55 protein-coding genes (2 of these 55 cut by a window edge) are annotated in these 57,671 nt (G+C 30.5%); 23 read left to right on the forward strand and 32 right to left on the reverse strand.

Annotation, left to right across the window (positions count from 1 at the left end; all coding sequences use genetic code 11):
• The 3 genes in view from BLU40_RS11815 to BLU40_RS11825 are tightly spaced (at most 19 nt apart) and all read right to left on the reverse strand, a layout consistent with a single transcriptional unit that may run on beyond the window.
• Positions 1-585 carry the 5' portion of a 16S rRNA (uracil(1498)-N(3))-methyltransferase gene (locus tag BLU40_RS11815; protein WP_090123715.1) on the reverse strand. It extends 123 nt beyond the left edge of the window, so only the first 585 of its 708 coding nucleotides appear in the window; the start codon lies at positions 583-585; its stop codon lies beyond the left edge, outside the window.
• Positions 586-1,704 (reverse strand): GTP cyclohydrolase, encoded by a 1,119-nt coding sequence (locus BLU40_RS11820; protein ID WP_090123717.1) that lies wholly within the window; start codon positions 1,702-1,704, stop codon positions 586-588.
• A gap of 19 nt (positions 1,705-1,723) precedes the next feature.
• The gene (locus BLU40_RS11825; protein ID WP_090123719.1) at positions 1,724-2,674 is read right to left on the reverse strand and encodes a transporter; all 951 of its coding nucleotides are present in this window, start codon (positions 2,672-2,674) and stop codon (positions 1,724-1,726) included.
• A gap of 100 nt (positions 2,675-2,774) precedes the next feature.
• On the opposite strand from BLU40_RS11825, the gene BLU40_RS11830 reads away from it, so the two are divergent.
• The 13 genes from BLU40_RS11830 to BLU40_RS11890 all read left to right on the forward strand — a co-directional run bounded on the left by BLU40_RS11830 (position 2,775) and on the right by BLU40_RS11890 (position 18,948).
• Complete coding sequence (locus BLU40_RS11830; protein WP_090123722.1) at positions 2,775-3,035, forward strand: DUF4834 family protein; 261 nt, start codon at positions 2,775-2,777, stop codon at positions 3,033-3,035.
• A gap of 5 nt (positions 3,036-3,040) precedes the next feature.
• Positions 3,041-5,470 carry a YfhO family protein gene (locus tag BLU40_RS11835; RefSeq protein WP_090123724.1) on the forward strand — a complete coding sequence of 810 codons (2,430 nt, stop codon included), beginning with the start codon at positions 3,041-3,043 and terminating at the stop codon, positions 5,468-5,470.
• A 250-nt stretch (positions 5,471-5,720) separates the two neighbouring features.
• Positions 5,721-6,899, forward strand: coding sequence for a glycosyltransferase family 4 protein (locus BLU40_RS11840; RefSeq protein ID WP_245729941.1), 1,179 nt, complete (start codon positions 5,721-5,723; stop codon positions 6,897-6,899).
• On the forward strand, positions 6,896-8,173 hold the full coding sequence (locus BLU40_RS11845; RefSeq protein ID WP_090123729.1) for a glycosyltransferase: 1,278 nt from the start codon (positions 6,896-6,898) through the stop codon (positions 8,171-8,173). The genes BLU40_RS11840 and BLU40_RS11845 overlap by 4 nt, the downstream gene beginning before the upstream one ends.
• On the forward strand, positions 8,170-9,258 hold the full coding sequence (wecB, locus tag BLU40_RS11850; RefSeq protein WP_245729942.1) for a non-hydrolyzing UDP-N-acetylglucosamine 2-epimerase: 1,089 nt from the start codon (positions 8,170-8,172) through the stop codon (positions 9,256-9,258). The genes BLU40_RS11845 and wecB overlap by 4 nt, the downstream gene beginning before the upstream one ends.
• Positions 9,258-10,724, forward strand: a complete 1,467-nt coding sequence (locus BLU40_RS11855; protein ID WP_090123731.1) for a lipopolysaccharide biosynthesis protein — start codon at positions 9,258-9,260, stop codon at positions 10,722-10,724. The genes wecB and BLU40_RS11855 overlap by 1 nt, the downstream gene beginning before the upstream one ends.
• 125 nt (positions 10,725-10,849) lie before the next feature.
• Complete coding sequence (locus tag BLU40_RS11860) at positions 10,850-11,461, forward strand: LysE family translocator (protein WP_090123733.1); 612 nt, start codon at positions 10,850-10,852, stop codon at positions 11,459-11,461.
• 38 nt (positions 11,462-11,499) lie between these two features.
• Positions 11,500-11,988 carry a DinB family protein gene (locus BLU40_RS11865; protein ID WP_090123735.1) on the forward strand — a complete coding sequence of 163 codons (489 nt, stop codon included), beginning with the start codon at positions 11,500-11,502 and terminating at the stop codon, positions 11,986-11,988.
• A 213-nt stretch (positions 11,989-12,201) separates the two neighbouring features.
• The gene (locus BLU40_RS11870) at positions 12,202-13,137 is read left to right on the forward strand and encodes a hypothetical protein (RefSeq protein ID WP_090123737.1); all 936 of its coding nucleotides are present in this window, start codon (positions 12,202-12,204) and stop codon (positions 13,135-13,137) included.
• A 57-nt stretch (positions 13,138-13,194) separates the two neighbouring features.
• Positions 13,195-13,902 carry a hypothetical protein gene (locus BLU40_RS11875; RefSeq protein ID WP_090123739.1) on the forward strand — a complete coding sequence of 236 codons (708 nt, stop codon included), beginning with the start codon at positions 13,195-13,197 and terminating at the stop codon, positions 13,900-13,902.
• A gap of 133 nt (positions 13,903-14,035) precedes the next feature.
• Positions 14,036-16,477: a beta strand repeat-containing protein gene (locus tag BLU40_RS11880; RefSeq protein ID WP_139170957.1), complete on the forward strand. Its 2,442-nt coding sequence runs from the start codon at positions 14,036-14,038 to the stop codon at positions 16,475-16,477.
• A 5-nt stretch (positions 16,478-16,482) separates the two neighbouring features.
• Entirely contained in the window at positions 16,483-17,781 is a 1,299-nt protein-coding gene (locus BLU40_RS11885; protein ID WP_090123743.1) for a hypothetical protein, read from the forward strand.
• Between the two features lie 6 nt (positions 17,782-17,787).
• Positions 17,788-18,948, forward strand: coding sequence for a T9SS type B sorting domain-containing protein (locus tag BLU40_RS11890; protein ID WP_090123745.1), 1,161 nt, complete (start codon positions 17,788-17,790; stop codon positions 18,946-18,948).
• Here the strand turns inward: BLU40_RS11890 and BLU40_RS11895 are convergent.
• From BLU40_RS11895 to murQ, 3 genes are read right to left on the reverse strand one after another with little or no spacing between them, the layout of a single operon-like run.
• Complete coding sequence (locus tag BLU40_RS11895) at positions 18,937-19,992, reverse strand: ATP-grasp domain-containing protein (RefSeq protein WP_090123747.1); 1,056 nt, start codon at positions 19,990-19,992, stop codon at positions 18,937-18,939. The genes BLU40_RS11890 and BLU40_RS11895 overlap by 12 nt on opposite strands.
• Complete coding sequence (locus tag BLU40_RS11900) at positions 19,992-20,237, reverse strand: DUF6095 family protein (protein WP_139170958.1); 246 nt, start codon at positions 20,235-20,237, stop codon at positions 19,992-19,994. The genes BLU40_RS11895 and BLU40_RS11900 overlap by 1 nt, the downstream gene beginning before the upstream one ends.
• A complete protein-coding gene (gene murQ / locus BLU40_RS11905) occupies positions 20,203-21,024 on the reverse strand; it encodes an N-acetylmuramic acid 6-phosphate etherase (RefSeq protein ID WP_090123752.1) in 822 nt (273 codons plus the stop codon). Before murQ ends, BLU40_RS11900 begins: the two co-directional genes overlap by 35 nt.
• Before the next feature lie 96 nt (positions 21,025-21,120).
• Here murQ and BLU40_RS11910 point away from each other — a divergent pair, with 96 nt between their 5' ends.
• Complete coding sequence (locus BLU40_RS11910; RefSeq protein ID WP_245729943.1) at positions 21,121-21,945, forward strand: mechanosensitive ion channel family protein; 825 nt, start codon at positions 21,121-21,123, stop codon at positions 21,943-21,945.
• Positions 21,946-22,023: 78 nt separating this feature from the next.
• On the opposite strand, the gene BLU40_RS11915 is transcribed toward BLU40_RS11910, so the two are convergent.
• The 6 genes from BLU40_RS11915 to BLU40_RS11940 all read right to left on the reverse strand — a co-directional run bounded on the left by BLU40_RS11915 (position 22,024) and on the right by BLU40_RS11940 (position 28,944).
• A complete protein-coding gene (locus BLU40_RS11915) occupies positions 22,024-24,270 on the reverse strand; it encodes an NADP-dependent isocitrate dehydrogenase (protein WP_090123756.1) in 2,247 nt (748 codons plus the stop codon).
• A gap of 771 nt (positions 24,271-25,041) precedes the next feature.
• On the reverse strand, positions 25,042-25,395 hold the full coding sequence (gene rplS / locus BLU40_RS11920; protein ID WP_090123758.1) for a 50S ribosomal protein L19: 354 nt from the start codon (positions 25,393-25,395) through the stop codon (positions 25,042-25,044).
• Positions 25,396-25,481: 86 nt separating this feature from the next.
• The gene (gene trmD, locus BLU40_RS11925) at positions 25,482-26,159 is read right to left on the reverse strand and encodes a tRNA (guanosine(37)-N1)-methyltransferase TrmD (protein ID WP_090123761.1); all 678 of its coding nucleotides are present in this window, start codon (positions 26,157-26,159) and stop codon (positions 25,482-25,484) included.
• Positions 26,160-26,196: 37 nt separating this feature from the next.
• Positions 26,197-27,510 (reverse strand): DEAD/DEAH box helicase, encoded by a 1,314-nt coding sequence (locus BLU40_RS11930; protein ID WP_090123764.1) that lies wholly within the window; start codon positions 27,508-27,510, stop codon positions 26,197-26,199.
• A gap of 97 nt (positions 27,511-27,607) precedes the next feature.
• Positions 27,608-28,453: a peptide chain release factor N(5)-glutamine methyltransferase gene (prmC, locus tag BLU40_RS11935; RefSeq protein ID WP_090123766.1), complete on the reverse strand. Its 846-nt coding sequence runs from the start codon at positions 28,451-28,453 to the stop codon at positions 27,608-27,610.
• Positions 28,447-28,944 carry a GNAT family N-acetyltransferase gene (locus BLU40_RS11940; protein ID WP_090123767.1) on the reverse strand — a complete coding sequence of 166 codons (498 nt, stop codon included), beginning with the start codon at positions 28,942-28,944 and terminating at the stop codon, positions 28,447-28,449. The genes prmC and BLU40_RS11940 overlap by 7 nt, the downstream gene beginning before the upstream one ends.
• Positions 28,945-28,966: 22 nt before the next feature.
• Between BLU40_RS11940 and ribD the strand changes: the two genes are divergently transcribed.
• A complete protein-coding gene (ribD, locus tag BLU40_RS11945; RefSeq protein WP_090123966.1) occupies positions 28,967-30,016 on the forward strand; it encodes a bifunctional diaminohydroxyphosphoribosylaminopyrimidine deaminase/5-amino-6-(5-phosphoribosylamino)uracil reductase RibD in 1,050 nt (349 codons plus the stop codon).
• On the opposite strand, the gene BLU40_RS11950 is transcribed toward ribD, so the two are convergent.
• Positions 30,013-31,059, reverse strand: a complete 1,047-nt coding sequence (locus BLU40_RS11950) for an isoaspartyl peptidase/L-asparaginase family protein (protein ID WP_090123769.1) — start codon at positions 31,057-31,059, stop codon at positions 30,013-30,015. The two genes, ribD and BLU40_RS11950, sit on opposite strands and share 4 nt — an antisense overlap.
• A gap of 113 nt (positions 31,060-31,172) precedes the next feature.
• Between BLU40_RS11950 and BLU40_RS11955 the strand changes: the two genes are divergently transcribed.
• On the forward strand, positions 31,173-31,751 hold the full coding sequence (locus BLU40_RS11955; RefSeq protein WP_317040139.1) for an IMPACT family protein: 579 nt from the start codon (positions 31,173-31,175) through the stop codon (positions 31,749-31,751).
• On the opposite strand, the gene BLU40_RS11960 is transcribed toward BLU40_RS11955, so the two are convergent.
• Positions 31,735-32,148 (reverse strand): acyl-CoA thioesterase, encoded by a 414-nt coding sequence (locus BLU40_RS11960; RefSeq protein WP_090123774.1) that lies wholly within the window; start codon positions 32,146-32,148, stop codon positions 31,735-31,737. The two genes, BLU40_RS11955 and BLU40_RS11960, sit on opposite strands and share 17 nt — an antisense overlap.
• Positions 32,149-32,314: 166 nt before the next feature.
• On the opposite strand from BLU40_RS11960, the gene dnaA reads away from it, so the two are divergent.
• From dnaA to BLU40_RS11975, 3 genes are read left to right on the forward strand one after another with little or no spacing between them, the layout of a single operon-like run.
• Entirely contained in the window at positions 32,315-33,742 is a 1,428-nt protein-coding gene (dnaA, locus tag BLU40_RS11965) for a chromosomal replication initiator protein DnaA (RefSeq protein ID WP_090123776.1), read from the forward strand.
• Between the two features lie 9 nt (positions 33,743-33,751).
• Positions 33,752-34,213, forward strand: coding sequence for a low molecular weight protein-tyrosine-phosphatase (locus tag BLU40_RS11970; RefSeq protein WP_090123778.1), 462 nt, complete (start codon positions 33,752-33,754; stop codon positions 34,211-34,213).
• The gene (locus tag BLU40_RS11975) at positions 34,206-34,922 is read left to right on the forward strand and encodes an SAM-dependent methyltransferase (protein ID WP_090123780.1); all 717 of its coding nucleotides are present in this window, start codon (positions 34,206-34,208) and stop codon (positions 34,920-34,922) included. Before BLU40_RS11970 ends, BLU40_RS11975 begins: the two co-directional genes overlap by 8 nt.
• Positions 34,923-34,972: 50 nt before the next feature.
• Here the strand turns inward: BLU40_RS11975 and BLU40_RS11980 are convergent, their stop codons facing one another.
• The 4 genes from BLU40_RS11980 to dapF all read right to left on the reverse strand — a co-directional run bounded on the left by BLU40_RS11980 (position 34,973) and on the right by dapF (position 38,140).
• Positions 34,973-35,599 (reverse strand): peptidoglycan-binding protein LysM, encoded by a 627-nt coding sequence (locus BLU40_RS11980; RefSeq protein ID WP_090123782.1) that lies wholly within the window; start codon positions 35,597-35,599, stop codon positions 34,973-34,975.
• Positions 35,600-35,802: 203 nt separating this feature from the next.
• Positions 35,803-36,837: an endolytic transglycosylase MltG gene (gene mltG, locus BLU40_RS11985; protein WP_090123784.1), complete on the reverse strand. Its 1,035-nt coding sequence runs from the start codon at positions 36,835-36,837 to the stop codon at positions 35,803-35,805.
• Positions 36,838-36,842: 5 nt separating this feature from the next.
• Entirely contained in the window at positions 36,843-37,361 is a 519-nt protein-coding gene (locus tag BLU40_RS11990; RefSeq protein ID WP_090123786.1) for a GNAT family N-acetyltransferase, read from the reverse strand.
• Positions 37,361-38,140: a diaminopimelate epimerase gene (gene dapF / locus BLU40_RS11995; protein ID WP_090123789.1), complete on the reverse strand. Its 780-nt coding sequence runs from the start codon at positions 38,138-38,140 to the stop codon at positions 37,361-37,363. The genes BLU40_RS11990 and dapF overlap by 1 nt, the downstream gene beginning before the upstream one ends.
• Positions 38,141-38,306: 166 nt before the next feature.
• Here dapF and BLU40_RS12000 point away from each other — a divergent pair, with 166 nt between their 5' ends.
• The 3 genes from BLU40_RS12000 (at position 38,307) to ligA (ending at position 43,372) form a co-directional block, all read left to right on the forward strand.
• The gene (locus tag BLU40_RS12000; RefSeq protein ID WP_090123792.1) at positions 38,307-39,713 is read left to right on the forward strand and encodes a trypsin-like peptidase domain-containing protein; all 1,407 of its coding nucleotides are present in this window, start codon (positions 38,307-38,309) and stop codon (positions 39,711-39,713) included.
• A gap of 117 nt (positions 39,714-39,830) precedes the next feature.
• On the forward strand, positions 39,831-41,276 hold the full coding sequence (locus tag BLU40_RS12005) for a glyceraldehyde-3-phosphate dehydrogenase (protein ID WP_090123794.1): 1,446 nt from the start codon (positions 39,831-39,833) through the stop codon (positions 41,274-41,276).
• Between the two features lie 89 nt (positions 41,277-41,365).
• Positions 41,366-43,372 carry an NAD-dependent DNA ligase LigA gene (gene ligA / locus BLU40_RS12010; protein ID WP_090123796.1) on the forward strand — a complete coding sequence of 669 codons (2,007 nt, stop codon included), beginning with the start codon at positions 41,366-41,368 and terminating at the stop codon, positions 43,370-43,372.
• A gap of 72 nt (positions 43,373-43,444) precedes the next feature.
• Here the strand turns inward: ligA and BLU40_RS12015 are convergent, their stop codons facing one another.
• From BLU40_RS12015 to BLU40_RS12065, 11 genes are all read right to left on the reverse strand, one after another.
• Positions 43,445-44,098: a Crp/Fnr family transcriptional regulator gene (locus tag BLU40_RS12015; RefSeq protein WP_090123798.1), complete on the reverse strand. Its 654-nt coding sequence runs from the start codon at positions 44,096-44,098 to the stop codon at positions 43,445-43,447.
• Between the two features lie 101 nt (positions 44,099-44,199).
• On the reverse strand, positions 44,200-45,252 hold the full coding sequence (locus BLU40_RS12020; RefSeq protein ID WP_090123801.1) for a porin: 1,053 nt from the start codon (positions 45,250-45,252) through the stop codon (positions 44,200-44,202).
• Between the two features lie 114 nt (positions 45,253-45,366).
• Complete coding sequence (locus BLU40_RS12025; RefSeq protein WP_090123804.1) at positions 45,367-46,365, reverse strand: rhodanese-like domain-containing protein; 999 nt, start codon at positions 46,363-46,365, stop codon at positions 45,367-45,369.
• Positions 46,366-46,407: 42 nt separating this feature from the next.
• The gene (locus tag BLU40_RS12030; protein ID WP_090123806.1) at positions 46,408-47,397 is read right to left on the reverse strand and encodes a rhodanese-like domain-containing protein; all 990 of its coding nucleotides are present in this window, start codon (positions 47,395-47,397) and stop codon (positions 46,408-46,410) included.
• A 290-nt stretch (positions 47,398-47,687) separates the two neighbouring features.
• Positions 47,688-48,314: a rhodanese-like domain-containing protein gene (locus BLU40_RS12035; protein ID WP_090123808.1), complete on the reverse strand. Its 627-nt coding sequence runs from the start codon at positions 48,312-48,314 to the stop codon at positions 47,688-47,690.
• A 17-nt stretch (positions 48,315-48,331) separates the two neighbouring features.
• Positions 48,332-49,006, reverse strand: a complete 675-nt coding sequence (locus tag BLU40_RS12040; RefSeq protein WP_090123810.1) for a rhodanese-like domain-containing protein — start codon at positions 49,004-49,006, stop codon at positions 48,332-48,334.
• A gap of 15 nt (positions 49,007-49,021) precedes the next feature.
• Complete coding sequence (locus BLU40_RS12045) at positions 49,022-49,612, reverse strand: YeeE/YedE thiosulfate transporter family protein (RefSeq protein ID WP_090123812.1); 591 nt, start codon at positions 49,610-49,612, stop codon at positions 49,022-49,024.
• Positions 49,613-49,631: 19 nt separating this feature from the next.
• Positions 49,632-50,159: a YeeE/YedE family protein gene (locus tag BLU40_RS12050; RefSeq protein WP_090123814.1), complete on the reverse strand. Its 528-nt coding sequence runs from the start codon at positions 50,157-50,159 to the stop codon at positions 49,632-49,634.
• Between the two features lie 11 nt (positions 50,160-50,170).
• Positions 50,171-51,112, reverse strand: a complete 942-nt coding sequence (gene nrfD / locus BLU40_RS12055) for an NrfD/PsrC family molybdoenzyme membrane anchor subunit (protein ID WP_090123816.1) — start codon at positions 51,110-51,112, stop codon at positions 50,171-50,173.
• Positions 51,113-51,122: 10 nt separating this feature from the next.
• Complete coding sequence (locus tag BLU40_RS12060; protein ID WP_090123818.1) at positions 51,123-51,656, reverse strand: 4Fe-4S dicluster domain-containing protein; 534 nt, start codon at positions 51,654-51,656, stop codon at positions 51,123-51,125.
• Positions 51,653-53,896, reverse strand: a complete 2,244-nt coding sequence (locus BLU40_RS12065; RefSeq protein WP_090123820.1) for a molybdopterin-containing oxidoreductase family protein — start codon at positions 53,894-53,896, stop codon at positions 51,653-51,655. The genes BLU40_RS12060 and BLU40_RS12065 overlap by 4 nt, the downstream gene beginning before the upstream one ends.
• 250 nt (positions 53,897-54,146) lie before the next feature.
• Between BLU40_RS12065 and BLU40_RS12070 the strand changes: the two genes are divergently transcribed.
• The gene (locus tag BLU40_RS12070) at positions 54,147-56,045 is read left to right on the forward strand and encodes a hypothetical protein (RefSeq protein WP_139170959.1); all 1,899 of its coding nucleotides are present in this window, start codon (positions 54,147-54,149) and stop codon (positions 56,043-56,045) included.
• Here the strand turns inward: BLU40_RS12070 and BLU40_RS12075 are convergent.
• The 3 genes in view from BLU40_RS12075 to BLU40_RS12085 are tightly spaced (at most 57 nt apart) and all read right to left on the reverse strand, a layout consistent with a single transcriptional unit that may run on beyond the window.
• Positions 56,037-56,420 (reverse strand): DoxX family protein, encoded by a 384-nt coding sequence (locus BLU40_RS12075; protein WP_090123824.1) that lies wholly within the window; start codon positions 56,418-56,420, stop codon positions 56,037-56,039. The two genes, BLU40_RS12070 and BLU40_RS12075, sit on opposite strands and share 9 nt — an antisense overlap.
• A gap of 57 nt (positions 56,421-56,477) precedes the next feature.
• Entirely contained in the window at positions 56,478-57,518 is a 1,041-nt protein-coding gene (locus BLU40_RS12080; protein ID WP_090123826.1) for a GMP reductase, read from the reverse strand.
• A gap of 18 nt (positions 57,519-57,536) precedes the next feature.
• On the reverse strand, positions 57,537-57,671 hold the end of the coding sequence (locus tag BLU40_RS12085) for a bifunctional metallophosphatase/5'-nucleotidase (RefSeq protein ID WP_090123828.1). The gene runs 780 nt beyond the window's last position; the window shows 135 of its 915 coding nt (coding positions 781-915); the start codon falls outside the window, past its right edge; its stop codon occupies positions 57,537-57,539.

Genomic DNA, 57,671 nt, shown 5'->3' on the forward strand with positions numbered 1-57,671 from the left:
AGAGAAGTCTCCTTCAGGTCCAATTAAAATGGTAGTTTTCTGTGCAGCTTTCAATTCGTTTTTTAATAGCTTTTTATCAGATTCTTCGCAATGAGCAATTAATAGATTACCTTCAAAAGATTGATTTATGAATTCTGAATACTTAATAGGTTGGTTTAATTTTGGAAAATGAAATTTCAACGATTGTTTTGCTGCTGAATGTATTATTTTTTCCATTCTTTCAAGTTTTAAAACCTTTCTTTCGGAATGGTCGCAAATAATTGGTGTAATTTCATCAATACCAATTTCTGTGGCTTTTTCTAAAAACCACTCGTATCTATCGTTTAATTTAGTAGGTGCAATGGCAATGTGTAAATAATAATTCCAAGGTTTTGTTTTGGAATCAATATTAATAATTTTAACCAAACATTTTTTATCGTTAGCTATTAATACTTCCGAAGTAAATAAATTTCCTAAACCATTAGTTATAAAAATTTTATCACCTTCAGTTTTTCTTAAAACACGTACAATATGTCGGCTTTCTGTTTTGTCGAAGGTAAATTCTTTAGTATCTTTTTGTATTTCAGAATTGTAAAATAATTGCATTTATATATCTTTTCTATACGTACAACGTTTTTTGTGGTTTACAGGTTCAAAGTTTTTCCAAACAGCAGCAATTTTAGTATTTGTTGCAAGTTCTGGAGTTCTTATACAATTTACAATTCCTCTTTTTTCAAAAGATATTTGGTATTCTAAAAATATAAGTGCGTGTATTCCTTTACCTTGATATTTAGGGTGAACACCGATTAAATAGAAAATTACATCTTTACTTTCCTTTTTAGCTTTTAATAAATGAAAAAGACCAAATGGTAAAAGTTTTCCTTTTGCTTTTTGCAAAGCTCTAGAAAATGAAGGCATTGTAATGGCAAAAGCTACCATATTGTCATCTTTATCAACCACAAATTTTATGTATTCTGGATTGATAAATGAAATGTATTTCTTTTTAAAATATGCTATTTCAATTTGAGAAATTGGCACAAACGATGGTAATTCGGCATACGTAATATTAAACAACTCAAACATTTTGTCTACATAAGGCATAATGTTTTTAGTTTTGGTAAAGTTTAATGACCTTAGTTGGTAACGTTTTTTTAAAATTGTGCTAATACGTTTTAAAGGTACTGGATCTACATTTTTAAAAGGAAATTTATTTTCTAAATATTCCTTTTCTACAGTAAAACCTAAATGCTCAAAATGGTTTTTATAATATGGATGATTGTACCAAGTAATCATAGTGCCAATATGTTCAAAACCATCAGTTAGTACACCAACTTTATCTAGGTTAGAAAATCCAACAGGACCTTCCATAAATTCTAACTTATTAGCAAGTCCAATTTCTTTTACTTTTTCTAAAAGCAATTTAGAAACTTCAAAATCATCAATAAAATCGAACCAACCAAAACGCATTTTTTTTAGTTGCTGTTCATTAATTTCGGTATCATTAATAATAGCGGCAACACGGCCAACAATTTCGTTGTTTTTAACAGCTACAAAAAAGCGTGCAGTAGCGTGTTTAAAAACTGGGTTTTTATCTTTGTTAAACGATTCTAATTCATCGTTTATAATAGGAGGTACCCAATAATTATTGTTTTTATATAATTTAAAAGGAAACTTAACAAAAGCTTTCATTTCCTTTTTTGAAATCATTTCTTTAATTGTAATCATAAACTAAATGTATTCTCTACTAGTGTTTCTTTTTAAACATTCTTTTAAAGAATGATCCTCTTTTTTTACGTTTTCTCTTTTTTGAATAAAGAGGGTTTTTTACGGAACTCTTTCTAATTACTTCGTCAGAATGCCTATCTAATCTCCAAGAAGCTCCAATGGCAGAATATGTAAAAGAATAATCTGCAAAAAAGTTTGTTCTAACTGAAGCGTCTAATTGTAAATTTTTGTTGTATAAATAAGCCAAACCTAAGCCATTATTAATTTTTGGTTTATGTTCTTTTTGATAACGGGTTTGGTTTTCTACAAAAATAGACCATTTACTACTCATAGCATAAGTAGCCGTAATAATATATTTGTAATAATTATTTTTTGAAGTAATATTATCTGCAATTAAGTTGGTAATTACAACAAGTCTATCTGTTAAATCATTTTGAAGTAAAATAGCACCTTTAAAACTTATACCATCAGGATCGTCAAAATCTTTACCTAAAAAATTAGTGTTAACGCCAGCATAAACACCAACACTTGGAATTAAACGTTTTTTATCGTAAGCCATTTTACGTTTCCAGCTTCTAATTTCTTTAGATTTATCCGTATATTTTTGTTGATATATTAAGTATTTAGCACCAATAGTTAATTCGCTTATACCATAAATATTATAATTGTTTCCAAAAGGGTTTTTTACTTCATCATTCTGATAGGCAATTTTGGCGTTTAATTCTAAGTTTTCAAAAAACTTTCCATATCTAAAAAATAGCTCACCACCTATACTTTTAGGTCTAGCTAAAAGTGAAGGGTTATCGCTATCTCTGTAAAATAAACCTGTTTCAAATTGATATACATCTGTACCAACACTGTACGGACTTTCTGAAAAACCAGGTCTTTTTGAGTTGATAATTTCGGTGTATTGCGCAAATGTAATTTGGTAGCAACTAAGTAGCAATACCAATAATAAAACTCTTCTCATAGTATAATATAATAGATTGTCAAATATAAGATTTTAAATAATTAAACGTTTTAGTTAATCGCAAATTGTTATTTTTGAAAATTATTAAAATTATTAGACAATGGGATTGTTAAGAACGATAGCTATTCTTGTTATAATTTATTACGCTTTTAAGTTTTTTAGTAGATATATTGCTCCTATATTCTTAAAAAAAGTAATTTCTAAAGCTGAAAAAAAGTTTAGAGAGCAACAGAATATGCATAATGAAAATGAAACTACAGGTAATGTAGGTGAAACAGTGATAGCAAAAAAAGCGCCTTCAACTAAAGAAAGTAATAAAAGTGTTGGAGATTACGTAGATTACGAAGAAATAAACGATTAATTTTTATGAAAGAGTCTTTAAAGAAGTTTGCTCCAATTATTGTAGCTGTGCTTGCATTTGTAATTATATCTGTAGGTTATTTTTCGCCTGTATTAGAGGGTAAGAAAATATTTCAGAACGATATAAAACACTTTATTGGTATGGCCAAAGAAGTAAACGACTTTAGAGCTGAAAATGATGAGGCTGAACCATATTGGACAAATGGTGCTTTTGGTGGAATGCCAACCTATAATTTAAGTGCAAAATACTCGCACGATTATATAAAAAAACTAGATAAAATCTTACGTTTTTTACCAAGACCAGCAGATTATTTATTCTTGTATTTGTTAAGTTTTTTTGTTTTACTATTAGTACTTAAAGTAGATGTACGGTTGGCGTTTTTGGGAGCAGTAGCTTTTGGTTTCTCTACCTATTTTATAATTATTTTAGGAGTTGGACATAATGCTAAAGCGCACGCTATAGCATATATGCCTTTAGTTTTGGCTGGTATATTGCTGGTTTTTAGAGGAAAGTACTTGTGGGGTTTTGTATTGACTGCAATTGCAATGGCTTTGGAAATTACAGCAAGTCATCCGCAAATGACCTATTATTTATTAATAGCAACCATAGTTTTAGGAATTACCTTTTTTATTGAAGCTATTAAAAAGAAGGAATTACCTGCGTTTTTTAAGCAAATAGCCATTTTGGTAGTAGCCGTAGTATTAGCGGTAGGTACTAATGCAACGGGCTTGTTAGCAACTAAAGAATATGCAAAATATAGTACTAGAGGAAAAAGTGAATTAACTATAAATGTAGATGGTTCAACTAAAAAGGCCTCAAACGGATTGTCTAAGGAGTATATTACACAGTATAGTTATGGAAAATTAGAAACATTTAATTTGTTTATTCCTCGATTTATGGGTGGTGGTAACTCAGAAAATGTTGGCCTAGATTCTAATATTTATAAATTTTTAAAGAAAAATGTAGATGCCAGACAAGCAAAACAATTTGCAGAGCACGCCCCTTTGTATTGGGGAAAACAACCTATAGTTGAAGCGCCAGCATATATTGGAGCTGCGCTAATGTTTTTCTTTGTTTTAGGTGTGTTTTTATTAAAAGGAAAATATAGAAATTGGTTGTTAGCTACTTTTATAGTTTCAATTATATTAAGTTGGGGTAAAAATTTAAGTTTTGTTACCAACTTTTTTATCGATTATGTGCCTTTATATAATAAGTTTAGAGCTGTTTCGTCTATACAGGTTATTGCAGAATTAGTAGTGCCCTTATTAGGTGTTTTAGCTTTAAAAGAATGGTTTTCATCTAAAATTCCTTCCGAAGAAAAATTAAAAGCACTTAAAATTTCACTTCTAGTAACAGGTGGTTTTGCTTTAATATTTACACTTTTTGGAAGTAGTTTATTTGCTTTTGAAGGGTTAAGAGATGATAATTATGATCAAATGTTACCTGGTTTTTTACAAGCAATATTGTTAGATAGAGAAGCTGTATTTTTTAAAGATAGCTTAAGAACACTAATTTTTGTTGTAATATCTGCCGCTGTATTGTGGTTGTTTTTAAAAGAAAAATTGTCAAAAAATATAGCTATTGTTTGTTTAATCTCAGTAGTATTAATCGACTTAATTTCGGTTGATAGACGTTATGTAAATAATAATGATTTTTTAAGTGCTCGTAAAATTGATAAGCCTTTTGTTGCTTCAGAAGTAGATAAACAAATTTTACAAGACAAGAGTATTTACCGTGTGGCTAATTTTTCTTTAGATCCTATGAATGATGGAAGTACATCTTATTTTCATAAATCTATAGGAGGATATCACGCAGCAAAAATGGGTAGATATCAAGAGTTGTATGATTATCAAATAGCTAAAAATAATGTTGAGGTACTTAATATGTTGAATACAAAATATTTTAAGTTTACTAACGAACAACAAAAGGAATTAGCGCAACAAAATACAAATGCAAATGGAAATGCTTGGTTTGTAAAAAAATTAAAGCTTGTTAATAGTGCAAATGAAGAAATGGTAGCTTTAGATAGTTTAAAAACAAAAAACGAAGCTGTTATAGATAGAAGTAAATTGCAAAATGAATTAACTACAAGTTATAAAGTAGATTCTACAAGTGTTATAAAATTAACTAGTTATAAAACAAATGAACTGGTTTACAAATCAACTTCAAAAGAAAATGGCTTTGCTGTTTTTTCTGAAATTTATTATAAAGATGGTTGGAATGCTTATGTAGATGGAGTTTTAAAACCTCACTACCGTGTAAATTATGTATTGCGAGGGTTAGAAGTATCTAAAGGTAGTCATACTATCGAGTTTAAGTTTGAGCCTACCATTATAAAAACTGGAAATACAATTACGCTATTGTCGTATTTATTTTTAATTTTTATACCTGCAGGTTGGTACTTTGTTGAAAAAAAGGCAAAAAAGATCAGTTAAAAAAAACACTGATTAAGTAAACAGTATCATTTATATAGAAATAGTGTCTGTTTATAGTTTTAACGATTTTGGTATACAAAATGTTCGTAAATTTGTGGCTATTGCAAGAGACATTTTGAGGGAAATATCTTGGAAAAGAAAAAAAGGTGTGCTAGTTAGTACATCTTTTTGTTGTTTATATACATTTTCGTTGTTTACATTTCATATCTTTATCCGTTAAAATATTTCAACAGTTAAGATGAGAATAGGAATGATTTTGGATAAAACTTTTCCGCCAGATCCAAGGGTGGAAAATGAAGCAATTTCATTAATTAAAAATGGTTTTGAAGTTTTTTTATTTTGTTTGTCATATGGCAATCAAAAAGAAATTGAAAATTATAAGGGTATTAATGTAATTCGTTATAAATCAAATAAATTAATATATAAGTTATCTGCTTTAGTTTATACTTTCCCGTTTTATAATTGGATTTTACAAAAAAAAATAGCTCACTTTTTAAATAGCCATAAAATTGATGTTGTGCATATACACGATATTCAAATAGCTGAAGCAACTTTTGGAGCAAATAAAAAAACAAAGCTGCCAGTTGTTTTAGATATGCACGATAATATGCCTGAAATTATTAAGTTTTATCCTCATCTTCAAAAATTTCCGGGCAAGCAATTGATTTCACCTAAAAAATGGAAGCAAAAAGAAGAACAATTTATTCAAAAAGCAGATAAAGTTATAACAGTATCTCAAGAGTTTGTGAATGAAGTTATCGAGAGAACTGGGGTTGAAAAAAATAAAATGGTGTTAGTGCCAAATACCATACATAAATCTTTTTTTGAAAAAGCAATTATTAATAATAAGTTGGTAGAAAAGTATAAAAACAACAAAGTAATATTATATGTTGGAGATACTGGTTTGCGTAGAGGCTTATTAACAGCAATTGATGCCATAGCTTTGTTAAAAGATAAAATACCGAATATTAAATTAGTAATTGTAGGTAAAAACTCACAAGATATTGTTTTAAAAAGCAGAGTTAAAGAATTAGAAATAAATAATTTTGTAGATTTTGAAGGTTGGCAAAACGTAGCCTTATTTCCATCGTATATAAAAGCAAGTACCGTTTGTATTTCACCATTAATTAGAAATGTACAGCATGATGTTGCTTATGCAAATAAGTTATTTCAATATATGGGATTTTCTAAACCTGTTTTGGTAAGTAATGCAACTGCTCAAAAAAATTTAATTGAAAAAGTAATTGCAGGTTTGGTTCATATTGAACAAGATTCTGAAGATTTTGCTAAAAAAATAACACAACTATTTTCTAATGAAGAGTTATGCAATAAGCTAGGTAAAAATGGTAAAAAGTTTGTTGAAGAAGAGTTTTATTGGGAAAAAACTTCAGAAAAATTAATTGAATTATATAAGCAGTTAGATTTATGAAGAAAGCACTTATAATAACATATTATTGGCCACCAGCAGGAGGCTCTGGAGTACAACGTTGGTTAAAATTTGTAAAATATTTTAGAAATTTTAATGTTGAACCAATTGTTTATACTGTAGCTAATGCAAATTACCCTATTGAAGATAATTCGTTACAAAACGATATACCGAAAGGTGTTGAGCTTTTAAAGCAACCAATTTGGGAGCCAAACAATTTATTGTCTTTCTTCGGAAAAAAGAAAACTGAAAGTGCGGGGTTTTTAAATCCGAATCCTACATTTTTTGGTAAAGTATTGCAATATGTTAGAGCAAATTATTTTATACCTGATGCCCGTAAATTTTGGGTAAAACCATCGGTTAAATACCTTCAACAATATATTTCTAAAAACAGTATTGATGTTGTAATTACAACTGGTCCGCCACATAGTGTACATTTAATTGGCTTAAAATTAAAACAGCTGCTCAATGTAAAGTGGATTGCAGATTTTAGAGACCCTTGGACTGAGATTGATTATTTTCATCAATTACCACTTTCAAAAAAAGCAATAGAAAAACACCATAAATTAGAACAGGAAGTGTTAAAAAATGCGGATAAAGTTTTGGTTGTTGGTGATACTATGAAAGCTAGTTACGATAGGTTTAGCAAAAATGTAGTAACTATTACAAATGGGTTTGATGGCGAACTTAATTCAAAAGGAATAAAGCTAGATGAAAAGTTTACGCTAACGCATATTGGTTTAATGAATGCCGATAGAAATCCAAAAATGCTTTGGAGTGTATTGGCTCAAATTGTTAAAGAAAATAAAGCATTTGCTAAAGATTTTGAGTTGAAATTAATTGGGAAGGTTGATGGAACTATTATTGAAAATATTTCAAATAATAAACTTGAGAAGAATGTTCAGTTAATAAATTATGTTTCGCATACTGAGGTAGTTGAATTTCAAAAAAAATCTCAAGTTTTATTACTGTTGGTTAATAATGTTCCAAGTGCAAAAGGAATTATAACTGGTAAAATATTTGAGTATTTGATGGCTAAACGTCCAATTTTGGCAATTGCACCTAAAAATGGTGATTTAGCTGAAATATTAAATAGTACAAATGCAGGTACAGTTGTTGGTTTTAATGATAGTATTGCATTAAAAAATACTATATTAGAGTTGTATAAAGCTTATAAAAATGAGAGTTTAATAGTTAATTCAACAAATATAGACCAATATCACAGAAAAGAATTGACAAAAAAAGTAGCTGAAATTATTTATAATATTACTGAATGAAACACATAAAAAAAATAGTTACCATTTTAGGTGCAAGACCTCAATTTGTAAAAGCTGCTGTTTTAAGTAGAGTGATTTCTAAATATAAAGAAATTGAAGAAGTTATTGTGCACACAGGTCAGCACTACGATGCTAATATGAGTGCTGTTTTTTTTGAAGAAATGAATATTCCTTCGCCAAAATATAATTTGGCAATTAATGGTTTAAGTCACGGTGCAATGACAGGGCAAATGTTAACTGAAATAGAAAAGGTGCTGCAAAATGAAAAACCAGATGTTGTAGTTGTTTACGGAGATACTAACTCAACGTTAGCAGGAGCTTTGGCCGCCAAGAAAATGCATATAAAAGTTGTGCATATTGAAGCCGGTTTACGATCATTTAATATGAAAATGCCAGAGGAAATAAATCGTATTTTAACTGATAGAATATCTGATTTGTTAGTTTGCCCAACGGATACTGCAATAGATAATTTGCAAAACGAAGGTTTTATTAATATGCCTATTAAAATTGTAAAAAGTGGCGATATTATGAAAGATGCGGTTGAGTTTTATAGTAAAACTTCAGCAGAGAAATCTTCAATAATTTCTAAACTAAAACTTCAAAAAAATAAATTTGTATTGGCAACTATTCATAGGCAAGAAAATACAGATGATATAGCTAAATTAAAATCTATTTTTGAAGCACTTCAAGAAATAAATAAAAGCAAGCAAGTAGTTTTACCATTGCACCCTAGAACAAAAGCTATTTTAGAAAAAAACAATTTATTTTATAACCTTACTTTTATAGATCCTGTTGGGTATTTTGATATGTTAGAGTTACTTAAAAATTGTAATCTGGTTGTAACGGATAGTGGAGGTTTACAAAAAGAAGCATTTTTTAATAAAAAACACTGTATTATTGCGCGTGAAGAAACGGAATGGGTAGAGCTTGTTACAAATAAATTTGCGAAAATTGTTGGTAGTAACGAGAATAAAATTATTGCTGCTTTTAAAGAGTTTCAGGCAAGTACAATTAGTTTTGATATGGAATTGTACGGTAATACAGTTGGAGAAAATATTTATAAAGAAATTAAAAATATAATTTAATGGGTATTGTTTTAAAACAATCTTTTTTAAATACCGTAATTCTTTTTTTAGGTTTTGCTATTGGAGGAGTTAATGTAATGTTTTTATACACTCATTTTTTACACGAAGATTATTTTGGTTTAATTACTTTTTTACTTTCAACAGCAAATATATTATTACCGTTATTGGTTTTTGGAATGCACCATACGGTGGTTAAATACTTTTCGTCGTATACGTCTAAACAAGAGCAAGATACTTTTTTAATGTCTTCAGTGTTATTGCCATTGTTAATTATTATTCCTGCTGCTTTTTTAGGTATGTTTTTTTATGAAACTATAGCTAATTTAATTTCAACAAAAAACATTTTAATAAAAAATTATACGTGGCTTATATTTTTTGTAGCCATTTTTATGGGGTATTTTGAAGTGTTTTACGCTTGGACAAAAGTGAGATTTAAATCTGTGTTTGGCGGTTTTATAAAAGAAGTTTTTGCACGTTTATGCACATCAATATTATTGTTTGCGGTTTATTTTAATTGGATTAATAGCGAGCAATTTATTTATGGCGTTGTTATAGTTTATGCACTAAGAGTTATAATTATGAAACTTTATGCGTTTTATATTTATATGCCTACAATTTCATTTAAGTTACCAAGTAATGTTAAGGAGTTGGTATCTTTTTCGTTATACATTATTATTGCTGGGTCTGCTGCAAGTGTATTATTAGAGATCGATAAATTTATGATTCCGCAGGTAGAAAAAATAGCTGAAGTTGCTTATTATTCGGTAGGGATATATATTGCAAGTGTAGTAGCTATACCAACTAGAGCAATGCAGCAAATTACTAGTCCTATTACGGCAAAAGATATGAATGAGAACAATATTGTTGAAGTTGAAAAACTATACAAGCAAACTTCTATAAATCTATTAGTAATAGGTGGATTGTTCTTTTTGCTAATAAATTTAAATATTTCAGACTTATATGAAATAATTAACAAGCCGCAGTTTACAAAAGGAATTTGGATTGTTTTAATTATATCGGTTGCTAAATTAATGGAGTTAGCTATGGGTACAGCAAATTCTATTTTAGTAAATTCTAAATATTATAAAATATTTTTTTACCTGTCATTAGCAATGGCTTTAACTGTAATTTTGTTAAACCATTGGTTAATAAAAGCGGTGGGTATTAACGGGGCAGCTTTGGCAACTTTAATTGTTGTTGTTGTGTATGGTTTTATAAAAATAGTATATATAAATTATAAATTTAAAATATCTCCTTTTAAGCCAGAAACGGTTAAATTATTATTAATTTTAACTGTTGTATTTTTTAGTTTTTATTTTTTGAATATTAATTTAAATCCGTTTTTTACAATTATTATTAAAAGTATACTAATAAGTGTTATATATCTTTTTTTAGTGAAGAGTTTAAATATATCTAAAGACTTAAACGAATTATTTTTTAATTTTATTAAAAACAAAAAAAGTTAAAACCATAATTAGACTTTGTTATTTTAATAATTGTTTTTTATAAAGAATATAAAACTGTAATGTATGTTACAATATAGCGTCTTAAAATTTGAGGAAAATCAATTACTTTCGTTTAAATTTTAATTATGGAATATTTACAGCACGTTTTTTATGGAGTTATAATGGCGTACATAGGTTTAATTGCGCCAGGTATGTTAAACATGACGGCTTTAAAAATTAGATTAAATACAGGTAAATATGAAAGCGTTAAATTTGTAGCAGGAGCTTCAACTGTTGTTTTTATTCAGGCGGGTATTGCATTGTTTTTTGCTGAATTTTTTGTCAATAATCCAGCTGTTATTAAGAATTTGAAAATAGCAGGTATTGTTGTGTTTTTTATATTATCGGCAGTGTTTTTTTTACAAGCTAGAAAAAAAGTAAATTCAAAAAATACAACTAAAGGTAATTATTATCTAAGAGGCGTATTTATGTCTTCAATTAATTTATTAGCAATTCCATTTTACCTAGGTGTAAGTGTTTTATTAGCTTCAGAAGATAAAATAATTATAGCGCAGCCATATATCGTATTTTTTGTGTTTGGCGCTTCATTAGGTTCGTTTTTATTGTTTTATACCTATATAGCTTTTGCTAGTTATATTGAAAAAAGAATATCTTTTATTACCCAAAACATAAATTATATTTTAGGTAGTTTATTTTTTATTCTAGGTTTGGTAACTTTTTATAAAACCCTATTTTAATTTATTATTATATTTACGAACTCAAAATTATTTATTGAATGATAGGCGCTATTGAAAACAATTTAAAAAGGGGAATTAGTTTGTTAGAAAACATTTCTGATGAAGAGTATAGCAATACAAGCATTGCTCCTTATTATTCTAGTATTGGTGGGCATATGCGTCATATATTAGATGTTTTCGACTGTATTTTTGAAGGTTTAGATTCAAAAAGTGTTAATTTAGTAAATAGGAAAAGAAATCAACTTGCTGAAAACTATACAAAAGACGGTATTTTATATTTTGATAGAATTATAAAGTCTTTAAATGAAATAGATGTTACCATGCTTGATTGTATAGTTGAAGTAAAAGATGATTTAGGTATGGGAATTATTTCTGCGAACTACACCTTAGGTGCTGCTCTTATTCAGGCGCACAGCCATGCAATTCATCATTTTGCAAGTATTGGGTACGTTGTAACTCAACTAGGAATTGAATTGCCAGATGAAGATTTTGGTTTTAATCCAACTACACCAAAATTAACTACTTAAAAAAGCTATTTGCTTTTAAATGTGACCTTTAGAAAAAGTGTGTGTCCAATTATTGTAAGCGTGTAGATTATTTTGCTTATCGATTGTTTTGGACTGTTCAACGATAAATATAAGTTTTTAATCTAAAATTAGTTTTGGTTTTTTTAAATTGTAATAGATTTGTCCAAAATAACCAGTAATGTTTAACCGAGTTTTAATTGAATCATTAAAAAAATGAAAAAAGTATTAGTTTTATTTTTATTATTCTCGACCACTATTTTTTCGCAAGTTAAAATTGGTGATAACCCTTCTATAATTGATTTAAATTCAATTTTGGAATTAGAGAGTACGAATAAAGCTTTTGTTTTAACAAGGTTAACAACTAATCAAATGAATGCAATAACTCCTTTAAAAGGAGCTATTATATATAATGTAGATGAGAATTGCTTGTTTTTATTTAATGATGTTGAGTGGAAAAGTATGTGTAATTCATATGAAGGCGTAAATGTTACAACTTCAAATAATGCACCTACCAATAATGTAACGGGAGATTTTTGGATTAATAATGAGAACGGAATTCCACAAGTTAACTTATGGAATGGAAGTGAGTGGGTTTTAGTGAGTCAAAATAATTACAGTGGAACAGGAGTTCCAAACAATGCGACAGTTTTAAACCCAAATCAAGGTAACATTTATTTCGATCAAACTTCTGGAGATGTTTATTTATATAATGGAGTAAATTGGGAGTTAGTTAGTAGTATTTCTGCTAATAATGGTCTAACTAAGGTTGGTAATACTATTCAGTTAGGTGGAGACCTTATAAAACCTACAGAAATAACTACAACAGCTACAAATACACTTGCTTTACAAGGCTTAGAAAATGAGGTAGATGTAAATGAAGTTGAACTTGTTGTTGTGGATAAAGCGACAGGTGTATTGAAAAAAATTGAACCTTCTAATTTATTAAGAGAAGAAGAAATTGTAATTATAGCCAACGATGGACAAAGTCAGTTTTCTCCGCCGTATCCAATAACAAATCCCAAGCACATTGATGTGTATAGAAATGGAGTTCGAATAGATTTTACAACTATTAACGCTACTACTATAGAAGTAGAATCAGAAGCTGTTTGCTATAAAAATGACAAAATAAGAATAGTACAATTTTATTAAAAGAGAAATATTAAAAGAAAAACAAATAGAATAACCCAAAATTTAAAAACAGAAAAAATGAAAAAAAGAACATTTAAAACAAGTTTAAAATTAGCTTTAGTAGCTATATTTATGATGTCAGTTGGAGCAGTTAGTGCACAACAAACTGACGGAGCAACTGGTATTGCTAAAATAGAAGATGCTGGAAAATCTAAAGTGCTTAATGGTACAATTAGAGTTATAGACAACAAAGGGACTAAGAAATTTTTACAAGTTCAAAATGGTTTAACTTTACTTACTAATGAAGCTCCAGACGGAGGTATTGTTTCTACATGGCAATTAGGTGGTACTTTAACAGATGATACAGAAATAAAAGCTGATGGTAAAGAGTTCAAGATTACATTAGAAAACGGAGGTACATTTATAGTAGATGGTATAGAGGAAACTGAAGAAGTTGCTGCAACTACTATTGGAACAAGTGGTTACACTGTTTTAGTTAGAAATGAAGCAACTGGTGAGGTAGAAAAAATGTTAGTTTCAGATTTAGTAGAAGGTGGTCATATGGAGGTAGAGGCTACAGCAGATACTACAGTACCTGCAATTTCTGATGCAACTATTCCAGCAGAATACCAAAAAGTTTCAGTTTATAGAAATGGAGCAAAATTAAGAGCTAATGTAGATTATACTGTTGCTGCAGGTGCGGTAACTTTGGTACCTCAAGCTGGAGCTCCAAATGATTGGGCTATTTATAATGGTGATATTTTTGAAGTACAATGGGTAAAATAAAAGCTATCCAAAATAATTGATTCTTGTTTTAAAATATAAAAAGAGTTGGTTAAAGTATTAGCCAACTCTTTATAACAAGGATTAAAATAAATGAGTGTTTTGAATTAAAAATTTAGATTAATAATAAAAAGATATGTTTTACAAGAGATTGATAAGGGTTTTGTTGTTTACACTTTGTGTAACATATGTGCAAATTGGTTTTGCGCAAAAGGTTACCGTTATTAATCAAAAAGGAACAAAAATAGATGTTGTAAATAATACTGTTACAACTTCAACTACAGCACCATCAAACCCAAATACCGATGATATTTGGTTTGATACAACAAACAATTTAACTAAAGTGTTTAATGGTACAGGTTGGGATGAATTAGGAGGAGTTAATACAAAATTTGAAGTTGTTGGTACAAATTTAGAAATTACCGATTCAAATGGAACTTTATCTATCCCAATATCTTCAATTAATACCGATGCTCAAACAATCGCTTTATCAGACGATATCATTACGTTATCAAATGGAACAGGAGCAGATACTACTGTAGATTTATCAGGTTATATAAGTTCAGACAATCAAAACTTAACAGGGGCAACTCTAACAGGAACTTCATTAGAGATTGAAATAGAAGATGGAGATCCAGTAACAGTAGATTTAGGAGCCTTGGTAAACGATACAGATTTTGATATTACTAATGAAATACAAGATTTATCATTATCAGGAAATGATTTAACAATCACAAATAATACAGGAGCAACCACCATAGATTTATCACCTTATTTAGATAATACCGATGCTCAAACAATCGCTTTATCAGGCGATACCATTACGTTATCAAATGGAACAGGAGCAGATACTACCGTAGATTTATCAGGTTATATAAGTTCAGACAATCAAAACTTAACAAGGGCAACTCTAACAGGAACTTCATTAGAGATTGAAATAGAAGATGGAAATCCAGTAACAGTAGATTTAGGAGCCTTGGTAAACGATACAGATTTTGATATTACTAATGAAATACAAGATTTATCATTATCAGGAAATGATTTAACAATTACAAACAATACAGGAGCAACCACCATAGATTTATCACCTTATTTAGATAATACCGATGCTCAAACAATCGCTTTATCAGGCGATACCATTACGTTATCAAATGGAACAGGAGCAGATACTACCGTAGATTTATCAGGTTATATAAGTTCAGACAATCAAAACTTAACAGGGGCAACTCTAACAGGAACTTCATTAGAAATTGAAATAGAAGATGGAAATCCAGTAACAGTTGAATTAGGAGCCTTGGTAAACGATGCAGATTTTGATATTACTAATGAGCTTTCCAATTTAAGTCTGGACCCAGTTACAAATATACTTACTTTAACTAATCCAGCTACAAGTGGTAATGAAGTTGATCTAAGTAATATTTCAACAGACGATCAAGAGATTAACTTTTTTGCATTTAATGGTTCAACTTTTGAATTACAAGTGGGTATAGAATCAGGAGGAGCACCAAAAATGGTAAATCTTTCTGCTTTATATGCAGATGGTACTGAAACAGAGATTAATGCAGGTACTAACATTCAAATTTTAGGAGATGGATCTTCTACATTACCATATGTTATAAATAATACTTTTACAGAAGTTGATGGAAGTATTACGAATGAAATTAATACAGCATTTAGTGTAGTAGATGTTTCAGGAACCGATTATTTAAGAATAACTGATTCTAATGGAAATTTAGATGTTCCTCTTTCCGATTTGGAGCATACTGGAACTACTGGTTCACTTTTCTTTGCAGGAATTGATGGAAAGCCAACAGAGGATAATGTAGAATTATTTTTTGATAATACAAATAATAGGTTAGGTATAGGAACTAATAGTCCTACAAATAAATTAGAAGTTTCTGGAGCTACAGGAACTCAAGGGGTACTTAATTCAAATGGAACAGTAAATGAACCTTCTTATAGATTTAAGAATGATACAAATACTGGTTTTTATAGACCTGCAGCAGATGAGATTGGTTTAACAGTTGGGGGTATTGAAGCTTTAAATATTGATGAAACGTCTAATAGTACAACAGTAACAATTAAAGAAACATTAAAATTAGATGGTGATGTTTTAGACTCTAATGGAGATGCCGGTACAGCTGGGCAAGTGTTATCTTCTACTGTTAGTGGAACAGACTGGGTTGATGCTCCTGCAGCACCATCACTTACAATAGAAAAAGAAACAATTGGTTATGTGTTTGCTGCAGCTCAAATTCAAGGAAATGGTACTAATTTATTTAAAATTGGTTGTAGCGTTTCTCGTACTGCTGTAGGAAGATATACAGTAACTTTTGATAATGCGCATCCAAATGGTGCGGCCTATGATATTTCTTTCGGAGCTCAAGTAGAAAATGCAAATAATAGAAGAGACTCAAGAATAGTTTCTGTGGAAACAGGTTCGCAAACAGCTAATGGGTTTAATGTGCTTGTGCTTACAGGAGATAATGGTACCACAGCAGATGTTTTTGTAGATGAAGTTTGGTATTTTAACACTTCAGCAACAAAAGAAGTGGTTGTTGACGTAAAACTTAATTAAAAATTATGAAGTTTAAAATAATTGTTTTTGTAGTATTATGTTTGTTTTCAATTAGTTTACATGCTCAATTGGATGAATTTTCTGTAATGGGAATTCCATCAGGGACAACTTCAGAAATAAATGCAGTTACACCTTTAGAAGCTGGTGCTATAGTTTATAATTCAGAAACAAAAAAAATAATGCTATTTGATGGAACTAGTTGGGTTAATAACGAAAATACAGATGGTGATAGCTGGTCTTTGAAAGGAAATAGCATAACAAATGGTTATTTTATAGGTTCAACAAATAACGAAGATTTGGTATTAAAAGCCAATAATATTGAATCAGGACGTATTAGTGTTTATCAATTATCTACGGCATTGGGTTATAATGCAAAGGCAGCTTATCAAGGTACTACTATTGGAAGAGAAGCGGTTGTTGGAGGTAATGCAGGAGTAGCTATTGGATTTAAAACTCAAGCGAATAATCAAAATTCAACAGTGGTAGGTTCTGGCGCTCAAGGAAATGCAAATAATACAACTGTTTATGGATACAGAGCTGTAATTAATACTTCAGCTCAAAATTCTACAGCAATAGGTGCAAATGCAAGTGTGAGTGCTAATGGTCAAAATTCTAATGCCATTGGTTACAATGCAAAAGTTAATGCGTCTGGGTATGTTACAAATGCAACAGCAATTGGAACGAACGCAGAAGCTACAAAATCTAATACATTAATTTTAGGTAACAACGCTAATATAGGTATTGGAACTAGCGATCCAACTGAAAAATTACAAGTTAATGGCTCAGTAAAAATAGTTGATGGTACTGAAGGAGATGGAAAAGTATTAACATCTGACTCTAATGGAAAGGCTTCTTGGAAAAGTAATACAACAGTATATGTTGGTCAATTCATTATTTCTGCAACAGGAAATAAAATTATTACAGGATTACCTTTTAAGCCTTCTTCAATAACTTTTGTTGCTCATGCAAATGTAGAGACTTTAGATATGGATACTGATAACGCTGCAGGAGATAATAATAAAGGTTTAGCCAATTCATTTGGAACTATGAATGGTTTTGCAAGAGATGATGACGGAACCATAACACAACAAGTTATATACATAGGAGGAAGTGGAAATTCAATTAATGATATATCTAGATACGCTTCAAGTAGTAGATGTATTGGATTAAGATATAGTGACCAAAATGGTAATGCTTTAGGTAGAACTTTAGGTAGTTTAACATCCTTCAATACAAATGGATTTACAATAAATGTTACAAATAAATCAGACAACATAGTTGTTTTATATACAGCTTATAAATAAAATTAAATGAAAATCAGGATATTTTTATTGTTTTTAATATGCCAGACTGCTTTTGGTCAATCGGCATTTTTTAACAATGGAAATGTTCAAATACATGAAGGTGGCTCTATTGGTTTTCATACAGATTTAATAAATAATGGGGTTTTTAATAAAAATTTAGGGCTAGCAGGTTTTTATAATAAAGGAAACTTTTTAGTAGTTTCTGGTACTAATAAATCTATTTTTTATAATGTTGAAGTAGATGTTGAAGATAATTTGTATTTAGAAACTTCATTAGGTATTACAAATAATTTGTCTTTTTTTTCTGGGCATATTGTTACACCCCGTAATTCTACTAATATTAATTTAGAGTTTATAAATTATGGAGTATATGCAGGTGAGGGAGATTTAACACATGTAGATGGATATACAAAAATAATTAACGAAGGAGAGTTTGTTTTTCCTATTGGTCATAATGATGTTTTAAGACCAATGATTCTTCCAAATCAGGTTAAAAATACATTTTATTCAGGTGCTTATTTTAATGAAGATCCTAATAATCCAAGTACATTTTCTCAATCTTTTGATACAACAGAAAAGCAATTTGTTTTAGACAAAGTTAGTGAAGTGGAGTTTTGGGATTTAGATGGAGATACAGAAACATCAATAATTTTAACTTGGAATATAGATAGTAATATAGAAGCTTTGGCTGAAGATCTTGAACCTTTAACTGTAGTTGGTTGGAGTAAGGATCTTAAAAAATGGATTGATCTAGGACAAGAGAACATAGAAGGAGATTTAGAAGAAGGAGAAATAGAGTCAAAACCATTTGTTCCAAATGATTATGAAGTTATAACTATTGGTAGTGATGTTTTTAGTGTTGGATCTGAATACACCGAAAATTCTGAAAACCATAACTTTGGAATATCTCCAAATGGAGATGGAATTAACGATACTTTTGTTATTGAAGGTATTGAGCTAAGACCAAACAATGTATTGTACATCTATAATAGGTGGGGAGCACTTGTATATAGTAAAAAGAGTTACGATAATACCTGGGGCGGATTTTCAGAACATGATTTAACAATTAAAAGAAGTAAAGGTTTACCAGAAGGAACTTACTTTTACATTTTAAAATTTATGGATGAAAATGTAAATTGGCAAGGCTGGATTTACTTAAGACGATAAGCTGTGCTTTTTTATAAAAGAAGTATACTTTTTAAGCTGTTTTAAACTACCTAAAAAATCAGAAACAGAATCAAACATTATCCCTTTTTTATTATTAGCAATTGCTGTTTTGTACATTATTTTCCAATGCTTTCTAAATCCTTTTAAAGCATTGAAATAAGTGTTTTTAGAAGCATCATAAATATGCGTAGGTTCAGCAATAATACCATTAATTTCTAATACTTTGAATTCATTTTGTTTTATAATGTTTTCAAAAGAGTTAAATTTTAAATCTAATCTTCCATAATAAAAGCCAGGAATTTGTTTCATAAACGCATCAATACTATCTTCCAATTCTTTTGAAATTAAATGATTACCGTTTAAAAATTGAGTTCCCTTAGCGTGATTACCTATGACTGTTAAAAGAACTTCTTCGTTGTTATATGGTGTTTTTTGAAGTTTTTCTTTGTGAATTTCTCTAAGCAAATCTATATAATGTTGCGCCCTATCATCGTTTAAAATTAGATTTTCTAAAGTTGTTTTACCATCACCATGAACTGTAAGAAATTTTTTTAAAGTTATAGAACTAATTTTTCCGTTTTCTTCAGTTGGAATTCTATGATAAAAAATTCCACATTCATTTTTGTAATCAATAAAATCTTGAAGAATTAAATCAATGCAATTATTTTTTGCTAAGTACTCTTCTAAATCTTTAGTAGAGTGAATTTGTTTTACAAGTAGGCCTCTAAAGCCAATATCTGGTTTAATAATAAGTGGAAATTCTAAATTGTTTTCCAAAATTTGGTTTAAAACCCATTTAAAGGTTTCATTTTTTTGAATAAAAATGGTTTTAGGTATAAACTTTTTTGGAATTAATTCTAACGTTTTGTATTTAGATTCACTTCCGTTTCCAGAATGAGAAATACAAGGGTTTGTTGCAGAGAAAAACACTAAGCTTTTCGCTTTAATAGCAAGGTAAATTGCATAAGGTAAATTTGGAATGTAAAACATATACCAAGGCCAATATTCCCAATTTGTTAGTTTTGTTAAATTAATTTTAGCCATTAATCTTTATTAAAAAAAGCATTTAAAATAATTCTAATTCCCATAAAGCCTAAAACTATTGCTCCTGCAGAAACAAGAATTCCGGCAATTAACCATAAATAATTATTGTTTGCTTTAAGAGCTTTAAATCCAATAGTAATTAATACCGGACCAAGAATTAACAACGGGAATGCTGCTAATTCATATTTTAAACCTCTAGTTAATTCGTCTCTATCCGTTGCCATTGGTATAGTTATTAATTGCATTTCTAACGTTTTTGTATGTTGAAAGCAGTTCGGTTGCTTTTTCTTTGGAAACTGAAAGTTCTTCCATTAACATTTTTACACCTCTCTCAACAAGTTTATTGTTAGATAGTTGCATGTCAACCATTTTATTTCCTTTAATTTTTCCAAGCTGAATCATTACGCTAGTAGATATCATATTTAATGCTAGCTTTTGTGCAGTACCAGCTTTCATTCTAGAACTACCTGTAACAAATTCTGGTCCAACAATAATTTCAATTGGATGTATAGAAACATTACTTAAAGGGCTATTTTGGTTACACGTAATACACGCAGTCAATATTTTATTTTTATTACATTCCTCTAAGGCACTTATTACGTAAGGAGTTGTTCCTGAAGCAGCAATTCCAATTACCGTATCATTTTTTGAAATATCATACTCTTTTAGATCTAGCCAACCTTGTGTTGTTGAATCTTCAGCAAATTCAACTGCTTTTCTAATGGCAGAATCTCCACCTGCAATTATACCAATAACCAAATTATGATCAACACCAAAAGTTGGTGGACATTCAGATGCATCAACAATTCCTAATCTACCGCTTGTACCAGCACCAATATAAAATAAGCGTCCGCCTATTTTCATTCTGCTAACAATGTTTTCTACAAGTTTTTCAATGTTGTTAATTTCTTTTTCAATTGCTAATGGAACAGTTTTGTCTTCATTATTAATGTTGGTTAATAATTCTTTGACGCTCATTTTTTCTAAATAATTGTATTTAGAAGCCTGTTCTGTAATTTTTATAAAACTCATTTTTCAAAAATACTAAATTGAAGTAAATATTTAATAAAATAAGTGACTTGTTATGTAACAATGTGTCATATGTATATAAACAAAAATAAAATTAAAATGGAAAACATATCGAAGTCATTAAGTTCTTTTTTTAGTTCAATTTTTAACGGAGTTGGAGAATGGGGATTAAGTTTAATAGGAGCTTTAGTTTCTTTAATAATTGGGCTGTGGATTATTAGAATGATAATGAAAGCAATTTCTAAAGGATTTGATAAATCTAAAGTAGATGAAACATTAAAGCCTTTTTTAATTACTTTAATTGGTTTTGGATTAAAAGCGTTGTTATTTATTACAATAGCTCAAATAGTTGGTGTTCCAATGACATCTTTTGCAGTATTACTTGGAGGTGTAGGTATTGCTATTGGAGCTGCATTTAATGGTTCTTTAGGTCATTTGGCTTCGGGAATTATGTTGTTAGTGTTTAGACCTTTTAAAGTGGGTGATTTAATTGAAGTAAATGGCGAATTAGGGTTTGTAAAAGAGATTTCTGTTTTTGTTACAGTTTTAGAAACATTTCAGAATAAAACAGCTATAATTCCAAATGGTACGGTAACAGCAAATAAAATTGTGAATTACACTTCTAAAGGAACTTTAAGAGTTGATATGCCATTTGCAATTAGATATGGAACTGATATTGCTAAAGCAAAAGAAATAGTGTTAGATATTTTAAAAGAAGATATAAACGTATTGCAAGACCCACAGCCAAGAGTGGCAGTAAATAATTTAGGTGAAAACGCAGTAGAACTTTTAGCATTACCTTATTCTGGAGTAGAAGAGTATTGGGATGTTTATTGGGATACTCGTCAAAAAATTGTAGAAGCGTTAGGTAATTCAGGTTATGAAGCGCCGTTCCCACAACGTGTTGTTACAATGGAAAAATAGAGTGGAAGAGAGGATTAGTAAGATAAAAAGCGAGCATTAAATGCTCGCTTTTTTGTTTTTTAGGTGTAAAAAACGGTTCTAATTTAATACATTTTCAGCTGGTATTGAAGCTATAATTTGGTTAAAGGTATTACTCGGTCTCATTTTTTCATTAGCCAATTTATCGTTAGGCATATAGTAACCTTGTAAATCAATTTCATTTCCTTGAGCTCCGTTTAACTCAAGTAATATTTTAGGTTTAGTAGCTAGTAATTCTTTATATATTTTATTAAAAAGTAATTTTAGGTCAGCATCTTTACTTTGGTTAGCCAAAGCTTCTGCCCAGTAAAGTGTTAAATAAAAATGACTTCCTCTATTATCTAATTCAAAAACTTTTCTTGAAGGAGATTTTTTATTTTCTAAAAACTTATCTGTTGCAGCATCTAGAGCATCTGCTAAAACTAAAGCTTTTGAATTGTTGTAGCTTTCGCCTAAATGTTCTAACGAAACTGCTAAGGCTAAAAATTCACCTAAAGAATCCCAACGTAAATGACCTTCTTTTACAAATTGTTGAACGTGTTTAGGAGCAGATCCTCCAGCACCAGTTTCGAACAATCCACCACCATTCATTAATGGTACTATAGATAACATTTTAGCACTTGTACCAACTTCTAAAATTGGAAATAAATCTGTTAAAAAGTCACGAAGTACATTTCCAGTAACCGAAATAGTATCTAAACCATCTTTAATTCTGAATAAAGTAAATAGCGTTGCTTCGTATGGAGATAATATTTGAATATCTAATCCTGTTGTATCGTGATTTGGTAAATAAGCATTTATTTTTTTAATTAATTCAGCATCGTGAGCTCTATTTTTATCTAGCCAAAATATTGCAGGCGTATTAGTAGCTCTAGCTCTTTTTACAGCTAATTTAATCCAATCTTGTACTGGAGCATCTTTCACTTGGCACATTCTCCAAATATCACCTTCTTCAACATTATGTTCTAATAATGTATTACCTTCAGTATCAATAACTTTTACAACACCAGTTCCTTTAATTTCAAAAGTTTTATCGTGCGATCCGTATTCTTCAGCTTTTTGAGCCATTAAACCAACATTAGGAACAGTTCCCATTGTTGTAGGGTCAAAAGCACCATTCTTTTTACAAAAATCTATTGTTGCTTCGTAAATACTTGCGTAGCTACTATCTGGTATAATTGCTTTTGTGTCTTGTTGGTTTCCTTGAGCATTCCACATTTGGCCAGAAGTACGAATCATTGCAGGCATAGAAGCATCAATAATAACATCACTAGGTACGTGTAAGTTAGTAATTCCTTTATCTGAATTTACCATTGCTAAATCAGGTCCATTCTCATAACAAGCTAAAATATCTTCTTCAATTTCAGCTTTTTTATCAGCAGGTAATGCTTGTATTTTAGAAATTAAATCTCCAAAACCATTATTTTCTTCAACTCCAATTTCTTCAATTATAGCACTGTGTTTTTCAAAAACAGGTTTAAAAAATACTTTTACAGCATGGCCAAAAATAATAGGGTCAGAAACCTTCATCATTGTAGCTTTCATATGTAAAGAAAATAAGACACCCTTATCTTTAGCGTCTTTAACTTGCTCCTCTAGAAAAGTAACCAAGGCTTTTTTACTCATTACAGAAGAATCTATAATTTCATTTTCTAATAACGGAGTGCTTTCTTTTAAAATAGTTTTTGAACCAGAAGCATCTGTAAATTCAATTTTTACATCAGTAGCTTTCGTAATTGTCAATGATTTTTCGTTAGATCTAAAATCGTTTTCACCCATTGTTGAAACATGTGTTTTAGAATCTGAAGACCAAGCACCCATTGAATGCGGATTGTTTTTGGCAAAATTCTTAACAGCTTTTGGAGCTCTACGATCTGAATTTCCTTCGCGTAAAACTGGATTTACAGCAGAACCTTTTACTGAATTGTATTTTTTCTGAATATCTTTTTCTTTAGCCGTTTCAGCATCTTCCGGGTAATTAGGAATGGCAAAGCCTAAAGCTTGTAATTCTTTAATTGCAGCTTTTAGTTGTGGAACTGAAGCTGAAATATTTGGTAGTTTTATAATGTTTGCTTCAGGTTTTTTAGCTAATTTACCTAATTCAGCTAAAGCATCTTCTACTTTTTGATCGTCATTTAAAAACTCTGGAAAAACAGCTAATATTCTACTTGCAAGTGATATGTCTTTAGTTTCAATATCTATATTAGCAGGAGAAGTAAAAGCTTTAACTATAGGTAAAAAAGAGTAAGTTGCTAGTGCAGGGGCTTCATCTGTTTTAGTGTATATAATTTTTGGTGTAGTACTCATATGTTTTTAATGTTTTTAGCTGTAACTACTAATACATAGTAATTATAGTGTTTCTGTTAATTTTACTTTTGAAGATGTGCAAATGTAATAAATAATACGGTTAAATTAGCTCCGAAAACGTTATAAATAGGTGGGTCAAATTATAATTAATGTAAAAATAGATAGTTAAAATTAAGAGAATGATAAAGGTGAATAAAAACAAAAGCCATCATATTGATTTCTCAGTATCATGGCTTTTTGCTGAAACATTTTTAATAAGTTTATTTTAAACTTTTAATTTTACAATCCTCTCTCAAGGTTTGCAAACCAAAACTCTACAAACTTGCTGGTTCTTACGAATCAACTTCTTACTTGTAAAATGTTTCTTTTAAAACAGCTGTCCTAAAACTTTGTTGTTTCTATTTTCATAAAAACTTGTTTTAAAGTACTATTTTAAAAATGTTTTTAAAATCTTAGTTTCATATATTCATGCTAAATACTTTGATCCTTTACTATTACTAGTTTAGATTTTAAAAACTATGTTCAAGAACATTAGAATATAACTTTTAATATTGTTAGTTGTAACCTGATGAAATTCACATTTTATCTTATTAAAGCTAACATGTATCTCTGTTAATTCTTATGTAAATTAAGTGGATAAAAAATTAAAAAACAAATTTATAACTATTTTAATATCAACAAGATGTGAACCGTGGTTGTTAACAATTGTTAATAACAAAAAACCCGCTTTGAAACATCAAAGCGGGTTTTAAATAAGTTTGTAAAAGCTTATTAAGAACGTCTACGTTCTTTAATTCTTGCTTTTTTACCTGTTAAACCTCTAAAGTAATAGATACGTGCTCTACGTACTTTACCTTGTTTGTTAACTTCAATTTTTTGAATTGCTGGTAAATTTACAGGGAAAATACGCTCTACACCAACTGTTCCAGACATTTTTCTAATTGTAAATGTTTCAGAAGTTCCAGTTCCTCTTTTTTGAATAACTGTTCCTCTAAAGAACTGTGTACGAGTTTTGTCACCCTCTTTAATTTCGTAATAAACGGTAATAGTATCTCCTGCTTGAAATTGAGGAAATTCATTTTTAGTTACAAATTCGTCTTGTATAAATTTTACTAAATTTTCCATTTTTTTAGTTTTAATGGTTTTCAATGGTCAACATTCACGATTCTCGTCAGAGGTTGATTTTGAGTTTGCAAATTTAGTTAAAATATTTAATCTTCCAACAGGTCTGGTCTAATTTTTTTTGTTCTTTCTAGCGCTTGGTCATTTCTCCATTCTTCTATTTTAGGAAAATTACCTGATAAAAGTATCTCTGGCACCTTAAGTTCTTTATAATCAGATGGTCTTGTGTATACAGGAGGTGATAGTAAATCGTCTTGAAAAGAGTCTGTTAAAGCAGATGTTTCATCTCCTAAAACGCCGGGAATTAATCGAATTATTGAATCGCATAAAACAGCAGCGCCTAATTCTCCACCACTTAATACGTAATCGCCGATAGATATTTCTTTAGTAATAAATAAATCACGTACTCGTTGGTCTACACCTTTGTAATGGCCACAAAGAATAATCATATTTTCTTTTAAAGATAAAGTGTTGGCCGTTTGTTGGTTAAGTGTTGCGGCATCTGGAGTCATATAAATTATTTCATCATAATCTCTTTCAGCTTTCAGTTTAGAAATGCATTTGTCTATAGGTTCTACCATTAAAACCATTCCTGCACCGCCACCAAATTGATAATCATCAATTTTTCCGTAATCGTTTAAGGCATATGTTCTTAAATCGTGAAAATGAACTTCAACTAGTTTTTTGTCAATAGCACGTTTAATTATTGAAAATTCAAACGGACTTTTAATTAATTCTGGTGAAACGGTAATTATATCAATTCGCATAGTGCAAAGTTATTTTTTTAGTTGAAATTTTAAAGCATTATTTTAAAATACTAATTCTAACTTTTTTCTTTTTTAGTCTGGTGTTGTTTACCTTAGTAATTAAATGATGTATGTTAGAACAGGAAACAGCAACATACGCACAATCTTGTTTTAATTCTATAATACCAAGTTCGTTTTTGTTAATATTACCTTGTTTAAAAAATAAACCAGCAATATCTCCTTTTGAAATTTTGTCTTTTCTTCCTCCAGAAATATATAGTGTTTGCCAATTGCTTTTAGCTGCTTTTTTGTTTGAAGTAATTTTTAGTTCTTCATTACCATCAATAAAATCTGGTAACTCTTCGTTTTTCCATTTTAAAATATAGGCAGTTCCATTGCTATGCATTCTTGCTGTACGACCATTTCTATGGGTAAATTCATCAAGGCGTTGAGGTAATTCATAATGAATAATAAAATCCATTTCTGGAACGTCAATTCCTCGTGCAGCTAAATCTGTTGCAACTAAAATTTTATGAGTTCCATTTCTAAATTTTATCAATGCTCTTTCTCGGTCTATTTGTTCTAAATCGCCAGAAAAACAACCGTGATTTATTTTTTGATCGTATAAAAAGTCGCTTACAAACTCTATACTTGCTTTTAAATTACAAAATATAATTCCACTAGCATTACCAATGTGTCCAAGTAATTGTTTTAATGAGTCTAGCTTATCTTCTTTGTTAGTAACAATTGTTTTTAGTGCTAGTTTTGAAGTTTTTTGACTTAAATAATTTATTCTTTTAGGATTTTTAAGATTCATAAAAGGAGGGATTTTAACTTTTTGTGTGGCAGATGTTAAAATCTTTTTATTTATTGAAGGTAATGAGTTTATTATAAATTTCATTTCATCTTCAAAACCAACTTCTAAAGATTTGTCGAATTCATCTAAAACTAATGTTTTAATATCTTTTATGTCTATGGTTTCTCTTTCAATATGGTCGTAAACCCTACCTGGCGTTCCAACTAAAATAGCAGGTGGATGTTTTAATTCGAATCGATCCTTGGAGCCTGACCTTCCACCGTAAACAGCATTTGCTTTGTAACCGCTACCCATCTCGCGGATAACTTGCTCAATTTGTATGGCTAACTCTCTTGAAGGAACAATAATTAATGCTTGAATATTTTTTATGTTTGGGTTTAATCCATTGATTAAAGGTAGTAGAAAAGCTAATGTTTTTCCTGTTCCGGTTGGTGATAGTAAAATAGTTTCGGCACTAGAAGTAACTGTTTTAAAAGTTTCTTCTTGCATTGGGTTAAGTTTTTTTATACCTAATTTGCATAAAATATCTTGTTGGTTTTTAAAGTTTTTTGCCATTTGGCAAATGTACTTGTTTTTTTGTTAGAACCTTGCAAAGGTTTAGAGTAGTAAATTAAAAAACAAAAACCAGTAACCAGTAACTAGCAACCAAGCACTAAATACTACTTTTTAACATTCTATCTTCACCAAATATATCCTTTTTAATTTGTACGTTTTTAAATCCTTTTTGACTAATAAGTTCTGCAGTTTCTTTACCTAAATACTGATTTATTTCAAAATAAAGATTGCCGTTTTTAGTAAGATGATTTTTAGCCAAATCTCCAATCTTATTATAAAATATTAACGGATTATCATCTTCTACAAATAAAGCTAAATGAGGTTCGTTGTCTAAAACATTTTTCTCCATATGCTGTTTCTCAGCTTCTCTAACATATGGTGGGTTGCTAACAATTACATCAAAATTACCTGGTAATTCTTCTGAGTTTAAAATATCAGTTTCAATAAACTTAACTGAGGCATTGTTTAAAATAGCATTTTCTGTAGCAGTTTTTAGTGCTTCTGCAGAAACATCTATAGCGTAAACTTTTGCGTTTGGTAAATTTTTGGCTAAAGAAATAGCAATACAACCGCTACCAGTACCAATATCTAGAATTTTAATTTCGCCGGAATTTTTGTGGTCATCTATTATAGATTGCACTAATTCTGCAGTTTCTGGTCTTGGAATAAGAACGTTGCTGTTAGTTTTGAAAACTAAATCGAAAAACTCAGTTTCCCCTAATATATATTGTATAGGTGTAGATTTACTTAATTTTATTAACGCATTGTTTAAAAAAGTAACATCGTTTTCTAAAATATCAAATTCAGGTTGCAAGGCAACATCAATTCTGGTTAAACCAAGTTTATATTCAATAATTAGATTAAAAAATGATTGTATTTCGGTTTGTGGGTATAATCCTTTTAAATCAGTAAAAAACTGATTTTTAAATTCTTTTATTAGCATTGTAAATCTTTAAGCATCCATAAATTACACGAAAAATGACCTGTGTCACCCATTGGAGCATTTAAACTGTTAAAACCAACTTTACGGTATAGCTTTCTAGCATCTTCCATATAAGGCAACGTTTCTAAGTAACATTTTTCGAAGCCAAAATCTTTGGCTTTCTGTAGGCAAATATCCATCATTTTACTACCTAAACCAATTCCGCGAGCTTCATTTTTAAAATACATTTTTTGAAGTTCGCAAATATTGCCTTCAAAATTGTCTAATTGCTTAATTCCAGCACCGCCATAAATTTCACCGTTTCTTTCAATTACAAAATAAGTTGCAGCGTCACAATTATAAGCTTCAAACAATGTGTCTAAAATTTTGTCGGCATATGCGGTACCTACTTTTGGAACTCCAAATTCTATTAAAACTTCTCGAATAGCTGTCGCAATTTTTGGATTATCTTTTTGCTGAATTTCTCTAATGGTAAAATCTGAAAGAGTCATTTTAAAATATTATTTTTGCGTAGTGAATATACACGAAAAATATATAAAACGTTGCATTGAACTTGCTAAAAATGGTTTAGGTACTACATATCCAAATCCTATGGTTGGTAGTGTAATTGTTGTAGATAACACAATAATTGGAGAAGGCTGGCATAAAAAAGCAGGAGAACCACATGCGGAGGTAAATGCAATAAATTCAGTTAAAGATAAATTGCTTCTGAAGCAGGCAACTATTTATGTGAGTTTAGAGCCTTGTTCTCATTTTGGTAAAACACCACCTTGTGCAAATTTAATTGTTGATAACGGAATTAAAAATGTAGTTATTGGTATTGTAGATTCTAACAGTAAAGTGAGTGGAAGAGGAGTAGCGCATTTGAAAAATAATGGTTGTAATGTTGAAGTTGGAGTTTTAGAAAAGGAGTGTTACGATTTGAATAAACGATTTTTTACATTTCATAATAAAAAGAGACCGTTTATAATATTAAAATGGGCTGAAACTAAAGATGGGTTTATTGATAAAATTAGAGATGAGAATTCTGAAAACACTCCAAATTGGATTTCAAATGAATTTTCTCAGCAGTATGTTCATAAAATGCGAGCTGAAGAGCAGGCAATTTTAGTTGGAACAAATACAGCTTTAAATGACAATCCGAGTTTAACGGTTAGAAGTTGGAGTGGAGAAAACCCAGTTAGAATTGTTTTAGATAGAACGTTAAAAATACCAACAAGTTATAACTTGTTAAATGATGGGATAAAAACTATTGTTTTTTCTGAGATAAAAGACATTGAAAATACTAATGATACTGTAATTTTTGAAAGAATCGATTTTAAAAATAATGTGCCGGAGCAAATTTGTAATGTTTTGTATACACATGAAATTCAATCTGTAATTATCGAAGGAGGTAAGCTAACTTTACAAAGTTTTATTGATGCTAATTTATGGGATGAAGCATATGTTTTTACTGGAAATGTTTTGTTTAATAAAGGTTTAAATGCTCCAGTAATTAAAAAAAGTTCTTCAGAAATAAAAAATATAGAAAACGATTTATTGACAATTTATACGAATAGTTAACTTCTATTTTTCTTAAACATTTCAATTTTAGTTTCTCCATCCGATTTTTTTAAAGCTCTAAACATTCCTGAAGAATTAAAATCCCAATAAACATCACCATATTTATCTATTAGAATCATTCCGCCTTCACCGCCTAAAGGTTCAATTTGGTTGAATATCACATGATGTAAAGCTTCAGGAGGAGTTTGGTTTCCATATTGAATTAAACTTGAAACTTCGTGCGAGGCTACTGTTCTAATAAAATACTCTCCAGTTCCAGTAGCTGAAATGCCACAAGTTGTATTATTAGCATAGGTTCCTGCTCCAATAACAGGTACATCGCCAATTCTTCCATATTTTTTATTGGTCATTCCTCCAGTTGAAGTTCCAGCTGTAATGTTTCCTTCCATGTCAATTGCAACTGCTCCAACTGTTCCATATTTATGATCTTGTAAATCAAATTCTTTATTTAAAGCAGTGTGATCTATTTGGTTTTTCTCTTTTCCTTGAACTCGTTTTAACTGATTAATTCTTTTTTCATCATAAAAGTAAGTGCTGTCAACTAATTCAATTCCATATTTTTCAGCTAAAATAACAGCTCCTTTACCAGAAAGCATAACATGTTTAGAGCTATCCATAACAATTCTTGCTGCCAAAATTGGATTTTTAATGTAATTTACACCTGCAATTGCTCCAGAATTCAGTGTTTTTCCATTCATTATGGCAGCGTCCATTTCTTGATTTCCTTCACTGTTATATACAGAACCTTTCCCTGCATTAAATAATGGAGAGTCTTCCATTATAGTTATAGCTGCTTGGATTGCATCTTGAGAGTTTCCACCCTTTTCAAGAATAGTATAACCTGCATTTAAAGCTTCTTCAAGTTTTTGTTCATATACTTTTTGTCTTTTTTCTGAAATATTATCGCGTGTAATTCCTCCTCCGGCTCCACCATGAATTACGATTGCAAAAGAATTAGGTTCTTTAACTTTTTTAGTTTTTTTTTGAGTGTCACAACTGTAAAATAAGGTTGATATAGCGATAATTAATATTGAAAGTCTCATGGTAGATAGAATTTTAATCAAATATATTCATTTTGTACCACAGTTAACATTCTTATATTTGCAAATATAAATCCTATATTATTTCTATAAAAGACACATATAATACTATTGAAATTGCTAAGGGCGAAGTACTTTTTAAAGAAAAAGGTAGTAAGTTTTTTAGTTTTGTTGTTCCTGTTTTTAGTGAAGAAGAGGTGAAGGCACAGTTGGAGATTATTAAGAAAAAGCATCATTCGGCAAGACATTGGTGTTATGCGTATCAATTAGGAGTTGAAATTAAGCGATACCGTGTAAACGATGATGGAGAACCGGGCAATACTGCAGGTCAACCAATATATGGACAGATTTTAGCGAAAGATATTACCAATATTTTAGTTGTAGTAGTACGTTATTTTGGAGGAACAAAATTAGGTGTTGGAGGTTTAATAAGTGCGTATAGAAATTCAGCAAAAATGGTATTGGATGAAGCAAAAATTGTAGAAAAAACAATTGATGTTCAATTTGAACTAATTTTCGAGTATGCACATATGAATAAAGTGATGCGAATTGTGAAAGAGAATAACCTTCAAATTTCGCATCAAAAAATGGAATTAAATTGTGAGTTTACAATTCCTGTAAGAAAGAAAAATTCAGAAAGAATTAAAAAGCTTTTTACCGATTTAAGATGTCTTAAAATTACGGAAGTTGACTAGAGTGTTTTTCTATTTTTTTTAATAAGTATTCGGGTATTCTAGTAGGTCTATTTGTTTTCATATTTACAAACACTAAAGTTATGTTTGCTTCTGTAACTAAAGTGTCATTTATATAGATCTCGTATTCAAATTCTAATCGAGCTGTTGGCTTTTTAGATAATTTAGTTTTTAAGGTAAGTAAATCGTCATATTTTGCTGGTTTTAAGTAATTTGTATTTAGACTAATTACAGGTAACATAATACCATCCTCTTCCATTTGTTTGTATGATACTCCTCTTTCTCTTAACCATTCTATGCGGCCCATTTCGAAGTATTGAGCGTAATTACCGTGATGTGCGTAACCCATTTGATCGGTTTCGCTATATCTTATTCTAAATTGTATTGTACTTGTTGACATTTTTTTATTTTTAAGCTAGCTTATTTACGTAAAAAAAAATTAATAATCAATAGTTATTTTATTTTTTTATGATAAAAAATATTCACATTTTTGTACCATCAAAAAGGTTGATTAGATAGTGCCCTCTATATCTGTAAAAATTTATTAAAATTCTACGAAAATACTAATGAGTAAAACTGCATCTTCGGTTTGGAATGAATGTTTGTCTTTTATTAAAGATAACATTAAGCAACAAGCATATAAAACATGGTTTGAACCAATAAAACCAGTTAAATTAGCAGGAGAAGCTTTAACTATTCAGGTGCCTAGTAAATTCTTTTACGAGTGGTTAGAAGAGCATTATATTAAGTTATTGAGAGTTGCATTAGTAAAACAGCTAGGTGAAGATGCCAAGTTGGTGTATGATGTTAGAATGGAAAATAACTATAGCAGTAGCAACCCACATACAGTTAAAATTCCAAGCTCAAATAGAAATCCAATAAACCCGCAAGGTGTAACTGTACCTATGGATATTAATAAGCGTGAGCTTAAAAACCCGTTTATTATACCTGGTATTCAAAAGGTTAAAATTGAATCTCAATTAAACCCAAATTACAATTTTGCAAGTTTTGTTGAAGGAGATTCTAATAGGTTAGGTAGATCGGCTGGTATGGCTGTAGCTAATAAGCCAGGAGGAACTTCTTTTAATCCATTATTAATTTATGGTGGAGTTGGATTGGGTAAAACGCATATTGCACACGCAATTGGTGTTGAAATTAAAGATAAATATCCTGATAAAACTGTATTATATATTTCATCAGAAAAATTTACACAACAATACATAGATTCTGTAAAAGGAAATACTAGAAATGATTTTATTCATTTTTATCAAATGATTGATGTGTTAATAATTGATGATGTTCAATTTTTATCTGGAAAAACTGGAACACAAGATGTTTTCTTTCATATTTTTAACCATTTACATCAAAATGGGAAACAGGTAATTTTAACATCAGATAAAGCACCTGTTGATATGCAGGATATTGAACAACGTTTACTTTCTCGTTTTAAATGGGGATTGTCTGCAGAACTTCAAGCTCCAGATTATGAAACTCGTGTATCTATATTAAAAAATAAATTATATCGTGATGGTGTTGAAATGCCAGATGAAATAATTGAATATATAGCAAAACATATCAAATCTAATGTTAGAGAGTTAGAAGGTGTTTTAATTTCTATGATAGCGCAAGCTTCATTCAATAGAAAAGAATTTACACTGTCTTTAACAAAACAAATTGTTGATAAGTTTGTTAAAAATACAAAACGTGAAGTTTCTATAGACTACATTCAAAAAGTAGTATCTAGTTACTTTGAGTTAGATGTTGCAACTTTGCAATCTAAAACACGTAAACGCCATATTGTTCAAGCGCGTCAATTAGCAATGTATTTTGCAAAAAGAATGACAAAAGCTTCATTGGCGAGTATTGGATCTCAAATTGGAAAAAGAGATCACGCTACAGTTCTACATGCTTGTAAAACGGTTGATAATTTAACCGAAACTGATAAGCAATTTAGAAAATATGTAGACGATATTACAAAGAAACTTACTTTCTAAAAATAAATAATGACTAAAATATTAATGGTTTGCTTAGGTAACATTTGCCGCTCACCATTAGCAGAAGGAATACTAAAATCTAAAGTTTTTAATTTTAAAACTAAGGTTGATTCTGCTGGTACGGGAGCTTATCATGTTGGAAATAAGCCAGATGCTAGATCTATAGCCGTAGCAAGAACAAATGGATTGGATATAAGTGATCAAAAAGCAAGAAAATTTGTAGTTTCAGATTTTGATGAGTTTGATATAATCTATGTTATGGATAATTCAAATTATAGAAATATTGTTAAATTAGCTAGAAACGAAGAGGATGTTGCTAAGGTAAAACTAATTTTGAATGAAGTTTTTCCTGGTGAAGATTTAGATGTTCCTGATCCTTATTATGGAGGTGATTTCGGTTTTAAAAATGTATATAATATGTTAGATGAAGCTTGCGAAATAATAGCCAAAAAAATAAACCCAAATGGATAGCGATAAAGGAGTTTTATATTTAATACCAACTACTTTAGGTGATAATGAGCCTTTAGAGGTATTGCCGTATTCAGTAAAAAAGGTTATTGAAGAATTAACTTATTTTATTGTTGAAAATGAAAAAACTGCTCGTAAGTTTATAAAACGAATTACTCCTAAAAAATCTCAACCATCATTGCAGTTGTTTAAATTAGATAAATATGCAGATGAAATGGAGGTTAGAACCTATTTAGATGAATGCTCTAAAGGAGTTTCTATTGGGTTGCTTTCTGAAGCTGGTGTACCTGCTATTGCAGATCCAGGTGCAGAAATTGTAAAAATGGCTCACGAAAAAGGAATTCGTGTTGTGCCGTTGGTTGGGCCTTCATCAATTATTTTAGCAATGATGGCATCAGGCTTTAATGGTCAAAACTTTAGTTTTAATGGTTATTTACCTATTGAAACTTCTGAAAGAAAAAAGGCTATAAAGCAATTAGAGCGTTTGTCTAAGGAGAAAAATCAATCTCAAATATTTATAGAGACGCCTTATAGAAACGAAAAAATGCTAGCAGATTTAAAAAGTACGCTTACTCCAGGAGCTAAGCTGTGTGTTGCTTGTGATATAACGTTGCCAACAGAGTATATAAGAACACTCGAAATTAAAGATTGGAAACATACAAAGGTTGATTTACATAAGCGACCTGTAATATTTATAATTCATAAAGAATAAAAAAAAGCCTTAACAATTGTTAAGGCTTTTTTTTATTCTTTGTTTTTGATTTATACAGTAGGTTTTCTGTTGGCTTCTATAAAAGAAGTATCGTAACCAGAGAATTTTTTAATATAATGCTTAATAGAAGACCCGTAAGCGTCTTTAAATGCGTTAACGCCATTACTACGCAAATATTTTTTTACGTTACCTGCGCCCGCTAAATGAGCTGCAGCTAAAATTCCTGACTCTGTAATTGTAATTCCGTTTATTTTTTTACCTACACTTCTCGAAATATCTTTTCTCAAAATCCATTTATTTAAAGAGCAAAGTGCCATAAAAGCATCCTCTTGTAATTCTGGAGTTTTTAAAAAGTGAGTTGTGTTGTAAATTCTAAAACGTTCTAATGTTGTTTTTCCGAATTGATATTTTCCAAGATATCCATAAGTATTAACAACATGATATTTTCCTTGCGATTCTTTAAACGCCAAAGCTTCTTTAAAACCATTAAACGAAGTTCCTAAAAACGGAATTCTGTAGTCTTGAAGGTAACTTTCTTCTTCTGTAAGTACGGTGCTAATCTCATTAGTTCCGTACATATTAGTTGAGTTTGAATTTGTGCTATTGTTTTTTGTAAAACCAAGAGCAATAAAAACTAAAACAACCAATATTGAAAATTGGGTTATTTTTTTCATAATTTAAAGGCTTTAATTCCTTGTAAATTTCAGCGGGCAAAATTACACCTTATTCCGACATGAACAACTAAAAGTATGAAATATTTTATTGATTAACAATATTTTAGCTTTTTTAAGATTGTTTTAAGAATTATTCAATAAAGAAATCTCTATTGCTAAAAATTAACAAAAAAATACTGGTGCGGTCAATGTTTTTAACTTGTGAGCTACCTGTTAACACCTTGTTTATTTAGCCAATTTTGATACTTGGCGGCGTTTCGGTTGTGTTGCGAAAGGGTTTTCGCAAATTCATGCTGTCCAATATTGGTAATACTGGCACACATGTAGTAATAATTATGATTTGCTGGATTTAGAATCGCATCTATAGATGAGATGTCTGGCATCGCAATTGGTCCCGGTGGAAGACCAGCATTTTTATATGTGTTGTAAGGCGATTCAATTTTTAAATCATTTAGTAAAACACGTTTTATAACCTTATGTTGCCCTTGCTTTTGTTTTAAAGCAAATATAATAGTCGGGTCGGCTTGTAAAGGCCATTTATCTTGTAAGCGGTTTAAATATAAACGTGCAACTTTAGGGCGTTCATTAACAGTTGCGGTCTCTTTTTGAACAATAGAAGCTAGTGTAATAACTTCAAACTTAGATAAATTTAGCTTTTTAGCTTTAGCTAGTCTATTTGAATTCCAAAATCGGTTATATTGAGAAAGCATTTTTTTTCTGAAGGTTGTAGCAGACGTATTCCAATAAAACTCATAGGTGTTCGGAATATACATAGCCAATGCATTTTTAGATTCAAAACCATTTTGCTTTAAAAAAGTAGGATCTTTAATTGCTTTTAATATTGAAATTGAATCAGCTTCAATTTGTTCAGCAATTCTACCAGCTAGTTTTTCAAAAGTATCTTGGTTGTTAAAAGATAGTTTAATAGTAGTTTGTTTACCACTTCTTAATAAATTAACCAAATCGTTATTATTCATTCCATTTGTAATATGAAATTTACCAGCTTTTATAGTATTTGGATAATTCTTTTTGTTAGCAACCCAGTTAAAAGGTTTTACACGTTTTAAAAAAGGGCGAACTAATTCTGATACTTGGTCAAAGTTACTGTCTGTTGGAATATATACATAACCTTCTTTAGTAGTGTTTGATTTGTAAATTTTAGCGTAAAAGTTATAAGCTAAAATTCCAGCTATAATAAGTAGTAAACTTGTAATTAAAAGAATAAGTTTTTTAATATTCATTGGAGTTATTTTATAAGCTGATATAATAATTCATTTTTGAAGGTTGAATTTGAAAAAATCCAATCTTTTTTTTCTCCAACCTTAGCAAAGTTGAATTTTTCGAACAAAGCAATACTCTTTTTGTTTGTTGAAGCTATGTTAGCGTAAATTTGATGTACGTTTAAATAAGTAAAAGCATAATCAATTACCAATTCTAAAGATTTTGAGCCATAGTTTTGTTGTTGATATTCGGGTAAAATTAAAATTCCAATACCAACTCTAAAATGTTGAGGGTTAAAATCAAATAAATCAATAAGACCAACAGGTGTATTATTAGCATTACAAATTACAAAACGATACTGTTTTGTTTCGTAAATATCGAGATGTGCATTCTCAATATAATTTTTTAAAATGTATTTTGAAAATGGTAGTTGCGTACTGCTAACCTCCCAAAAAAGCTCATTGTTTTCTGTCGAAAATAAAAAATCTAAATCCGTTGGTTCTAGCGCTCTTAAGCTAATATTTTTACCTTGTAATATTGCCATTAAACAGTTATTGTACCTTCAAACACAAATGTTGCAGGTCCTTTTAAAAATACGTTGGTATATTTATTATCATCTTCATCGAATGAAACTTCTAAGTTTCCACCTAAAACTTCAACTTTTAAATGGGTACTTGTTGTTTTATTGGTGCTGTTCGCAGCAATAGCAACAGCAGTAACACCTGTTCCGCAAGCTAAAGTTTCATCTTCAACACCTCTTTCAAAAGTTCTAACTTTAAATGAGTTTTCTGAAACTTGTTCCGCAAAATTTACATTAGTACCTTCTTCAAAATATGGGGCACCAAATCTAATTTTAGAACCAACAGTTTTTACATCTATTTCTGAAATATTATTGCTAAATTCTACGTGATGAGGAGAGCCGGTATTTAAAAAGCTATATTTTTTATTTGAATCTACAGTATCAATATCAATCATTTTTAAACTTACAATACCATTTTCAATTGTTGCGTAATGTTCTCCATCTACAGCAATAAAAGTTGTTTTGTTTTTAATAACACCTAATTGATTGGCAAAAGCAACAAGACATCTTCCTCCATTACCACACATACTACCTTCATTACCGTCTGCATTGTAATAAACCATTTTAAAATCGTAATCTGTGGCAGGTTCTAACAGAATTAATCCATCGGCACCTATACCAAACCTTCTATCGCATAGATTGTTAATTAACGCTGTGTTTTCTTTTGGAAATGTTAATGATCTGTTGTCAATCATTACAAAGTCATTTCCAGTTCCTTGATATTTATAAAATTGTAAATCCATTTCTGCAAATGTAATAAAAATTGAAGTTGTTTTTTAAGTTAGAATGCCTTCCAAAGTGAAAATTGTTAAAAAAAGTTAAAACAGAGTTAACGTAGCGTTAAACCAATTTTTTGAATATACTAAAATGGTAAATTTGGGTGTTAGTTAATAAAAAATAATATTAAAAATGAAAAAAATAATAAGCATAGTTTTATTTTCGGCACTTGGAGGTGCAATAGCTTTAGGAGCTTACAAGTTGTTTTTTGAAAAACCACAGGTTGTAGTTGAAAAGGTTGTTGAAGCGAAACCAACAACAATGCAAACTAACTTTGGGAATAGTATGGTTGCAGGTATGGAAAATACCGACTTTACTGTAGCAGCCGAAAAAACATTAAATTCTGTAGTACACGTAAAAAATACTTCAGTAAAAACGTATACAGATCCAATGGCTCAATTTTTTTATGGGCAAGGAAACGGAACTAAACAATATTCGCAAGTAGGTACAGGTAGTGGTGTTGTAATTTCGAAAGATGGTTACATTATTACAAATAACCATGTAATTAAAAACGCTACAGAAATTGAAGTGACTTTAAATAATAAAAAAGTATATAAAGCAGAGTTAATAGGAACAGATTCTACAAACGATATTGCATTGTTAAAAGTGGAAGCAGATGATTTACCGTATGTAACTTTTGGTGATTCTAATTCTATAAAAGTAGGAGAGTGGGTATTGGCAGTTGGAAACCCTTATAATTTAACTTCAACAGTTACCGCAGGTATTGTAAGTGCTAAAGGAAGAGATTTAGATGGTAATAGTAGTATAGATTCTTTTATTCAAACAGATGCAGCAGTAAATCCTGGTAATAGTGGTGGAGCTTTGGTAAATACAAGAGGAGAGTTAATTGGTATTAATACAGCAATATCATCAAAAACAGGTTCTTTTGTTGGGTATTCTTTTGCGGTACCTTCTAATATAGCTCAAAAAGTTATTGAAGATATTATGGAGTTTGGTAGTGTACAAAAAGCTGTTTTAGGTGTAAAAGGTGGAGAGCTAAATGGTAATGTATCTAAAAAGCTAGATGTAGATTTAACTGAAGGTTTTTATATTGCTGAAGTTATTGAAGGTTCTGGAGCAGATAAAGCAGGATTAGAATCTGACGATATTATTATAAAAGTTAATAATGTAAAAATTTCTACATATGCAGATTTAACTGGGTTTTTAGGTTCTAAAAGACCAAATGATGTGGTTGCTGTAACTTATTTAAGAGAAGGAAAGCAATATACAGCAAATGTAACTTTACTTAAAAATGAAGTTAGTAATGTTTCATCTTTAGGGTTAGAACTTAAAAACTTAGATAAGTCTACATTAAAAAAGTTGAAAATAGAAAATGGAGTTAAAATTAGCGATATAACTAATAAAGAATTGTTGTATTATGGTGTTGAAAAGGGTTTTATAATTACAGCAATTAACGGAAAAAAAGTTGTTAATGTAGACGATGTTACTTCAATGATCTCTAATAAGAGTAAAGGTGAGGTGTTAAGAATTGAAATGTTAAATCTCGATGGGGAACTCGAGAGATATATATTTAGATAAATAAAAGTTAATTAATTAAAAGCTCTTTCATTTTTGAAAGGGCTTTTTTTTGATAAAAACACTTGCGAAAACGTTTGAAATAGGTATGTTTGTAAAAAATAAACTACACCTAAAAAAATGTCTTACAACAAAATTTACGAAAAAGAGCTCTCAAGTCAGGCTGATAAGCGGAGGGCAACAGTTGAATTTATTAGATTAATAAGTGATCTGTGGTATGACAATACAATAGAATTAATTCTATTTAGAAACCAATTAATTGATAAAAATGTAAGTGAAATTTTAAACTTAGTAGAGTATGCAAGTGAATTTGTAGAAAAACCAATTTCAATTTTTGATGCAGTAGAAATTGCTCGTGAAATTAAAAGTCAAAAAATTCCACCTTCAAAAATTGATATTGGAAAAATGGTTTATGAATATTATTTAGATGGTAATAATTATAATTTTACCGATTTTGTTCATAATTGTTTAAAAGGAGCCAAAAATAATAATGATATAGAACCTCGAGATGTTGTTTTATATGGTTTTGGTAGAATTGGAAGATTGTTGGCTCGTGAGTTAATGATTAGAACGGGGCAGGGAAATTTAATGCGTTTAAGAGCTATAGTTACTCGAGGAGAAATTACAAAAGAAGTTTTAGAAAAAAGAGCTTCACTTTTAAGAAGTGATTCGGTACATGGAGATTTTCATGGTACAGTTAGTACAGATATCGAGAAAAAGGCTTTATTAATTAATGGTACAACGGTTCATGTTATTTCAGCAAATAAACCAGAGGAAATTGATTATACAAACTATGGAATTTCAAACGCTATTGTAATTGATAATACAGGAGCTTTTAAAGATAAGGAGGCTTTAAGTCGTCATTTAAAATCTAATGGAGTTTCAAAAGTACTGTTAACAGCACCAGGTAAAGGAATTCCAAATATTGTATATGGTGTAAACCATAAAGAATTCGATCCAACTAAGGTCGATATTTTTTCAGCAGCTTCTTGTACAACCAATGCAATTACACCAATTTTAAAAGTTATTGAAGACAGTTTTGGTGTTGTAAACGGACATTTAGAAACAATACATGCATATACAAACGACCAGAATTTAGTAGATAATATGCATAAAAAATATAGAAGAGGAAGAGCAGCAGCTTTAAATATGGTTATTACAGAAACCGGTGCAGGTAAGGCGGTTACAAAAGCATTGCCAACATTCGAAGGTAAATTAACATCGAATGCAATTCGAGTTCCAGTACCAAATGGATCTTTAGCTATTTTAAATCTAAATTTAGAAAATGCAGCAAGCAAAGAAACCATTAATACTGTTATGAAAAAGTATGCTTTAGAAGGAAATTTGGTTGAACAAATAAAATATTCCGTATGTAACGAGTTAGTTTCGTCAGATATTGTTGGTACTTCAGCTCCATCAATTTTTGATAGTAAAGCAACTATTTCAAATTCAAAAGGCTCTAATGTAGTGCTCTATGTTTGGTATGATAATGAATACGGTTATAGCCATCAAGTAATTAGATTGGCAAGATATATTACTCAGGTAAGAAGATTTACCTACTACTAAAAAAAGGAAAGAGTCGGAGGCAAAAGTTTTCGGCTCTTTTTAATTACAATAATCAAATTATCATTATTTTTAGCCAATATTTTACATTTATGGCTACTACTATTGAACAGCAAATTATTGAGTTGCGTACCGAGTTAAGAACACATAATTATAATTATTATGTGCTTGATAATGCAACCATTTCTGATTACGATTTTGACTTGAAATTAAAAGAGTTAGAGAAGTTAGAAATAGAAAATCCTCAGTTTTTTGATGCCAATTCCCCAACGCAAAGAGTAGGTGGTGAGGTTACAAAAAATTTCAATACTGTTACTCATAAAAATAGAATGTACTCGTTAGATAACTCTTATTCTAAAGAAGATTTAGAAGACTGGGAAAAGCGAATTCAAAAAATAGTAGGAGTAGAAAAATTAGAATACACTTGCGAGCTAAAGTATGATGGTGCTTCTATTAATTTAACTTATGAAAATGGTGTTTTACAAAGTGCTGTAACTAGAGGTGACGGATTTCAAGGAGATGAAGTTACTGCAAATATTAAAACCATAAAATCAATACCTTTAGTTTTAAAAAACAAAGAATTAGAGAATTTTGAAATTAGGGGTGAAATTATTTTGCCTTTAGATGGATTTAATAAAATGAACGAAGAACGCATTGAAGCCGGTGAAGATGCGTATAGAAATCCAAGAAACACTGCGAGCGGAAGTTTAAAATTGCAAGATAGTGCCGAAGTAGCAAAACGACCTTTAGATTGTTTATTATATCATATTGTAGAGCCTTCAAATAAATTTAAAACACATTTTAATACATTAGAAAAAGCTAGAGATTTAGGTTTTAAAGTGCCAAAAGCAATTGAACAATGTAAATCTATAGATGAAGTTTTTACTTTTATTAAACATTGGGATGTTGAGCGTCATAATTTACCTTATGAAACAGATGGTATTGTTGTAAAAGTAAATTCTCTGGCATATCAAGATGAATTAGGTTTTACATCAAAGGCTCCACGTTGGGCAATAGCTTATAAGTTTAAGGCAGAACAAGAAGCAACCATTTTAAATGAAATAACCTATCAAGTTGGTAGAACTGGAGCAATAACGCCAGTGGCAAATTTAGAACCTGTGCAATTAGCGGGTACAACTGTAAAAAGAGCCTCGTTGCATAATGCAGATCAGATTGAAAAGTTAGATATAAGAGTTGGAGATACTGTTTATGTTGAAAAAGGAGGTGAAATTATTCCTAAAATTGTTGGTGTAAATTTAGAAGAAAGACCTTCAAATTCTGAACCAACAATTTATTGCACTCATTGCCCGGAATGCGGTACCAAATTAGTTAGAAAAGAAGGTGATGCTAAGCATTATTGTCCAAATGAGTATGGTTGTCCTACACAGATTACGGCAAGAATTCAACATTTTATTAGTAGAAAGGCTATGAATATAGACGGATTAGGAGCAGAGTCTGTAGAGTTACTTTTTAAAGAGGGTTTAATTCAAAATTATGCAGATTTATACGAGTTAAATGTTGATCAAATTGTTCCTTTAGAACGTATGGCAGAAAAATCTGCTAAAAATATGGTTGAAGGAATTGAAAAATCTAAAGAAATTCCATTTGAAAAAGTTTTATTTGCTTTAGGTATTAGATTTGTTGGAGAAACTGTTGCTAAGAAGTTAGCAAAACATTTTAAAAGTATAACTAATTTGATGAATGCGACTGAAGAAGAGTTAATAGCTGTAGATGAAATTGGAGATAGAATTGCTGAGAGTGTTGTTGAGTTTTCTCAAAACCTTATTAATATTCAGTTAGTTGATCGATTAGCTAGTTATGGTGTACAGTTAGAAATTTCTGAAGATGAATTAGCAAATAATTCAACAATTTTAACTGGTAAAATATTTGTTGTTTCTGGTGTGTTTACCATTTTTAATAGAAACGAATTAAAAAAATCTATTGAAGATAATGGAGGTAAAGTAGCAAGTTCTATATCTAAAAAAACAACTTTTGTAATTGCAGGAGATAATATGGGGCCAAGTAAAAGAACTAAAGCAGAAACTTTAGATGTAGAAATAATAACTGAGAGTGATTATTTGAAATTAATTGAGAATTAAGCGCTTTTCAAGGAAAGGAAAAAAAACATATAGCGAAATAGATTTTTGCTTTCGTAGAAGTGACAGTTAAGTCTAAATATTATCAATAATAATTCGGTTTCTTCTAATTTGAATTTTCCCTTCGTTTTCTAATTGTTTTAACAATCTAGAAACTACAACTCTAGATGTGTTAATGTCATCAGCTATTTCTTGATGCGTAATAATTAAGGTGTTACTTTGCATTATTTTAACCTTGTCAGTTAAGTATTTAAGTAGTCTGTCATCTAGTTTCATAAATGCCAAACTATCAATAGATTCTACCATTTCTATTAAACGCATATGGTAACTATCAATAATAAAATGCCTCCAAGTTTCGTATTTAATAAGCCATTCATCTACCTTTTCAACAGGTATAAATACACCTTCAGTATCTTTTTCGGTTAAACCTCTAAACATACTTTTGCTTCTATTAATACAGTTTATAAAAGAAATTGCACAAGTGTCTCCTCTTTCTAAAAAATAAAGAGCAATTTCATCGCCGTTTTTATCTTCTCTAATAATTTTAACAGCTCCACTTAAAATTAAGGGAATATGTGTCATGCTATCACCAATATCTAGTAATAATTGACCACTTTTAATATTTCGAATAAAACTATTATTAACAATATCTTCAATTAGTTCCTCTTCAAATATTTGAGCGTAATAATCGTTTAACTTCTCTCTAATTAAATCTTTTCCTGAATTCATATATAAACTGTTACAACTTACTGTAGATAACAAATTTAAAAAAATAAAAAAACTCCTAAGTAACATTAGGAGTTTTTTATCTAGAATATTTCTATATAAGTTTAAAATCTAACTTGTACTTGTGCTAATAAAGCATCGTGATCTGAATTGTTGTCAACTTCTTTAATTTGGTAGTTAACTTGTAATCTAACTTTTTTATGGAAGAAATAATTTACACCAACAGTAAACATTTCTTGATAACCAGAAATAGGTGATACTTTAAGATCTGTATCCGCATCAAAATATTCATACTTTAAAACAGGTTGTAATTTGTCGGATACCTTGTAGGCTGCCATTACATAGGCTCCTTGTCTTTTATCGCCTAAAATTACAGGTGTTGCTCCGCAGCCACCATCTGCACCTAAATTATAGGCGCCTTCATCATAAATATACTCACCTTGTACGCTTAATTTTTTATAAGAAATTAAGGCATCAAATCCGTAAGAAGTTCTATCATCATCTTCATTAGTTGGGTATCCATATCTAAAACTAGCTCCAACATTTAAAAAATTTAATAGCTGGTAAGTTGCTCTACCTATAACATCTTTCTTTTTGTTGGTATCTTTAGTTCCAAGTCCGGTACCGTTCATTAATGCTAATGAGTATCTAAATTTAGTTTTACTGCTACCTCCTAATAACATTAATCCATAATCACGTTGAGGAGCTACTAATTGATCTGCTACAATGGAACGATCGATAGTGGTTAAAGAATGGCATGCTGTTGCAACGTCTCTACTAAAAGGTTGTTTAAAAGAACCCATAGATATTTTAGCCCATTCGTGTTTATCCCAAGTTATAAATGCATCTAATAAATAAGGATTACCATCCGAAGAAACAAAATCACTAGCCTCTAAACTAGCATAATAAGAGAAAGATCTATTTATTCGTCCTCTTACTCCAAAACGAGCTCTTTTAAAGTGAAATGAACTTGTTGTTTCTGGTTGTAAAAATTCAGAAGAATATTGTCCTTGAATATAACCAAAAAATGTTATGCTGCTAGTTGTAGGAACTCCAGATTTGGTTCCAGTTGGGGCTATATCATCTTCACAACCTTGTGCAAAAGAGAAGTTTACTGCAAGTAATACTACTACGATTAATAAAATTTTTGTTTTCATATTATAATATATTTTGAAAGTGTTTTCAACATAAATAATTGCTATTTTACATTGTTGTTCAACTATTTTTTTTGAAAAGACTTGTGTTTTTTAATTAATTTGAATAACTATTATTTAGTCTGCATAAGGTAATCCGGCAACATATTTACTACCCCAATGGTTAGAAACTCCAGCCCAGAAAGAATTGTCATAATACAATCCATTCATTCCAAAGGTTAAACTATATGCATCATAACCTAATACATTTAGGCAGGCAGTTATAACTGCTGAAGTTTGCCCAGTATAACAGTAGGTAACTATTTTTTTACTTGGATCTAAATGAATCGTGTTTTCTCCAAAAGTTATAGGATTAATTCTATAAGCACCTTTTATATGTCCAAATCCAGTGTAATGCGCGTCAGAAAAGAAGTTATTAATATAGTAACTTTCTGGGCTTGTTAAAACATCAGTATTTACAACAGTTTTAAATCCATCGGCAACAGCTTGCTCAACACGTTGTTTTAATAAAGTGGAGCCGCTTGTAGAAGTTAATGCTATAAAAGGAGTTTCAGTAAAAGTAGGAGTTGTTGGTGCAGCACTTGTTGTCCAATTAGAATCTCCTTGAGCAGGATTCGATCCAATTTTTCCATTCCAAGGTGAAGCTGTTGCATCATTCCAACCACTCATTCCCCATTTTAAAGCTTGTGTATTTGTATAGCCATACATACGCATTAAAGCTGTAGCATAACAAGCAGTTTGTCCAGTATAGCAAATTACCAATGCTGGTTTTCCTGCAGTTTTCGCATTTGCACCTTCTGTTAATATATCTCCAAATGCAATATTTTTAGCGCCTTCAATATGGTTTGCACCAAAAGCATCAGCTTTTCTAATATCAATAATATAATATTTATCTAAAAAAGTATTTAAATCAGCTAGAGCAGGAGCAGGAACAACAAACTTTGCTCCATCTTCATTTGTAATAATTTTATTAATATCCATTCCATTTGCAACAACGTAATCTCTTAGGATAGTAAACCTAGGTGTTTCTTCTACTTCTTCACCTTGATCACACGATGTTAAGAACAATGCAGGGACAAATAACAGTCCAATTAATAATAATGATAGTTTTTTCATGATTTGTTTGTTTATGTTTGTTTTTTGCCTAAAAGGCGAATTTTACTCGACTACAGGAAAATTTTTAATTTCTTTTGTTGAAAATCCATTCCAGTGGTTTTCCAACATTATTTTATTCATGTAGCCATTAGAACCATACGCTAGGTTATAAATGTCGTAACCTAAAATATGTAAGTATGCAACAGCGTAAGCCGCATCTAGACCAGTATTACAGTTTATTAAAACCTTTGAATTAGTTGGTAACGTAGCTAAATTTGTTGTAGTTGCTAAAGATTTATTAGGCTCATATAGTATGGCACCTTTTAAATGACCTGCATTGTATGTGTCTTTACTCATATAATTAATTATATGATAGTCTGAAGAGTTTTCAATAGCAATAGGAGCCTTAACAACAAACTCTTTATAAGGTTTTAGAAATGCAGCTTTAACTCGTTCTTTTAAAATTTCTGTAGCAACTGTTTTTCCTGTGTTTATAGTAGGATATGTTGTTTTTTCTGGTATCGGATTTTCAGTTGTTTCTAAATTATCTAGCAAGTTTTCTTTAGTGTTTTTCACCCAGCTGTTTGCTGCGAAATCTTCGTGCCAAGAACTCATTCCCCATTTTAAACTGTAAACATTATTGTAACCTAATAATCTTAATAAACTTGTGTAGTATGCAGCAGATTGACCAGAATAGCAAACAATGGTAATTTTAGTGTAATCTTCTGGTTTAATTTTAGATTCAAAATAATCTAAAATATCTACAGCTTTTATATTTACAGCTTTTTTAATATGTCCATACTCAAACCAGCTTTCACTTCGTATATCTAGAACTAAATTGGTTTTGTTTTTTAGCTCTTCTTTTAGTTGGGTAGCATCAATTAAAGCAGGTGATAATGTGCTATTAATAAAGTTTCCATTTTCTTCTAAATGTTTCACTAATAATTCAAATTCAGAAGGAGGATTTGTAGTTTCTGATTCATTGTTTTTAAAACTGCTAAATATTGTCAATATGACAAAAAATAGCACAGAATAGACGCTTAATTTTCTCATGTTATTATTTTTTATAGTGTTAAATTGTTTATTTGGTATTATAAAGATAATTACGAAAACGTTTTCGTTTTATGATTTATATCACACTTTTGTAATATAGAATGTGTTTACTGTGACACTTAAGTTACATATATAGATATATGATTTTCAGGTGTTTGTGAGGAGTGTGAACAGCTTTAGTTTAAAGTCTTTAAGAATTCTGGTTGAAGACTAGTTTTAAGGCTGTTTTCTAGATTTTTAGGCATAAAAAAAGAGGCTGAATTCAGCCTCTTTTTATCAATTTAATTAAACTAACAACCGCCTTCAACAGGCATTTTCTTTTTCTTCTTTTTAGGGATAACTACCTTTTTTACAGGAGCTTTTACAACTGGTTTTGGTTTAGGCTTTGCTTTCATTAATTCATTCACCTTTTTTGCTGAAGTCTCAATAAATTTATTGATGTTTTCTCCTTTCTTTTCAATTTCAGCAGGAGTTGTAATCAATTTATCTTGATTAAGTGAATTATTAACAGCTAATATTTTTACATTGTTAAAACCTAATTGTTGTAAAACCATTAACGGAGCAATAGCTTCAGAAGGAGTATTGCCATAAAGTGCTACATTTTTACCTTCTTCTTTAAGTGTTTCAAATACATTTTTATTATCTTCTAATAAAATATCTGAAGCATCTATATTAATGGCATTTTCTATATGTCCTTTTTCAAATTCAAACTTATTTCTAATATCAATTAGAATAGTTTCAGAATTCAATTCACTTTTTTGAATAAAATTATTCAATGCTGTTTGTTCTAATGCTTGTTGCGTATTAACTGTATATAAATGTTTTGGCTTTTTATACGTTAACAAAGCTATGATTACAACTAAAATAGTGATAACAGCTGCTATAGATATTCGTTTTGTTTTTTCTAATTCTTTCATCTGTTTAAACTTTTTAATTAGCAACCACCTTCAACAGGCATTTTCTTTTTCTTCTTTTTAGGAACAACAACTTTTGGAGTTGTAGTAGTTTTTTTAGGTGCAACGTATGCCTTTTTTGAATCAGGTTTTTTAACTTGATCTACGTACATAACACCAAAATACATACTTGCCGCTTTTCTGAAAGAATATAAATTGTATTCTGTTTGTGGCATATTTTCAGAAGGTTTTTTTGGATTAATTATAGTATTAAACCATTCATTTATTCCACCTTTTAAAACGTGGAGATTTTTATAGTCTAATCTGTTACATAAAATCCAAGCTTGATCTGCTTTAAAACTATCGTTTGAAAATAAAATTACATCATATTCAGCTTGATCTAAATAACCTTCAAAATCTTCATTAAGTAATTGATCTAAAGGAATATTTACTGAATTTGGTAATGTATTTTCATTAAAACTAGCTTCATCTCTAACATCAATTAATAAAATTGAAGGATCGTTACTAATAATTCTATCAGCTAGCTCATCAGTAGAAATATAACGTTCAGGGCTTATGGCATTGCTAAGTAAAAGTTCTGGTGCAATACCTTCTTGTTTTTCAAATTTTGGTAATAAAACCAAACCTCCTGCAAGTACTATAATAAGTGCCGACAGAAATAAATAGCGAGGTGTAATTAATTTGTTTGTAGACATAATAATTCGGTTTTATTAATAAAATACTTTTTTAACACGCCTTCTAATAATATCGGTTACAAAGAAAGCGAGTACCGCAACAACAGTTAATCCAAAAATAAACCAGTACGGGTTTGCTCCAAAGTAATCAACTACTGTGATGTTTCCAAGATATGATCCTTCGTATAAAGGTTGAAATATAGAATAAGCTTCAGCAAAAATGAAAACTCCAATCATAATTCCAACGATATAAACAATGGCATCAATTTTTCCTATGGCAACAGCTGTTAGGGCAGTTCCTGGACAAAATCCAGCTGAAATAAATCCAACACCCATAATAGCTCCACCTATAATACCACCCCATAAATATGTTGGTTGAACATAAAGTTCACCTAAATTTACATATCCAAGGTAGTCCATATAATACAATCCAATGGCAGCAGTTACAGCTGCAGTAAAAAAGACTTTAAGTACGGCAAAGTCGTAACCGTAGAATACACCTGCAAGTTTTCTTGATGAAGAAAAACCTGACGATTCTAAAACAAATCCGAAAGCAATACCAATTAAAATGGCAATAATATTATTCCATTCATAAGGTATTATTTCGTTAGGAATTAATGGTCCCATAATATTTTTTTTTAATTAATTAAATCCAGTTTTTTCTAAAGAAATAAGCAGCCAAATAACCAGTTCCAAAAATGGCAATGGTAGAAATAAATCCACCTACAGATAGTACTGACATACCACTTAAAGCAGCTCCACTTGTACAACCTCTACCTAATTGAGCTCCTATTCCAAATAAAATACCTCCACCAAGTGCAAAGTATAATCTTCTTCTTTTTGTAATTTTTGGCGAATGTTGAACTTTCCAGCCAATTCTTCCAGATAGTCCACCAGAAATAAGTCCACCAATTAAAATTCCTAAAACTTCAAAAACTAACCAATTATTTAAAGGTGATTTATCTTCACTAATAAACTTACTGTAATACGCATTGTTTTCAGCGTGTGTTGGTGCAACTACATCAACAGCCGCAACTACAGTGCTTTTCATTGCTCCACTAGCACCTAATCCTCTTCCTGTCATATAGAAAGTGAAAAGTACTATTAATCCTAAAAGGAAGCCACCAAAATATGGGTTCCAATATATATGTCTGTTTTGTTCAGTAACTTTCATACTTAAATTTTTTAATAAAGGTAACGTGTAATTTGACCAGCTTCAACCATTACAAAACGGAAGATGAGTCCTCCTAATAAAATGAGTAAAGCAGGAATAGCAACTGGAATTTTAAAACCTCTTAATTCTAAAAATTCTAAAATGGCAGGAACTATTAAACCTAGAATTACAACAAATCCAAAAAACATCATTGTAAATTCTCCTCCAATTAATAATTGCATAGCTTCTAATTGTACTTCAGAACCAGCATACATTCCCATTAGCATATGTACAATTAAACCTAGTTCTAAAATTACCAAGCCTAAATCTATTTTGCTAAAGAAGTGACGTTCCTTAGCGGTATTTGCTAATAATATAATTGTTGCAGCACCAGTAGATAAACCAGAAGTTAAAAATAGAGGTCCTAAAATGGCATTATTCCATAATGGTCTTGCATTAAAAGCCGAAAGTAAAATACCTGTATAAACTCCTAAAACAATTGATAATGGTAATAAAGCATATGCCATTAACATTCTATTTTTTTGAAGGAATTTTTCAAAAGTGTTTAAAAATTCAAACTTCATTTTAAATTTTGGAAACAATTCTGTGTAATAACTTAGTACCCATAAAAATGATAATGGAGTGATTATTAATAATACCCAAGCTCCCCAACTCATAGGAGATTCAATTCTTACAGTTGTGTATAATCTCCAAAAATAAATTTTATGAGTTAAATCGTAAAATAAAGCTATTAACCCTAAAGTTAGAGCCAATGGAGATACTATTGATGCAAATTTTACTGCTGCAGGATATTCTTTATCCTTTTTTAAAACAGTAATTAATGCTGCAAAAAACAGTAAACCTGCTGCCAATCCTCCTAAAAATAAGTACACCGAAATTGGCCAGTGCCATACTTCTAATGAGGGATCTATGTTCGGAATATTTCTTCCGCTTACAAATAATTCTTCTTGCATAATTCAAAGATTAAATTAGATAATAAACTTTAGGTTTTGTTCCAGCTTCTGGAGCTAAAGTTTTCCATTTTCTGTTTTTCAACAATTTAGAAACTTCACTATTTGGGTTGTCTAAATCTCCAAAATACATACATTTTGTAGGGCAGACTGATACACAAGCAGGAAGTTGTCCTTTTTCTAATCTGTGGTGACAGAACGTACATTTATCAACATAACCTTCAGGATGTTGAAAACGTGCATCGTACGGGCAAGATTCTATACAAGCTCCACAACCAATACATTCATCACCTGTAACTAATACAATTCCATTGTCTAATTGATGACTCGCGCCTGTTGGACAACAACGTACACAAGGTGCATTTTCACAATGATTGCATCGTTCAGATTTTAGTTCTAATTCAATATTTGGATATGCACCGCTTACAGTTTCAGTAATCCAATCTCTACAGTACCCAATTGGTACATTGTTCTCTGTTTGACAAGCAACTACGCAGTCGCTACATCCAACACACTTTAGTGTGTCTATAACCATTGCATATCTCATATCTCTACAGTTTTATGTGGGTTTTCAGTTAAAATCTCAACAAAGTTTCCTCTCATACCTGTTCCACCCATAATTGGGTCAACCATAGTTTTAGAAATCATTTGTGTGTCATTAATTCCTTTTCCAAAGGCACGAGTTAATTTTTTGTTGTCGTGACCAAATCCGTGAACCATATAAACAGAATCCCAACGAACTCTTTCTGTAACTCTAACTTTTATTCCGAAAGTTGATGTGATTTTATCTTGATTACGCAACCAAACTTCTTGCCCGGTTTTTAAACCAAGAATACGAGCAACTTTTGGGTTTACCCATAAATTGTTTTCACTTTTTAAATCATTTAAATTTGGGTTGTTTGCTGTACGGCTAAACGTATGCATAGGAGCACGTCCATAATTTAATCTGTAGAATCCTTGAGGTGCTTCAGGGTGTTTTGTGTATTTTGGTAAAGGATCGAAGCCTAAGTTTTTCAATTCTTTAGAATACAATTCAACTTTACCACTTTCAGTAGCAAATTCGTGATCTTTTCCTTCTTCAATATATAATGAGCCAGATTTTCTAGGGAAGTGTTTTACTCCAATTTTGTTCATTTCTTCTAACGAAGTTCCTAGCTGTTTTAATTGCCATTCAATTACTTCTTTATAATCATTATAATTGAAATATTCACCTAAACCTAAACGCTCACCAATTTGTTTGGCAACCCACCAACCAGGTTTAGAATCGTATTTAGGTTTTACTGCAGGAACTCGAACCGCAATAGAAGGTTCTCTATTTGTTGCTGAACGAATACCATCGTAACGTTCTAAATAGGTACATTCAGGTAAAACAACATCGGCATAACCAGTAACATCCATTGGCATTGTATCCAAAACTACCATAAACTCTAATTCGTCCATAGCTTTTTCAAGCAATGCTTTTTCAGGAATAGATTTGGTAATATTTGTTCCAGCAACCATCATTGCTTTTACAGGATATTTATTGTCTTTACTAGGAATTGCAGCTCTAATTATTTCAGTTGTAATTCCCATTTGCGCCATAGGGTATTTTTCTCCAATATCTCTCCAATCCCATTTTGGGTGTGGATATTTAGGTGAAGGATATTTAGGTACTTTAATACTTTCTTTAAAATAGAAGCCACCTCTACGTCCCCAAGAACCTAATAAACCATTTAAAATAGCCATAGCTCTTGCACGTTGTGTATCATCTCCATACCAAGAAACGTGACGACCAGGATGTACAATTACAGCTGGCGCTGCGTGTGCCATTTCACGTGCCGTTTCTCTAATTACTTCTGGTTTAATTGTAGTAATTCCATACGCCCATTCTGGAGTAAAGTTTAAAACGTGATCTTTTAACTCTTTAAATCCAGTAGTGTATTTTTCTACATATTCTTTATCGTAAATGCCTTCTTCAATAATTACATTCATCCAAGCCAACATTAATGCAATATCTGTAGCAGGTTTAATCGGTAACCAATGTTTAGATTTACTTGCTGCTGTTGAAAAACGAGGATCAACTGTAATAATAGTTGCTCCGTTATCAATAGCATCAGACATTTCCTGAACTTGTGAATTGTGCATGTTTTCACCAATATGTGAACCGATAAGTACTAAACATTTAGTATCTCTAATATCAGTTGGTTCTGGTGATCCTACCCAAGATCCGTAAGTTAAAGCAAAACCAGCTTCACGTGCTCCTCTACATTGTGCATAAGCAGGCTCTGCAATAGTGTCTGATCCATATGCTTTAAACAAATGTTCCAAGTGTTTACCTGGAGAACCGTGTTTTAATAATGCCAAAGATTCAGCACCGTATTTTTCTTTAATGTTTTTGAATTTTGAAGCAATTAAGTCTAAAGCTTCGTCCCAACTAGCCTCTTTGAAAGTTTCTTCGCCGTTAACGTTTGTTCTAATTAACGGAGTTTTCAAACGGTCTTCATCGGAATACATACCAACACCACCAGTTCCACGAGGACATAGTCTTCCGTAACAATGTGGGTCAGTTTCATTTCCTATTATTTTTTGGATATTTCCATCTTCATCACTATAAGTCCAAGCAGCACATTTCCAAAAGCACACTTCGCAATAGGTTGGAGTTCTTTTCAGTTTTTTAGTTACATTCTGTTTTACTAGTTCATTTAAATAAGAACTTGAACCGAACATGCTAAAAGCCGATGTTGCAGTTGCAACACCTCCTAAACCCAAGGCAGAAATTTTAATAAACTTTCTTCTTGAAGTTGTCATATGTTAAATTGTTTTAGTCTTTGTAAAGATATTTATAGCTCGAATTTTAGAGTATGATAAAAGTCATAGAAAAGTATTAGCTATGGTAACAATAGTTACAGTAAATAATTAATAATCAAATAATTGTAAGTAACAAGTGTTACGTAAGTAGCTAGATGATGTGTATTGTTTTAATTGTCAGTAAATTATATTTTATAGTTGCTGAAGGTGTAAATTTTAATTGTTGTAATTTTGTTAGAGAAACTAATTTATGAAGAAAAAGTACTTTCTAATATTAATGCTCTTAGTTTTTGCAGCTAGCTTAATTGGGGTTAAAATTTATAATGAATCATCTCAAGATTATTATAAGTTGAATTCTGAAGAAAAGGTAAGTGTAGTAACAGGAAAAAAAGAATCTTGTTTAGAGTGTCACCAAAATACAAAAGGTTATTCTAGTTATCATAATCCAGATTTAATTGGTTGTGCAAGTTGTCATTTAGGAAATACTTCAGCATTAGAAAAAGAAAAATCTCATAAAGGAATGGTTTTAATTCCCGGAAATTTAAGCGATGCTAAAGAGACTTGTGGAAAATGTCATCCAAACGAATTGCGCAAAATTGAAAATTCGTTAATGGCTACCAATAGTGGTTTGGTGGCAGTTGATAAATATATTTTTGGTGAGGCAGATTCTCCAAATTATCAATATCATATTCAGCAAATAAAAAATTCGCCTTCCAATAAGCATTTACGAGATTTATGCGCTAATTGTCATTTAGGAGCCGAGAAAAAAGAGTTTGGTGCAATTACACAGTTAAGTAGAGGTGGAGGTTGTAATGCGTGCCATTTAAATTATTCCGAAGAAGCAAAAAAGGATTTAGATTCATATATAGCTTCAAATAAAAAAGAATTACCTAAAGCACATCCTTCAACAGATATTTTTGTGCAAAATGAACATTGTTTTGGTTGTCATAGTCGTTCAAGTAGAATTTCAACAAATTATGAAGGTTGGCAAGAAACCTTGTTAGATGAAGAAGAATTGACTTCAAAAGAAGGGTTTAGAGTTTTAGATGATAAGCGTGTTTATAAATATATTGAAGAAGATGTGCACCATACTAAAGGCTTGTTGTGTATAGATTGCCATAGTACGCACGAAGTAATGGGTGATGGTAAAAAATACATACACGAAGAAGATGCGGTTTCTTTACAATGTAGCGATTGTCATTTTAAAGAAAAACCAAGAACAATGCCTTACGATTCTTTAGATAGAGAAAGTTTGTTGGTTTTTTTACATAGAGATTATAAACACAATGATAAAGAGATAATTGCAGTTGAAAAGGATGGACATCCACTGGTGAATACTTATGTAGATTCTGTTGGAAATGCTTTTTTAATTGGTAAAAAAGATAAAAAGTTGCATCTATTAAAATCACAAAGTGATGTTTGTTCGAGAGATAATGTGCATAAAAATGTAAGTTGCTCAACTTGCCATTCATCCTGGACATCGCGTTGTATTGGTTGCCATAATGAGTATGATGAAAACGAACCTAGAGCATTTGATTTGTTAGATAGAAAGTATGGTAAAGGGCAATGGAAAGAGTTTATTGCTGAATTTTCGTCATCTAAACCCGCTATGGGAGTTAGAGAAAATAAGAAAGGAAAACATATTGAACCTGCTGTACCTGGAATGATTTTAACTATTGATAAAGGTAGTTATTCAGGAAAAAAAATAGGAGAAGATGTTTCGTTTCATAGGTTGTACGCTCCAAATTCACCGCATACTACAACTTCAAAAGTTAGAGATTGTAAAAGTTGTCATTCGAATTCGGCAACTTTAGGGTATGGAAATGGAGAATTAAATTATATAGTTGAAAATGGAGTAGGTAAGTGGCAATTTGTTGCCGAGTATGCAATAAATAAAAATGATAATTTACCTGAAGATGCTTGGATTCCTTTTTTAGGTGAAACTCCAAAAGGAGTTGTAAATTCAACAAGAACAGATTTTAGACCTTTTTCAATAAAAGAGCAGCAGCAACTGTTAACTGTTGGAGCTTGTTTGCAATGTCATAAAGAAGATTCTAAAGTAATGCAGCAAAGTTTAATTAATGGTTTAAAGCCTCTTTTACAAAAGTTAGATAAGCAATGTGTTTTGCCTGTGTGGGAGTTAGAATAGTTTGCCAATAATTGGAAGTTGTTGTCTTTCTATCCAAATTACTACTCCGCTTAAAATAAAGGTTCCTAAAGCCATATAAAACAATGTACCTCCATCATTATTAATTTCTATGCCTAATTGAGTTAAGTGCATTATAATTGCTCCAAAAATAATTCCAAAAGTTAATGTGGCTCCTGCCCAAATAGTTTTAGGAATTAGAATTAAAACAGCTGCAATTAATTCAATAATTCCAATGCCAATTCTTCCAAAAGGTTCTAAGCCTACTTTTGAAAAAATATAAACGCTATCTGGATGTGCCGTAAATTTAAATCGTAATGTTTGAATTAAAATTACAGCAATAATAATTCGTAAAAGAAGGTAAAGCTTTTTATTCATCGTCTAAGGTTTTAAATTTAGACGATGAATTTTTATGAGTTTACAAATAAGTTTATTTTATTTCGAAAAAACTTGATTGTGTTGTTCTTGAACTCTAATAAAAGTTGTTCTTTTAGTTAGTTCTTTTAATTTGCTAGCACCAACATAAGTACACGTAGATCTTAAACCTCCTAAAAAATCTTGAACTGTATTTTCAACAGCTCCTCTAAAAGGAATTTGTACTGTTTTTCCTTCGGAAGCTCTATAGTTTGCAACACCACCAACGTGTTTGTTCATTGCAGTTTCGGAGCTCATTCCGTAGAATTGCTTGAATTTTTCACCATCAATTTCAATAGTTTCTCCGCCACTTTCAGTATGTCCAGCAAGCATTCCGCCAAGCATAACAAAATCTGCTCCACCACCAAAAGCTTTGGCAATATCTCCTGGTATTTTACAACCACCATCAGAAACAATTTGTCCGCCTAATCCGTGTGCAGCATCCGCACATTCTATAATTGCCGAAAGTTGTGGGTAACCAACACCAGTTTTTACACGAGTTGTACAAACAGATCCTGGTCCAATTCCAACTTTTACAATATCTGCACCAGCAAGAATTAATTCTTCAACCATTTCTCCAGTAACCACATTACCAGCCATTATTACTTTGTTTGGATATTGTTCACGCATGTGTTTTACAAAACCTACAAAATGCTCAGAATAACCATTGGCAACATCAATACAAATAAATTTTAAATGTGGGTTTTGTTCAAAAATAGTAGCTACTTTTTCTTTGTCGGCAGTACTTGTACCTGTGCTTACGGCTATATAATCTATAATTTCGGTTGAAGCACTGTCTACAAAAGTTTTCCATTCTTCAATGGTATAATGTTTATGTACTGCGGTAAAAATTCTATGTTTAGCTAATTCTTTAGCCATTTCAAAAGTTCCAACAGTATCCATATTGGCAGCCATAATTGGCACACCTTTCCATTTGTAGTTGCTGTGTAGAAAAGTAAATTTTCTATCTAAAGATACTTGTGCTCTAGAGCTTAAAGTTGATCTTTTTGGGCGAATCATTACATCTTTAAACCCTAATTTTAATCCCGTTTCAATTCTCATTCTATCTATTTTATTCTCTTAAACTATTATACTTTTTCCTTTGCTTGTTATATTTTTATCACTGTCGAAATGAAAATCAACTCGACCAACATTTAAACCGTAACAGCCTACTTGATTAACCAAAACATTTTCGCCTGCGCTATTTTTAGTAAC

Source organism: Lutibacter oricola (assembly GCF_900106565.1).
Lineage (GTDB): Bacteria > Bacteroidota > Bacteroidia > Flavobacteriales > Flavobacteriaceae > Lutibacter > Lutibacter oricola.

Coding starts and splice junctions, on each gene's coding strand:
- BLU40_RS11820 (WP_090123717.1), bottom strand. CDS start 1,704: ATGATTACAATTAAAGAAATGATTTCAAAAAAGGAAATGAAAGCTTTT.
- BLU40_RS11825 (WP_090123719.1), bottom strand. CDS start 2,674: ATGAGAAGAGTTTTATTATTGGTATTGCTACTTAGTTGCTACCAAATT.
- BLU40_RS11830 (WP_090123722.1), top strand. CDS start 2,775: ATGGGATTGTTAAGAACGATAGCTATTCTTGTTATAATTTATTACGCT.
- BLU40_RS11835 (WP_090123724.1), top strand. CDS start 3,041: ATGAAAGAGTCTTTAAAGAAGTTTGCTCCAATTATTGTAGCTGTGCTT.
- BLU40_RS11840 (WP_245729941.1), top strand. CDS start 5,721: ATGATTTTGGATAAAACTTTTCCGCCAGATCCAAGGGTGGAAAATGAA.
- BLU40_RS11845 (WP_090123729.1), top strand. CDS start 6,896: ATGAAGAAAGCACTTATAATAACATATTATTGGCCACCAGCAGGAGGC.
- wecB (WP_245729942.1), top strand. CDS start 8,170: ATGAAACACATAAAAAAAATAGTTACCATTTTAGGTGCAAGACCTCAA.
- BLU40_RS11855 (WP_090123731.1), top strand. CDS start 9,258: ATGGGTATTGTTTTAAAACAATCTTTTTTAAATACCGTAATTCTTTTT.
- BLU40_RS11860 (WP_090123733.1), top strand. CDS start 10,850: ATGGAATATTTACAGCACGTTTTTTATGGAGTTATAATGGCGTACATA.
- BLU40_RS11865 (WP_090123735.1), top strand. CDS start 11,500: ATGATAGGCGCTATTGAAAACAATTTAAAAAGGGGAATTAGTTTGTTA.
- BLU40_RS11870 (WP_090123737.1), top strand. CDS start 12,202: ATGAAAAAAGTATTAGTTTTATTTTTATTATTCTCGACCACTATTTTT.
- BLU40_RS11875 (WP_090123739.1), top strand. CDS start 13,195: ATGAAAAAAAGAACATTTAAAACAAGTTTAAAATTAGCTTTAGTAGCT.
- BLU40_RS11880 (WP_139170957.1), top strand. CDS start 14,036: ATGTTTTACAAGAGATTGATAAGGGTTTTGTTGTTTACACTTTGTGTA.
- BLU40_RS11885 (WP_090123743.1), top strand. CDS start 16,483: ATGAAGTTTAAAATAATTGTTTTTGTAGTATTATGTTTGTTTTCAATT.
- BLU40_RS11890 (WP_090123745.1), top strand. CDS start 17,788: ATGAAAATCAGGATATTTTTATTGTTTTTAATATGCCAGACTGCTTTT.
- BLU40_RS11895 (WP_090123747.1), bottom strand. CDS start 19,992: ATGGCTAAAATTAATTTAACAAAACTAACAAATTGGGAATATTGGCCT.
- BLU40_RS11900 (WP_139170958.1), bottom strand. CDS start 20,237: ATGCAATTAATAACTATACCAATGGCAACGGATAGAGACGAATTAACT.
- murQ (WP_090123752.1), bottom strand. CDS start 21,024: ATGAGTTTTATAAAAATTACAGAACAGGCTTCTAAATACAATTATTTA.
- BLU40_RS11910 (WP_245729943.1), top strand. CDS start 21,121: ATGGAAAACATATCGAAGTCATTAAGTTCTTTTTTTAGTTCAATTTTT.
- BLU40_RS11915 (WP_090123756.1), bottom strand. CDS start 24,270: ATGAGTACTACACCAAAAATTATATACACTAAAACAGATGAAGCCCCT.
- rplS (WP_090123758.1), bottom strand. CDS start 25,395: ATGGAAAATTTAGTAAAATTTATACAAGACGAATTTGTAACTAAAAAT.
- trmD (WP_090123761.1), bottom strand. CDS start 26,159: ATGCGAATTGATATAATTACCGTTTCACCAGAATTAATTAAAAGTCCG.
- BLU40_RS11930 (WP_090123764.1), bottom strand. CDS start 27,510: ATGGCAAAAAACTTTAAAAACCAACAAGATATTTTATGCAAATTAGGT.
- prmC (WP_090123766.1), bottom strand. CDS start 28,453: ATGCTAATAAAAGAATTTAAAAATCAGTTTTTTACTGATTTAAAAGGA.
- BLU40_RS11940 (WP_090123767.1), bottom strand. CDS start 28,944: ATGACTCTTTCAGATTTTACCATTAGAGAAATTCAGCAAAAAGATAAT.
- BLU40_RS11950 (WP_090123769.1), bottom strand. CDS start 31,059: ATGAGACTTTCAATATTAATTATCGCTATATCAACCTTATTTTACAGT.
- BLU40_RS11960 (WP_090123774.1), bottom strand. CDS start 32,148: ATGTCAACAAGTACAATACAATTTAGAATAAGATATAGCGAAACCGAT.
- dnaA (WP_090123776.1), top strand. CDS start 32,315: ATGAGTAAAACTGCATCTTCGGTTTGGAATGAATGTTTGTCTTTTATT.
- BLU40_RS11970 (WP_090123778.1), top strand. CDS start 33,752: ATGACTAAAATATTAATGGTTTGCTTAGGTAACATTTGCCGCTCACCA.
- BLU40_RS11975 (WP_090123780.1), top strand. CDS start 34,206: ATGGATAGCGATAAAGGAGTTTTATATTTAATACCAACTACTTTAGGT.
- mltG (WP_090123784.1), bottom strand. CDS start 36,837: ATGAATATTAAAAAACTTATTCTTTTAATTACAAGTTTACTACTTATT.
- BLU40_RS11990 (WP_090123786.1), bottom strand. CDS start 37,361: ATGGCAATATTACAAGGTAAAAATATTAGCTTAAGAGCGCTAGAACCA.
- dapF (WP_090123789.1), bottom strand. CDS start 38,140: ATGGATTTACAATTTTATAAATATCAAGGAACTGGAAATGACTTTGTA.
- BLU40_RS12000 (WP_090123792.1), top strand. CDS start 38,307: ATGAAAAAAATAATAAGCATAGTTTTATTTTCGGCACTTGGAGGTGCA.
- BLU40_RS12005 (WP_090123794.1), top strand. CDS start 39,831: ATGTCTTACAACAAAATTTACGAAAAAGAGCTCTCAAGTCAGGCTGAT.
- ligA (WP_090123796.1), top strand. CDS start 41,366: ATGGCTACTACTATTGAACAGCAAATTATTGAGTTGCGTACCGAGTTA.
- BLU40_RS12015 (WP_090123798.1), bottom strand. CDS start 44,098: ATGAATTCAGGAAAAGATTTAATTAGAGAGAAGTTAAACGATTATTAC.
- BLU40_RS12020 (WP_090123801.1), bottom strand. CDS start 45,252: ATGAAAACAAAAATTTTATTAATCGTAGTAGTATTACTTGCAGTAAAC.
- BLU40_RS12025 (WP_090123804.1), bottom strand. CDS start 46,365: ATGAAAAAACTATCATTATTATTAATTGGACTGTTATTTGTCCCTGCA.
- BLU40_RS12030 (WP_090123806.1), bottom strand. CDS start 47,397: ATGAGAAAATTAAGCGTCTATTCTGTGCTATTTTTTGTCATATTGACA.
- BLU40_RS12035 (WP_090123808.1), bottom strand. CDS start 48,314: ATGAAAGAATTAGAAAAAACAAAACGAATATCTATAGCAGCTGTTATC.
- BLU40_RS12040 (WP_090123810.1), bottom strand. CDS start 49,006: ATGTCTACAAACAAATTAATTACACCTCGCTATTTATTTCTGTCGGCA.
- BLU40_RS12045 (WP_090123812.1), bottom strand. CDS start 49,612: ATGGGACCATTAATTCCTAACGAAATAATACCTTATGAATGGAATAAT.
- BLU40_RS12050 (WP_090123814.1), bottom strand. CDS start 50,159: ATGAAAGTTACTGAACAAAACAGACATATATATTGGAACCCATATTTT.
- nrfD (WP_090123816.1), bottom strand. CDS start 51,112: ATGCAAGAAGAATTATTTGTAAGCGGAAGAAATATTCCGAACATAGAT.
- BLU40_RS12060 (WP_090123818.1), bottom strand. CDS start 51,656: ATGAGATATGCAATGGTTATAGACACACTAAAGTGTGTTGGATGTAGC.
- BLU40_RS12065 (WP_090123820.1), bottom strand. CDS start 53,896: ATGACAACTTCAAGAAGAAAGTTTATTAAAATTTCTGCCTTGGGTTTA.
- BLU40_RS12070 (WP_139170959.1), top strand. CDS start 54,147: ATGAAGAAAAAGTACTTTCTAATATTAATGCTCTTAGTTTTTGCAGCT.
- BLU40_RS12075 (WP_090123824.1), bottom strand. CDS start 56,420: ATGAATAAAAAGCTTTACCTTCTTTTACGAATTATTATTGCTGTAATT.
- BLU40_RS12080 (WP_090123826.1), bottom strand. CDS start 57,518: ATGAGAATTGAAACGGGATTAAAATTAGGGTTTAAAGATGTAATGATT.